43 protein-coding genes and 2 pseudogenes are annotated in these 51,163 nt (G+C 72.3%); 17 read left to right on the top strand and 28 right to left on the bottom strand.

What is annotated here, in order from left to right; all coding sequences use genetic code 11:
- The 4 genes from ACSNOD_RS02595 to ACSNOD_RS02610 all read left to right on the top strand — a co-directional run.
- The coding region (locus tag ACSNOD_RS02595) for a TerD family protein (protein WP_436765051.1) at positions 1–663 on the top strand (663 nt) is incomplete at its 5' end.
- Positions 664–770: 107 nt separating this feature from the next.
- Complete coding sequence (locus ACSNOD_RS02600; RefSeq protein WP_436765052.1) at positions 771–3,233, top strand: ATP-binding protein; 2,463 nt, start codon at positions 771–773, stop codon at positions 3,231–3,233.
- Complete coding sequence (locus ACSNOD_RS02605; RefSeq protein ID WP_436765053.1) at positions 3,230–4,219, top strand: STAS domain-containing protein; 990 nt, start codon at positions 3,230–3,232, stop codon at positions 4,217–4,219. The genes ACSNOD_RS02600 and ACSNOD_RS02605 overlap by 4 nt, the downstream gene beginning before the upstream one ends.
- Entirely contained in the window at positions 4,216–5,154 is a 939-nt protein-coding gene (locus tag ACSNOD_RS02610) for an anti-sigma factor RsbA family regulatory protein (RefSeq protein ID WP_436765054.1), read from the top strand. The genes ACSNOD_RS02605 and ACSNOD_RS02610 overlap by 4 nt, the downstream gene beginning before the upstream one ends.
- Positions 5,155–5,211: 57 nt before the next feature.
- Here the strand turns inward: ACSNOD_RS02610 and ACSNOD_RS02615 are convergent.
- Positions 5,212–6,778 (bottom strand): annotated as a pseudogene (locus ACSNOD_RS02615) (alkaline phosphatase PhoX).
- Positions 6,779–6,918: 140 nt separating this feature from the next.
- A complete protein-coding gene (locus ACSNOD_RS02620) occupies positions 6,919–8,526 on the bottom strand; it encodes a hypothetical protein (protein ID WP_436765055.1) in 1,608 nt (535 codons plus the stop codon).
- A gap of 260 nt (positions 8,527–8,786) precedes the next feature.
- Between ACSNOD_RS02620 and ACSNOD_RS02625 the strand changes: the two genes are divergently transcribed.
- Together ACSNOD_RS02625 and dapA are read left to right on the top strand one after the other, a co-directional pair.
- Entirely contained in the window at positions 8,787–10,649 is a 1,863-nt protein-coding gene (locus ACSNOD_RS02625; RefSeq protein ID WP_436765056.1) for an endonuclease/exonuclease/phosphatase family protein, read from the top strand.
- A gap of 274 nt (positions 10,650–10,923) precedes the next feature.
- Complete coding sequence (dapA, locus tag ACSNOD_RS02630) at positions 10,924–11,832, top strand: 4-hydroxy-tetrahydrodipicolinate synthase (RefSeq protein WP_436765057.1); 909 nt, start codon at positions 10,924–10,926, stop codon at positions 11,830–11,832.
- Between the two features lie 55 nt (positions 11,833–11,887).
- Here dapA and dapD read toward each other — a convergent pair whose 3' ends face one another.
- From dapD to ACSNOD_RS02680, 10 genes are all read right to left on the bottom strand, one after another.
- Positions 11,888–12,877 (bottom strand): 2,3,4,5-tetrahydropyridine-2,6-dicarboxylate N-succinyltransferase, encoded by a 990-nt coding sequence (dapD, locus tag ACSNOD_RS02635; RefSeq protein WP_436765058.1) that lies wholly within the window; start codon positions 12,875–12,877, stop codon positions 11,888–11,890.
- A gap of 131 nt (positions 12,878–13,008) precedes the next feature.
- The gene (locus ACSNOD_RS02640) at positions 13,009–13,374 is read right to left on the bottom strand and encodes a VOC family protein (protein ID WP_436765059.1); all 366 of its coding nucleotides are present in this window, start codon (positions 13,372–13,374) and stop codon (positions 13,009–13,011) included.
- A gap of 124 nt (positions 13,375–13,498) precedes the next feature.
- Entirely contained in the window at positions 13,499–13,873 is a 375-nt protein-coding gene (locus ACSNOD_RS02645) for a metal-sulfur cluster assembly factor (protein WP_436765060.1), read from the bottom strand.
- Positions 13,870–14,334 carry a Fe-S cluster assembly sulfur transfer protein SufU gene (gene sufU, locus ACSNOD_RS02650; RefSeq protein WP_436765061.1) on the bottom strand — a complete coding sequence of 155 codons (465 nt, stop codon included), beginning with the start codon at positions 14,332–14,334 and terminating at the stop codon, positions 13,870–13,872. The genes ACSNOD_RS02645 and sufU overlap by 4 nt, the downstream gene beginning before the upstream one ends.
- Before the next feature lie 16 nt (positions 14,335–14,350).
- Positions 14,351–15,622: a cysteine desulfurase gene (locus tag ACSNOD_RS02655; protein ID WP_436765062.1), complete on the bottom strand. Its 1,272-nt coding sequence runs from the start codon at positions 15,620–15,622 to the stop codon at positions 14,351–14,353.
- A complete protein-coding gene (sufC, locus tag ACSNOD_RS02660; RefSeq protein WP_436765063.1) occupies positions 15,619–16,383 on the bottom strand; it encodes a Fe-S cluster assembly ATPase SufC in 765 nt (254 codons plus the stop codon). Before sufC ends, ACSNOD_RS02655 begins: the two co-directional genes overlap by 4 nt.
- 7 nt (positions 16,384–16,390) lie before the next feature.
- Positions 16,391–16,732, bottom strand: a complete 342-nt coding sequence (locus tag ACSNOD_RS02665; RefSeq protein ID WP_436765064.1) for a non-heme iron oxygenase ferredoxin subunit — start codon at positions 16,730–16,732, stop codon at positions 16,391–16,393.
- Positions 16,729–17,913, bottom strand: a complete 1,185-nt coding sequence (gene sufD / locus ACSNOD_RS02670; protein WP_436765065.1) for a Fe-S cluster assembly protein SufD — start codon at positions 17,911–17,913, stop codon at positions 16,729–16,731. The genes ACSNOD_RS02665 and sufD overlap by 4 nt, the downstream gene beginning before the upstream one ends.
- Positions 17,914–17,982: 69 nt before the next feature.
- Positions 17,983–19,404, bottom strand: a complete 1,422-nt coding sequence (gene sufB / locus ACSNOD_RS02675; RefSeq protein ID WP_436765066.1) for a Fe-S cluster assembly protein SufB — start codon at positions 19,402–19,404, stop codon at positions 17,983–17,985.
- Entirely contained in the window at positions 19,401–20,123 is a 723-nt protein-coding gene (locus ACSNOD_RS02680; RefSeq protein WP_436765087.1) for a helix-turn-helix transcriptional regulator, read from the bottom strand. The genes sufB and ACSNOD_RS02680 overlap by 4 nt, the downstream gene beginning before the upstream one ends.
- A 203-nt stretch (positions 20,124–20,326) precedes the next feature.
- On the opposite strand from ACSNOD_RS02680, the gene ACSNOD_RS02685 reads away from it, so the two are divergent.
- The 3 genes from ACSNOD_RS02685 (at position 20,327) to ACSNOD_RS02695 (ending at position 23,297) form a co-directional block, all read left to right on the top strand.
- Positions 20,327–21,253 carry an ABC transporter ATP-binding protein gene (locus ACSNOD_RS02685; protein ID WP_436765067.1) on the top strand — a complete coding sequence of 309 codons (927 nt, stop codon included), beginning with the start codon at positions 20,327–20,329 and terminating at the stop codon, positions 21,251–21,253.
- Positions 21,254–21,423: 170 nt separating this feature from the next.
- Positions 21,424–22,152, top strand: coding sequence for an ABC transporter permease (locus ACSNOD_RS02690; protein WP_436765088.1), 729 nt, complete (start codon positions 21,424–21,426; stop codon positions 22,150–22,152).
- A 155-nt stretch (positions 22,153–22,307) separates the two neighbouring features.
- Positions 22,308–23,297: a COX15/CtaA family protein gene (locus tag ACSNOD_RS02695; protein ID WP_436765068.1), complete on the top strand. Its 990-nt coding sequence runs from the start codon at positions 22,308–22,310 to the stop codon at positions 23,295–23,297.
- On the opposite strand, the gene ACSNOD_RS02700 is transcribed toward ACSNOD_RS02695, so the two are convergent.
- The 3 genes from ACSNOD_RS02700 to ACSNOD_RS02710 all read right to left on the bottom strand — a co-directional run bounded on the left by ACSNOD_RS02700 (position 23,277) and on the right by ACSNOD_RS02710 (position 26,031).
- Positions 23,277–24,455, bottom strand: coding sequence for an amidohydrolase family protein (locus ACSNOD_RS02700; protein ID WP_436765089.1), 1,179 nt, complete (start codon positions 24,453–24,455; stop codon positions 23,277–23,279). The two genes, ACSNOD_RS02695 and ACSNOD_RS02700, sit on opposite strands and share 21 nt — an antisense overlap.
- A gap of 86 nt (positions 24,456–24,541) precedes the next feature.
- Complete coding sequence (locus ACSNOD_RS02705; protein WP_436765069.1) at positions 24,542–24,907, bottom strand: hypothetical protein; 366 nt, start codon at positions 24,905–24,907, stop codon at positions 24,542–24,544.
- Between the two features lie 137 nt (positions 24,908–25,044).
- Positions 25,045–26,031 carry a heme o synthase gene (locus ACSNOD_RS02710; protein WP_436765070.1) on the bottom strand — a complete coding sequence of 329 codons (987 nt, stop codon included), beginning with the start codon at positions 26,029–26,031 and terminating at the stop codon, positions 25,045–25,047.
- Between the two features lie 331 nt (positions 26,032–26,362).
- Here ACSNOD_RS02710 and tkt point away from each other — a divergent pair, with 331 nt between their 5' ends.
- From tkt to ACSNOD_RS02750, 8 genes are all read left to right on the top strand, one after another.
- Complete coding sequence (tkt, locus tag ACSNOD_RS02715) at positions 26,363–28,459, top strand: transketolase (RefSeq protein WP_436765071.1); 2,097 nt, start codon at positions 26,363–26,365, stop codon at positions 28,457–28,459.
- Between the two features lie 35 nt (positions 28,460–28,494).
- Positions 28,495–29,613, top strand: a complete 1,119-nt coding sequence (gene tal / locus ACSNOD_RS02720; protein WP_436765072.1) for a transaldolase — start codon at positions 28,495–28,497, stop codon at positions 29,611–29,613.
- Positions 29,614–29,617: 4 nt separating this feature from the next.
- A complete protein-coding gene (gene zwf, locus ACSNOD_RS02725) occupies positions 29,618–31,141 on the top strand; it encodes a glucose-6-phosphate dehydrogenase (protein WP_436765073.1) in 1,524 nt (507 codons plus the stop codon).
- The gene (gene opcA, locus ACSNOD_RS02730) at positions 31,138–32,325 is read left to right on the top strand and encodes a glucose-6-phosphate dehydrogenase assembly protein OpcA (protein WP_436765074.1); all 1,188 of its coding nucleotides are present in this window, start codon (positions 31,138–31,140) and stop codon (positions 32,323–32,325) included. Before zwf ends, opcA begins: the two co-directional genes overlap by 4 nt.
- The gene (gene pgl / locus ACSNOD_RS02735) at positions 32,322–33,104 is read left to right on the top strand and encodes a 6-phosphogluconolactonase (protein WP_436765075.1); all 783 of its coding nucleotides are present in this window, start codon (positions 32,322–32,324) and stop codon (positions 33,102–33,104) included. Before opcA ends, pgl begins: the two co-directional genes overlap by 4 nt.
- Positions 33,105–33,284: 180 nt before the next feature.
- A complete protein-coding gene (locus tag ACSNOD_RS02740; protein ID WP_436765076.1) occupies positions 33,285–34,202 on the top strand; it encodes a transporter substrate-binding domain-containing protein in 918 nt (305 codons plus the stop codon).
- Positions 34,203–34,222: 20 nt separating this feature from the next.
- The gene (locus tag ACSNOD_RS02745; RefSeq protein WP_436765090.1) at positions 34,223–35,011 is read left to right on the top strand and encodes an amino acid ABC transporter permease; all 789 of its coding nucleotides are present in this window, start codon (positions 34,223–34,225) and stop codon (positions 35,009–35,011) included.
- Between the two features lie 7 nt (positions 35,012–35,018).
- Complete coding sequence (locus ACSNOD_RS02750) at positions 35,019–35,882, top strand: amino acid ABC transporter ATP-binding protein (protein ID WP_436765077.1); 864 nt, start codon at positions 35,019–35,021, stop codon at positions 35,880–35,882.
- On the opposite strand, the gene pgi is transcribed toward ACSNOD_RS02750, so the two are convergent.
- From pgi to ACSNOD_RS02815, 13 genes and pseudogenes are all read right to left on the bottom strand, one after another.
- Positions 35,858–37,507, bottom strand: a complete 1,650-nt coding sequence (pgi, locus tag ACSNOD_RS02755) for a glucose-6-phosphate isomerase (RefSeq protein ID WP_436765078.1) — start codon at positions 37,505–37,507, stop codon at positions 35,858–35,860. The two genes, ACSNOD_RS02750 and pgi, sit on opposite strands and share 25 nt — an antisense overlap.
- Before the next feature lie 263 nt (positions 37,508–37,770).
- On the bottom strand, positions 37,771–38,106 hold the full coding sequence (locus ACSNOD_RS02760; protein WP_076971064.1) for an RNA polymerase-binding protein RbpA: 336 nt from the start codon (positions 38,104–38,106) through the stop codon (positions 37,771–37,773).
- A 187-nt stretch (positions 38,107–38,293) separates the two neighbouring features.
- Positions 38,294–38,524 (bottom strand): preprotein translocase subunit SecG, encoded by a 231-nt coding sequence (gene secG / locus ACSNOD_RS02765; RefSeq protein ID WP_215093480.1) that lies wholly within the window; start codon positions 38,522–38,524, stop codon positions 38,294–38,296.
- Between the two features lie 153 nt (positions 38,525–38,677).
- Positions 38,678–39,433, bottom strand: coding sequence for a triose-phosphate isomerase (gene tpiA / locus ACSNOD_RS02770; protein WP_436765091.1), 756 nt, complete (start codon positions 39,431–39,433; stop codon positions 38,678–38,680).
- Positions 39,434–39,471: 38 nt separating this feature from the next.
- Positions 39,472–40,683 carry a phosphoglycerate kinase gene (locus ACSNOD_RS02775; protein WP_436765079.1) on the bottom strand — a complete coding sequence of 404 codons (1,212 nt, stop codon included), beginning with the start codon at positions 40,681–40,683 and terminating at the stop codon, positions 39,472–39,474.
- A 100-nt stretch (positions 40,684–40,783) separates the two neighbouring features.
- On the bottom strand, positions 40,784–41,788 hold the full coding sequence (gene gap / locus ACSNOD_RS02780) for a type I glyceraldehyde-3-phosphate dehydrogenase (RefSeq protein ID WP_436765080.1): 1,005 nt from the start codon (positions 41,786–41,788) through the stop codon (positions 40,784–40,786).
- A 250-nt stretch (positions 41,789–42,038) separates the two neighbouring features.
- Positions 42,039–44,243, bottom strand: a pseudogene (locus ACSNOD_RS02785) (M14 family metallopeptidase); the annotation flags it as partial.
- A gap of 260 nt (positions 44,244–44,503) precedes the next feature.
- Positions 44,504–45,493 carry a DNA-binding protein WhiA gene (whiA, locus tag ACSNOD_RS02790; RefSeq protein ID WP_436765081.1) on the bottom strand — a complete coding sequence of 330 codons (990 nt, stop codon included), beginning with the start codon at positions 45,491–45,493 and terminating at the stop codon, positions 44,504–44,506.
- Entirely contained in the window at positions 45,484–46,596 is a 1,113-nt protein-coding gene (locus tag ACSNOD_RS02795; protein WP_436765082.1) for a gluconeogenesis factor YvcK family protein, read from the bottom strand. The genes whiA and ACSNOD_RS02795 overlap by 10 nt, the downstream gene beginning before the upstream one ends.
- The gene (gene rapZ, locus ACSNOD_RS02800) at positions 46,593–47,534 is read right to left on the bottom strand and encodes an RNase adapter RapZ (protein ID WP_436765083.1); all 942 of its coding nucleotides are present in this window, start codon (positions 47,532–47,534) and stop codon (positions 46,593–46,595) included. The genes ACSNOD_RS02795 and rapZ overlap by 4 nt, the downstream gene beginning before the upstream one ends.
- Positions 47,521–49,713 carry an excinuclease ABC subunit UvrC gene (gene uvrC, locus ACSNOD_RS02805; RefSeq protein ID WP_436765084.1) on the bottom strand — a complete coding sequence of 731 codons (2,193 nt, stop codon included), beginning with the start codon at positions 49,711–49,713 and terminating at the stop codon, positions 47,521–47,523. Before uvrC ends, rapZ begins: the two co-directional genes overlap by 14 nt.
- Before the next feature lie 99 nt (positions 49,714–49,812).
- Positions 49,813–50,658, bottom strand: a complete 846-nt coding sequence (locus tag ACSNOD_RS02810; protein WP_436765085.1) for a hypothetical protein — start codon at positions 50,656–50,658, stop codon at positions 49,813–49,815.
- 4 nt (positions 50,659–50,662) lie between these two features.
- A partial coding sequence (locus ACSNOD_RS02815; protein WP_436765086.1) for a papain-like cysteine protease family protein occupies positions 50,663–51,163 on the bottom strand: 501 nt, incomplete at its 5' end.

Genomic DNA, 51,163 nt, shown 5'->3' on the forward strand with positions numbered 1-51,163 from the left:
GCGCGGGGCGGGCCGCCGGCGGCCGCCCGGCCGGCAGCCGCCCCCGCCACCGCGCCGCCCTCCGCACCCCTCGCGCCCTCCAGCGGCAAGGTGAACCTGGACAAGGGCCGGGTGAGCCTGCAGAAGAACCAGACGGTGTCCCTGGTCAAGGGCGGTCGGCCGCTGCTGACGTCCGTCAGGATGGGACTCGGCTGGGAACCCGCCTATCGCGCCAAGGACATCGACCTGGACGCGTCCGTCATCGCCTACGGCCCCGACCGCAAGATGATCGACGCCTGTTACTTCGGCAAACTCATGATCCTCGGTGGCGTCATCCAGCACTCGGGCGACAACCTCACCGGCGAGGGCAGCGGCGACGACGAGAGCATCACGGTGCATCTGGGCAATCTGCCTCCGCAGGTCACCGGCCTGGTCTTCACCGTGAACTCCTTCTCCGGACAGAAGTTCACCGATGTGGCGAAGGCGTACTGCCGACTGCTCGACGCCGCCACCGGCCAGGAGCTGGTCCGCTTCGACCTCACTCAGGCCGAGCCGCGGACGGCCGTATTCATGTGCAAATTGATTCGGCAGTACTCCGGCGAGTGGGAGATGACGGCCATGGGCGAGTACCTGAACGCCCGTACGGTGCGCGAAATGGTCAAGCCCGCGGGCAAGGCCCTGTGATCCCCAGGCCCCTCGCAGGAGTGGAAAGGCGCCGGGATGCATTGCGACAGTACGGTCACGCGGCGTAGCTTCACAGCGCCGGACTGTTGTTGACGCCAAGGTGCACGATGGACAGCGATCGGAACCGTCCCCTCGGGGCCCTCCCGCCGCAGCGGGGACGAATGATCGGCCGGCCGTACGAGCCGGGCGAGATCCGACGCATGCTCCGCGCCGCTCCTCTGGTCACCGTGACCGGCCCTCCGGGCGTGGGCAAGTCCCGTCTCGCCGCGCACACCGCGGCGCGCATGCGGCGGGAGCAGGGTCTCGACGTGCGGTATCTCGATCTCGCCGTACTGCGCGACCCGGACCTCCTCTTCCCCGCCCTGTGGGCCACCCTGGAATCAGAGGGTCCGCGGAAGCCCGAGGTTGGCCCCGAGGCGGGCGGCGGCGCGCTCTGGCCGCCCGCCGGGGCCGACCCCCCGGTCCGTCCGGCCTCGGCCCACCACGGAACCCTCCTGCTGCTCGACAACTGCGAGCACCTGGCGACGCGGTGCGCGCTCCATCTGGTCGCCCTGCTGGACGCGCTGCCCGGGCTGCGGGTGCTGGCCACCAGCCGCCGGCCGTTCGGTGTCGACGAGGAGCGCGTGTTGGCCCTGCGGCCCCTGGCCACGCGACCCGGCCCGCCGAGGAGGCCGCCCGTCCCCGGGGCGGCCGGGGCCCCACCGGCCGGAGCGGCCGAGGAGGACGGCGGGCCGCCGCGGGAGGGCCCCGTAACGGCTCCGAAGAACCCCGTGGCGGGCCAGGGGGACGACGAGGCGGTACAGGAGGGCTCCGGGCCGCACAGCGACGCCGCACGGCTGTTCCTCGACCGGGTGCGGGCCGTCGCGCCCGAACGGATGCCGAGACCCTCGGAGCACGCCCTCGTCGCACGGCTGTGCCGCGGCCTCGACGGGATTCCACTCGCCCTCGACCTGGCCGCCGGGGCTCTGCGCCGGTGGCCGCTCGCCCATCTCGTCGACCGGCTGGACGACCACCTGGATCTGCTGCACCTGCCCGACCGCCCGGGTCCGGCGCACCACCGCGGCCTCCGTACGGCCATCGGCTGGAGCCACGAGCTGTGCACACCGGTCGAACGTCTGCTGTGGGCGCGGCTGTCGGTGTTCTCCGGTTCGTTCGATCTGGAAGCGGCCGAGAGCGTGTGCGCCGGAGGGTCGCTCACCGATGTGGGCTGGCCGCTGCGCACCTTGATCGAGAAGTCCGTCGTCGAGGAGGCTCCCGCGGACCTCGCGCCTCCCGCCGACGACGATGCTTGCGCCGGCCACGAGGGTTCCGCCGACCACGACAGTTCCGCGGACCATGACCGCCCGGACGGCGGCGCGGACCCAGCCACCGGCACCGGGGCCGCTCCGGGCGGTGAACCCGCCGGCACCCCCGGGAGGCTCGGTCCGCCTCCCCCCGGCCCGCGGTACCGTCTCTGCGCCTCCGTACGGGCCTATGGCCGCGAGTGGTTACGCCACCTCGGCGAGGAGCGCGAGCTGCGGCGGCGCCACCGCGATCACCATCTGCGCCTCGTCGCCCTCGGCGAGGCCGGCTGGCGGGGCGCGCAACAGCCGTACTGGTGCGCGCGGCTCCGGTCGTCCCGGCAGGATGTCGTCGCCGCGCTCGCCCACAGCCTGGACACGCCCGGTGAGGCGTTCGTCGGCCTGTCCATGGCCGCCTCGTTCGGCCCCGTCTGGGTGGCGCTGGGCCGCGTCGCCGAAGGCCGCCACTGGCTCGCACGGGCGCTCGACGCGGCCCCCGAGCCGACACCGCTGCGCGCCAAGGCCCTGTGGACGGCGGGCTGGCTCGCGGCCCTGCAGGGCGACGACAGTACTGCCGCCGGGCTGCTCGCCCACTCCACCGAGCTCGCCCAGCGTCTCGGCTACGCCGCGGCTCTCGGCTCCGCGCTCCAGCACTCCGCCGGGGTCGGCGCCGCGGCCCGCGACCCCGGCCGCGCCCTGGGCCTGTACGAGGAGGCGCTCGCCTACCACCGGGCCGTCGGCGACCGTTCCGGCGCGGTGGAGCTGATGGTTCGGCTCGCCCTGCACCACTGTCTGCGCCCCGACGCGTCGACCGGGGACCTGCACCGCGCGGTGGCCCTGTGCGAGGAGTCCGACCGGCGCTGTGTGGAGTCCGGCGAGCTCTGGTACCACGCCAGGGCGCAGGACGTCCACGCGCTCGCCCTGTGGAAGCTGGGCCGCCCCGAGGAGGCCCAACGGCTGGCCCTGCGCGCCCTGGAGACGCGTGCGCGGCTGCGGGACCCGCTGGGCACGGGTCTGGCGCTGGAGCTGCTCGGCTGGATCGCCTCCCGGCAGGGCCGGCACGACCGGGCGGCGTTCCTCCTCGGCGCGGCGGACCGGGTGTGGCGGGAGTCCGGCGGGCGGCTGTACGGCACTCCGCAGTTGCTGTCCGACTCCCGGGCGGCGGAGGCCCGTACGCGTGCCGCGCTGGGCGAGACGGCGTACCGGGCGGCGTTCCGCCGGGGTGGCGGCTTCGCCCCGGCGGACGGCGTCCACCGTGTGCTGGCCCGCTGCCCGGGGGAGGGTTCATGACCAGAGCGTTGACGTCGGGGTTCTCGGTGCGCCGTGGTCAGCACGTGTGTGTGCCCTACGGTCGCCCGGAGGACGCCGTACGGCTGCTCCCGGTGCATCTGACCACGGCCCTGGAACACGGCGAGAAGATCATTTACGTATGCGGGCAGGGCACGGCGGGCGACGGCGCGGCGGGGCAGGCGGGGCAGGTGGCGGACCGGCTCTCAGAACTGCTGGCGGTGTCGCGGCAGGAGGTCGGCGCCCTGGTGACCCGTGGTCAGCTCGCCGTCCGTTCCGATCTCGCCGGCTGGCCCACCGCCTGTGGTGGGCGGTACGACGCCGAGAAGGTGCTCGCCGCGCTGCTGAGCGAGTGCGAGGTGGCCCGGGGCACCGGCTACCTCGGGCTGCGGGTGTGTGTCGCGGTACCGGCCACCGCCTCCCGGACGGCTGCGGAGTCGGAGTCCACGGCATCCACGGCGTCCGGGGCCGACAGGGTCGACGGTGGCACCCGGCCCGAGAGCCTGACCGATGTCGAGCAGTGGATCAGTACGGCCATGTCCGGGGGCGAGTTGGCAGAACTGGCGATGATCTGCCACTACGACCAGCGCGGCACCGAACCCGAGCGGATGACGGCGGTCCGGCGTGCCCACCCGGCCGTCCTCGACGCCCGGCACGCGCACCACCGCGAGCCCCTGCTGCGGGTGATCCGGCTGGCGGACCGCCGGGGCCTGCGCCTGGGGGGTGAGATCGACCGTACGAACATCGAGGAGTTCGCGGCGGCGCTGGTGGCCGCGTTCCATCCGGGTGAGAGCTTCCACCTCGAACTCGACGAGCTGCGGTACGCGGACGTGGCGGCAGTACGGTTGATGGTTCAGACCGCGGAGGCGTTCCCGAACGGTCATCGGGTGGTTCTGCACTCCCCCGCTCCCCTCATCCGCGCCACGCTGCGGATCTACGGCTGGGACCGTCTTCCGACCCTTCTCATCGAGGAGAGGAGCAGCGGGTGACCGGTCAGCGCGCCGCCTTGGTGCACCAGGCGTGCATCTACGGCTCCGACGCCGAGTTCCTCGCGATGGCCGTGCCCTTCATCGACGAGGGGCTCGCGGACGACGTGCCGGTCATCGCGGTGACCACCGCGCACAACATCGCCCTGCTGCGCGCGACGGTCGCCGACTGCGCGTCCGTGGAGTTCATCGAGAACACCGGCTGGTACCGGGCTCCGGGGCGGACCACCATCGACTTCCACCACCGCATCCGGGAGCACCCGGGGCCCGGTCGCATCCGGGTGCTCGGGGAGGTCGTCTGGCAGGGCCGGGAGCCGCGCCGGGTGCGCGAGTGGAAGGACTACGAGGCGCTGGCGAACATCACGTTCGCCGAAGCAGCGGCCTGGATCGTCTGCCCGTACGACAGCCGGGTGCTGCCCGACGACGTGGTAGCCGACGCCCGGCGCACCCATCCGTCGTGCCTGGAGGGGCGCCGGACGCGGGCCTCGGAGGAGTATCTGGGGCCGGCGGCCTTCGCCGTGCCGCGGCCGCCGGTGCTGCCCGCGCGCCGTCCGGACGCGATCCTGCCGCTGACGCGCGATCTGTCGGCCGTTCGGAGGTTCGTGGAGACGTGGACGACGGCCCGGGCCGGGGCGGCGGGCGCGGATCGGGCGACAGAACTGTCGGCCGCGGTGTCGGAGGCGGCCGGGCACCTCGCGGAGTCGGGCGACGGCCGGGTCCGGCTGCGGCTGTGGGTCGACGCGGAGACCCTCAGCTGCGAGGTGCGGGCGCCCGAGGCCCGGCTGCCCGGCGCGCACCCCGGCTGCCTGCCCCCGGCGGTCGATCCGGTGCCGGGGGACGGCCTGTGGCTGGCCCGCTATCTGTGCTCCTCGGTCACGGTGTACGCGGACGCGGAGGGCAGTACGGCGTTCCTGGAGATGGCGCCCGTCGCCGGGTGAGCCCGTACGGGCCGAGCCAGGCCCCCCGTACGGCGCGGCGGCACGACGGGGGGGCGCTCAGTCCCGGTCGGGCGTCGCCGGGCCGGGGCAGCGGCGCCAGGGGCCGGTGATGGCCACCATGAGGCCCGGCTCCTGGATGTTGGCGTACAGGGTCCGCCCGTCGGGGGCGAAGACGACGCCGGTGAACTCGCCGTACTGGGGCTTCTCGGCCGTGCCGATGTTCAGCTCGTTGCGGGCGATCGGGTAGGTCTGTCCGTCGTCGGTCGCGCCGAACAGGTGTTGGAGGCCGTCACCGTCCTCCGCGATCAGCAGTCCTCCGTACGGGGAGACGGTGATGTTGTCGGGTCCGTCGAACGAGCCGTTCTCACCGGGAGCGGTGTTGACGGCCAGCCGGACGGTGAGGGTGAGAGTGCGGCGGCGCGGGTCGTAGAACCACACCTGTCCGTCGTGGGCGGCGCCGGGGCTCTCCGTACGGGCGTAGCTGGAGACGATGTAGGCCCCGCCGTCGCCCCACCACATGCCTTCGAGCTTGCGGGCCCGGGTGACGGCGCCGTCGGCGAACTGTTTGCGGACCGGCACGGTGCGGGCGTGGCGGTCCGGGACGTCGACCCAGTCGACGCCGTAGACGGTGCCGGTTCTGGTGGCACGGGAGAGGTCGTCGACGAACCGGCCGCCGGAGTCGTGGCACCGGGGCGCCTGGAGGACTCCGGCGTCGTCGGCGAGCCGGCGGAGCTTTCCCCGGCCGTGCCGGAAGCCGGGGGGCGGGGTCCAGCGGTAGAGCAGGCCGTTGGGCCCCGAGGCGTCCTCGGTGAGGTACAGGTGGCCTCGTTTGAGGTCGACGACGACGGCCTCGTGGTCGTAGCGGCCGAGCGCGGCGATGGGCCGGGGATCGCGGTTGGCGCGGCGGTCGTACGGGTCCACCTCGAACACATAGCCGTGGTCCCGGGTCATGCCGTTCTCGCCGGCCCGGTCGGAGTTTTCCTCGCAGGTGAGCCAGGTGCCCCACGGGGTGGCGCCGCCCGCGCAGTTGGTGGAGGTGCCGGCGATGCCGACCCACTCGGCGGTCTGGCCGTGCCGGTGCACCTCGACGACCGTGCAGCCGCCGGCGGCGGCCGGGTCGTAGACGAGGCCCTCGGCGGCCGGGACGGGGTGCTGCCACTGGGAGCGGGCGCCCTTGAGCTCGTGGTTGTTGACCAGCAGGGTCACGCCGCGCGCGCCGGGGAAGGCGGCCGTGCCGTCGTGCTTGGCGGGGGTGAACTCGCCCGATTCCAGCCGGGTGACGCCGGCGCGCGTGATGACGCGGTAGGAGAAGCCGCGCGGCAGGGCCAGAATGCCTCGGGGATCGGGCACCAGGGGCCCGTAGCCGGGCGCGGGGCGGTCCGGGCCCCGTACGGCGCCGTCGGCGCTCTCCGCGCCTCCTGGGCCGCCGGAGAGGCCCACGCCGCCGGCCGGGCCGCTCGCCGCCCCCCCCCCCCCCCCCCCCCCCCCCCCCCCCCCCCCCCCCCCCCCCCCCCGCGGCGAGCGCCCCGGGAGCGCTCGCCAGCACACCGACGCTGCCGACCAGGGCGACCCCGGCGCCGGTGCGGGCGGACCGTCTGGCGAACTCTCTGCGGCTGATCGGCATCGTCATCTCCTCGGTGGCCGGTTCGCTGCCATGGCACGCAGCATCCACCGTCCCCCGCCCGGCCCAACAGGGCATGAACGCGACACGTCTTCGGGCGGAGGATTCACCGGGTCGAGCGTCGGAGCCGGACGGTGCCGGGATCAGACCCGGGGGCGCGAGCGGGCCTTGAAGGCCGCCTTGCGGGCGTCCTTGGCGAGCTTGCGGTCGGTGTGCAGCCGGCCCATGGCCTCCAGGACGTCGGCCGTGGCCGGGTGGTCCACCTTCCAGGCCGTGTCGAAGAAGCCGTTGTGCTGCTCGACGAGCCCCTCGACCAGCGCCTCCAGCTCCTCGGAGTCGCCGTCGGCCGCGAGCTGCGCCGCGATGGTGTCGACGGTCAGCCAGAAGACCATCTCCTCGGAAGGTTCCGGGATGTCGCTCGCGCCGTTCTCGGCGAGCCAGACGCGGGCCAGGCCCCCCAGGTGCCGGTCGTCGAGGACCTCGCGGACGGCCGGTTCCGCGGCCGGCCCGACCAGGGAGAGGGCCTGCTGGGCGCCGAGGCGGCGCAGTGGCGCGCCCTCGTCGTCGCCGCGGCCGGCGGCGAGGAGCTCGCGGGCGGCACTGGCCGCGTCGCGCCGGGCGAGCCACTGCTCGACCTCGGCCCTGGCCGCCGTCTCGGGGTGGCCGGGCAGGGCGTCGAGCAGCACGTCGGCGCCCTTCTCCGCCAGGTCGCCGACGGCCGGCGCGTCGATGCCCGCGTCGAGCATCCGGGCCCGCACGCCGTAGGTGCCGAGCGGTGTGAGCCGGACCATGCCGTAGCGGGTGACGTCGGAGTCGTCGACGGCCTGGCCGGTTTCCGCGCGCTGTTCGAGCTCCTCGATCAGTGCCTCGTCCACCGGCTGGTACTCGATCACCCCCATGGGGGCGAGGAGGCGGAACTGGTCGTCGAGGCGCATCATCGCCTCGGACACCTGCTCGAGCACCTCGTCGGTGGGCTGCTCCATGTCGTCGGGGACGATGACCGAGGCGGCGAGCGCGGGCAGCGGCACGGCCCGTTCGGCGGCGCCCTCGTTCAGTACGGTCAACAGGTACAGGTTGCCCAGGACGCTGTCGAGGAAGTCGGCCTCCTCGTCCGGGTCCCAGTCGAGCGCGTCGAGGTCGATCTCGCCGTCAGGACTGTCGTCGGTGAGGCTGTCGACGAGGTCCTCGAGGTTGGGCGTGGCGGCGTCGGCGAAGACGGCCTCCAGGCCGCCGAGCCAGATGTCGAGGACGTCCAGGGGGGCGCCGCCGGTGATGAGCGCGAGGTCTTCGCCGGGGGAGGCCAGGCCGACGGCGGCGTCGAGGTCGGCGCCCAGCGGGCCCGCCGCGCCCGGGTCGCCCGCCGCGGCTCCAGCGCCCTCCGCGCCCCCGGTGCTCGCGGCGCCCTCAGTACTCGCGTCGCCGCCGTCGGCATCCGTGGCACCGCCACCGGCACCCACGGCGACACCGTCGATGTCCTCGTCGATCTCCACCAGTCCTGTGTCGACGGCCAGCCGCCACGCCTCGGCCGTGTACACCTCGCCGTTCTCGTCGCCGTCGAGGCCGAGCCGCCGCACGGCCTCCCGCAGGCCCTCGTGGAGCAGTTCTCCGCCGGCGCCCACGGGTGTCCCGGGGGCGGCCCAGCGCGCGAGCCGTACGGCGCGCGCGAAGAGGGGCGCGGAGAGCGCGTCGGAGGCGAGCTGCGCGTCGGAGGGCAGCCGCACCGGCGGCATGGTGATGCGGTCTCCGGGCATGGGGGAGTTCTCCTTGGGACTGCGAGGCGCTACGGGTGCGGTACGGGCAGTGGCCTCGTTCCGTGCGCGACCGGCTGTTGGGAGGCACCCGGCCGCGTCGAAGCCGGCCCCCAGCCTAGACGGATATGACCCCATCCCATCCGGTTCATGTACCGGTCAACGGCTGTATGCCGGCAATCCCTTGACAAGTCCCTGGCGCGCACACGACATTGACGCGCGTAGATCTCTCTCCACCCCCCTCACCCCGTTCCGGAGTACTGATGCCTGCCCTTTTCCGGCGCCCTCTCCTGCGCAGACCTGCCGCCGTTGCCACCGTTGTCGCGGCCGCCGCGGCGGCCGGCCTGCTCGCCGCCCCGCAGCCGGCGAGCGCCGCTACGGTCCGCATCCACGACATCCAGGGCGCCACGCGGGTGTCCCCGCTGGCGGGCAAGGCCGTGACCGACGTTCCCGGCACCGTGACCGCCGTCCGGGCCTTCGGCTCCTCGCGCGGCTTCTGGCTGCAGGACACCGCCCCGGACCACGACGCGGCGACCAGTGAGGGCATCTTCGTCTTCACCGGCTCCACGACCCCGAAGGTCGCCGTCGGCGACGCGGTGACCGTCTCGGGCACGGTCGCCGAGTACTACCCGGGCGGCGCGTCCGGCGGCGGCCAGTCCGTCACCCAGATCACCAAGGCCACGTGGACCGTGACGTCGTCGGGCAACCCGCTGCCCGCGGTCTTCCCGCTGTCCTTCGTCACCGTGCCCGACCGGTACGCGCCCGAGGGCGAGGAGAGCGCTGCGGCGGCCGGCAGCGGTGGCGGCATCGAGGGGCTGCGGCTGCGTCCGTACCGCTACGCCCTGGACCGCTACGAGTCCCTGGAGGGCATGCGGGTCCAGGTGACCGACGCCCGGGTGGTGGGCGCGACCAGCGAGCACAACGAGCTGTGGGTCACGGCCGATCCGTTCGAGAACCGTACGGTGCGCGGCGGTGCGCTGTACGGGTCCTACGGCGACCAGAACGGAGGCCGGGTGAAGGTGGCCTCTCTCATCCCCTTCGCCGAGCGCCCCTTCCCGAAGGCGAATGTCGGCGACCGGCTCACGGGTGCCACCGCCGGCCCGCTGGACTACGACCAGTTCGGCGGCTACGAGCTCCAGGCGACCACCCTGGGCGCGCACCGGGACAACGGGCTGCGCCGGGAGGTCACCCGCCGGCAGGCGGACGGTGAACTGTCCATCGCCACCTACAACGTGGAGAACCTCTCCCCGAAGGACTCCGCGGCCAAGTTCGACCGGCTCGCACAGGCGATCGTCACCAACCTCGCCTCCCCGGACGTCATCGCCCTGGAGGAGGTCCAGGACGACAACGGCCCGGCCAACGACGCGGTGGTGTCGGCCGAGGCCACGCTGAAGAAGCTCACCGAGGCGATCGGCGCGGCGGGCGGCCCGTCGTACGCGTGGCGGCAGATCGACCCCGTGGACGACCAGGACGGCGGCCAGCCGGGCGGCAACATCCGGGTCGCGTTCCTCTACAACCCGGCGCGGGTGTCCTTCAAGGACGTCGCCGGCGGGAACGCCACGACGGCCGCGGTTCCGGTGGCCTCCGGGGGCCGGGCGACGCTCAGCGCGAGCCCCGGGCGGATCGACCCGGCGAACGAGGCGTGGAAGTCCAGCCGCAAGCCGCTGGTCGGCGAGTTCACCTTCCGCGGCGAGTCCGTCTTCGTCATCGCCAACCACTTCAACAGCAAGGGGGGCGACCAGGGGCTCGACAGCCGCTTCCAGCCCCCGGCGCGGCCCTCCGAGACCCAGCGGGTGGCCCAGGCCACCATCGTCAACACCTGGGTGAAGTCGCTGCTGGAGATCGACCGCAAGGCGAAGGTCGTCGTCGCGGGCGACCTCAACGACTTCGGCTTCTCGCCGGCCGTCAAGGCGCTCACCGCGGGCCGGGTGCTGACGGACCAGGTGGATCTGCTGCCCCGCGGCGAGCAGTACGGCTATGTCTTCAACGGCAACTCCCAGGTGCTGGACCACATGCTGACCAGCCCGGGCATCCGCCGCGCGGACTACGACATCGTGCACATCAACGCGGAGTTCTTCGACCAGGCGAGCGACCACGACCCGCAGGTGCTGCGCTTCCGCCCGTAGGATCTCGCCTCGCAGTACTGCGGATGCCGCGCGGCATCCGCAGTACTGCTCTCGCCTCGGCGCGCCGTGGCGGCGGGCCACAGCGGGCGACAGCAGGCGACAGCGGGCGGCGATTGGCACTGGGGCGCCGTCAGTGTCGCCGGCGCCGGCATCGTGTAGCGGAGCTGAACGGACATCGAAGAACATTTACGTTGTCCTATGGAGTGGGCGGCGCCAGACTCCGTGATCGGAAACCTGTCCTGAGCCGCCCTTCTCTTCCGCAAAGGTGGGGATCATGACCTCCCGCTCCCACTCGCCCTTCGGCCGCGCCCTGTGCGCCATGGTCACCCCGTTCACCGCCGACGGTTCGCTCGATCCCGACGGCGCCCAGCGGCTGGCCGATCACCTGGTGTCGAACGGCGGCTGCGACGGACTGGTGCTCAGCGGCACCACGGGAGAGTCACCGACCCTCGGCCACGACGAGCAGGTGCGGCTGACGCGGGCCGTGCTGGAGGCGGTGGGCGACCGGGCGCGGGTCGTCGTCGGCGTGGGCTCGAACGACACCGCGCGCACGCTGGCCCAGGCCCGTGCCGCCGAGGAGGCGGGGGCTCACGGCCTGCTGGTCGTCACGCCGTACTACAGCCGTCCGCCGCAGGAGGCGATCGAGGCGCACTTCCGTACGGTCGCGGACGCGGTGGGCGTGCCGGTGCTGCTGTACGACATTCCCGGCCGTACGGGCGCCCGTATCGAGCCCGACACCATGCTGCGGCTCGCGGAACACCCGCGCGTCGTGGGGGTGAAGGACTGCGCCTACGACCTGTTGGGCAGCGCGCGGGTCATCCGGGACACGGATCTCGCGTACTACTCCGGCTGCGAGGAGTTCAACCTGCCGCTGTACGCGATCGGCGGCGCCGGCTACATCAGTACGGTCGCCAATGCCGCGGGGGCGCTCCTTCGCTCCGTACTGGACGCGTTCGACCGGGGGGACACCGCGGCGGCCGCCCGGGCGCACCAGGACTCGCTGCGCCTCGCCGAGCCGATGATGGCGGGCGGGCTGCCGGGGGCGGTGACGGCCAAGGCGCTGCTGAACGCGCTGGACCTGCCGGCGGGGCCGGTGCGCCCGCCCCTGCTCGCCGCCGACGCGGCCACGGCCGACGCGCTGCTGGCGACGTACACGCACCTCGCCGACGGCCCGGGCCGCTGAGGCGGCCCGGCCCGGCCGGTCCCCCGTAGGCGCGCCAGAGCGCGCGCCCGGTGGCTCAGTTGTGGCTGTGCAGCGCCTCGTTGAGGCCGCCCCAGGAGCCGGAGCGCTGGAGGGCCTCGACCGTGCCGGTCGTCGAGTTGCGGCGGAAGAGCAGGTTGTGGGCCCCGGAGAGCTCCAGCGCCTTGACGATCTGGCCGTCGGGCAGGGTGACCCGGGTGCCCGCGGTGACGTACAGGCCGGCCTCGACCACGCAGTCGTCGCCGAGGGCGATGCCGATGCCGGCCTGGGCGCCGAGCAGGCAGCGCTCGCCGATGGAGACGACCTGCTTGCCGCCGCCGGACAGGGTGCCCATGATCGAGGCGCCGCCGCCGATGTCCGAGCCGTCGCCGACGACGACGCCCGCGCTGATGCGGCCCTCGACCATGGAGGTGCCCAGGGTGCCGGCGTTGAAGTTGACGAAGCCCTCGTGCATGACCGTGGTGCCCGCGGCGAGGTGCGCGCCGAGGCGGACGCGGTCGGCGTCACCGATGCGCACGCCGCTGGGGGCGACGTAGTCCGTCATCCGCGGGAACTTGTCGATGCTGGTCACCGTGAGGTTCAGGCCCTCGGCGCGAGCGGCGAGGCGCACCTTCTCGACCTCGTCGGGGGCGACCGGCCCGAGGTTCGTCCAGGCCACGTTGGCGAGCAGCCCGAAGATGCCGTCGAGGTTCTGGCCGTGCGGCTTGACCAGACGGTGGCTGAGCAGGTGCAGACGCAGATAGGTGTCGTGCGCGTCCAGCGGCTTGTCGTCGAGCGAGGCGATGACCGTACGGACGGCGACCACCTCGACGCCGCGGCGCGGGTCCGGGCCGAGGGCCCGGGGGGCGTTCTCGCCCAGCAGTTCCGCGGCCCGCTCGGCGCTCAGCCGCTCGGTGCCGGCGGGGCCCGCCTCGGCCACGAGCTCGGGGGCGGGGAACCAGGTGTCGAGGACGGTTCCGTCGGCGGCGATGGTGGCGAGTCCGGCCGCCGCGGCGCCGGTGGTACGAGGAGCAGTCGTTTCGGTCATGGCCAAACGCTAACCGGCCGGGGGGCGCCCAGGCCAACCGGCCTCCGTACGGCCGCGCCACCAGGCGAACCGGCCCCCGTACGGTCGCGGGCCCCGGGCCGATCACCCCGTACGGCCGCGGGGGCGGCGCCTCACTCCACCAGGGACGCCTTGGGGCTGAGCACACAGAACTCGTTGCCCTCCGGGTCCGCCAGGACGACCCACGTCACGTCCTCGCCCTGTCCCACGTCCGCCCGGCGGGCGCCCAGCGCGAGGAGGCGTGCCACCTCCGCGTCGCGGTCGTCGGGGCTGAAGTCGAGATGGAGGCGGTTCTTGACCGTCTTGCCCTCCGGGACGGCCAGGAAGACGATGCCGGGCCAGGTGCCCTGGTCGGGGCCGATGACGACCTCCTCCGGGTCCTCGAACAGCACCTGCCAGTCCAGCGCCCGGCACCAGAAGCGGGCGAGGGCGCGGGGATCGCGGGCGTCGACGGCGATCTGGTAGAGCGAAAGGGCCATGCCGGCAGTCTGCCCGCGCCGCGCCCACCGCAAAGCACGACGGCCTCTCCCGCCCCAGGGGGTGGGAGAGGCCGTCACACGTCGCGGCTCGGGCGGCTGAAACGCCCGAGACGACTCCGACGACTCAGACGTTGAAGCCCAGCGCGCGGAGCTGCTCGCGGCCCTCGTCCGTGATCTTGTCGGGGCCCCACGGCGGCATCCAGACCCAGTTGATCCGCAGCTCGTTGACGATGCCCTCCGTGGCGGACTTCGCCTGGTCCTCGATGACGTCGGTCAGCGGGCAGGCCGCGGACGTCAGCGTCATGTCGAGGGTGGCGATATTGGCGTCGTCGACGTGAATGCCGTAGACGAGGCCCAGGTTGACGACGTCGATGCCCAGCTCGGGGTCGACCACGTCGTACAGCGCCTCGCGGACCTCCTCCTCGCTGGCCGGCTTGGTGGTGGTCACGACGTTCTCCCCCGTGTCGGGGGCCGCCGCGTTCTCGGCGTTCTCGCTCATGCGGTCTTCCTCTCAGCGCCCTCGCCCAGCGCCTGGGCGGTGGCGTCCTTCCAGGCCATCCAGCTCAGCAGGGCGCACTTCACCCGCGCCGGGTACTTGGAGACACCGGCGAACGCCACGGCGTCCTCCAGCACCTCCTCCATCGCGTCGTCGGGCTCGAGCCGGCCCTTGGACTGCATCAGCTCCAGGAAGGTCTCCTGAATCCGGCGCGCCTCGGACAGCTCCTTGCCGACCAGCAGGTCGTTGAGGACGGACGCGCTGGCCTGGCTGATCGAACAGCCCTGGCCCTCGTAGGAGACGTCCTCGATCGTCTCGCCCGCCATGCGGACCCGGAGCGTGATCTCGTCGCCGCAGGTCGGGTTCACATGGTGCACTTCGGCGTCGCCGTCGCGCAGCCCGCGCCCGTGGGGGTGCTTGTAGTGGTCCAGGATCACGTCCTGGTACATCGAATCAAGCTTCACGAGTCCAACCCAACCCTCAGCCGAAGAAGTTCCGTACGTGCTCCAGGCCGTCCACCAAGGCGTCGACCTCGGCGGGCGTGGAGTACAGATAGAACGACGCTCGCGTCGTCGCCGGAATTCCGTACCGCAGGCAGACCGGCCGCGCGCAGTGGTGGCCGACCCGTACGGCGATGCCCTGCTCGTCGAGGACCTGGCCCACGTCGTGCGGGTGGATGTCTCCCAGGGTGAAGGAAATCGCGGCGCCGCGCTCCTCGGCCGTGGTGGGGCCGATGATCCGCAGGTCGGGGACCTCGCGGAGACGGCGTACGGCGTACTCGGTGATCGCGTGCTCGTGCGCGGCGATCCGGTCCATGCCGATCGCCGACAGATAGTCCACCGCCGCGCCGAGGCCCACGGCCTGGGCGATCGGCGGCGTGCCGGCCTCGAACTTGTGCGGCGCGGGCGCGTACGTCGAGGAGCTCATCGAGACGGTCTCGATCATCTCGCCGCCGCCGAGGAACGGCGGCAGGTCCTCGAGCAGCTCGTGCCGGCCCCACAGCACCCCGATGCCGGTGGGCGCGCACATCTTGTGGCCGGTGAAGGCCACGAAGTCGGCGCCGAGCGCCTGGACGTCGAGCACCATGTGCGGGGCGGCCTGCGAGGCGTCGACGACGACCAGCGCGCCGACCTCCTGGGCCCGGCGGACTATCTCCTCGACGGGGTTGACCGTGCCGAGGATGTTGGAGACCAGCACGAACGAGACGACCTTGGTCTTCTCGGTGATGACCTGGTCGATGTTCGACAGGTCGAGGCGGCCGTCGTCGGTGAGGCCGAACCACTTCAGCTTCGCTCCGGTGCGCTGCGCCAGCAGCTGCCACGGCACGATGTTGGAGTGGTGCTCCATCTCGGTGATGACGATCTCGGTCTCGCGGTCCACGCGGTAGGGCTCATCGGCCCAGCCGAGCATGTTGGCGACGAGGTTGAGCGACTCCGAGGCGTTCTTGGTGAAGATGACCTCGTCACGGCTGGGCGCGTTGATGAAGGCGGCGACCTTGTCGCGGGCGCCCTCGTACAGCGCGGTGGCCTCCTCGGCGAGCACGTGCACGCCACGGTGGACATTGGCGTTGTACCGCTCGTAGTACGCGCTCAGCGCGTCGAGCACCTGGCGCGGCTTCTGGGAGGTCGCCGCGTTGTCCAGGTACACGATCCTCTTCCCGTCGTGGACCAGGCGGTCCAGGATCGGGAAGTCCTTGCGGATCGCCTCGGTGTCGAGGAGGCCGGGGAGGAGCCCCTGGTGGGCACCAGTCACTCGGATGCGCCGCCCTTCACATAGGCCTCGTAGCCCTCGTTCTCCAGCTTGTCGGCGAGCTCGGGGCCGCCGGACTCGGCGATGCGGCCGGCCGCGAAGACGTGGACGTGGTCGGGCTTGATGTACCGCAGGATGCGGGTGTAGTGGGTGATCAGCAGGGTGCCGACCTCGCCGGTCTCACGGACCCGGTTGACGCCCTCGGAGACGATGCGCAGGGCGTCGACGTCCAGGCCGGAGTCGGTCTCGTCGAGGATCGCGATCTTCGGCTTGAGCAGCTCCAGCTGGAGGATCTCGTGGCGCTTCTTCTCACCGCCGGAGAAGCCCTCGTTGACGTTGCGCTCGGCGAAGGAGGGGTCCATGTTGAGGCGCTCCATGGCCTCCTTGACCTCCTTGACCCAGGTGCGCAGCTTGGGGGCCTCGCCGCGGACGGCGGTGGCGGAGGTGCGCAGGAAGTTGCTCACCGAGACGCCGGGGACCTCGACCGGGTACTGCATGGCGAGGAAGACGCCGGCGCGGGCGCGCTCGTCGACGGACATCTCCAGGACGTCCTCGCCGTCGAGGGTGACGGTGCCGCCGGTGATCGTGTACTTGGGGTGGCCGGCCAGCGAGTACGCCAGGGTGGACTTGCCGGAGCCGTTGGGGCCCATGATGGCGTGGGTCTCGCCCTGCTTCACGGTCAGGTCGACGCCGCGCAGGATCTCGCGGGGGCCGTTCTCCGCCTCGACGGAGACGTGCAGGTCGTGGATCTCAAGCGTTGCCATGGGTGTCTCAGGACTCCTGGGTGACGGAGACGAGCACAGACGCATCTGGGCCGTCCCCTTCGATCTTGACGGGGTAGACGGGGACGGGGCGCGTCGCGGGCAGCCCGGAGGGGGCGCCGGTACGCAGGTCGAAGCGGGAGCCGTGCAGCCAGCACTCGATGGAGCAGTCCTCCACCTCGCCCTCGGACAGGGAGACGTTCGCGTGCGAGCAGATGTCGTTGATCGCGAACACCTCGCCCTCGGTGTTCACGACGGAGACCGGCACACCGTCGATCTCGACCCGCTTGGGGGTGTCCTCTTCGAGCTCGCCCAGCGTGCACACGCGGACGAACGTGGCCTCGGGGATCATGCGACGGACGCCTCCAGCTCGGCCTCGATCTTGGCGATCAGGCGCTCCTCGACGTCCGGCAGGCCGATCTGCTGGACCAGCTCGGCGAAGAAGCCGCGGACGACCAGGCGGCGGGCGTCCTCGGCGGAGATGCCGCGGGCCATCAGGTAGAAGAGCTGCTCGTCGTCGAAGCGGCCGGTGGCGGAGGCGTGGCCGGCGCCGACGATCTCGCCGGTCTCGATCTCCAGGTTGGGCACCGAGTCGACCCGGGCGCCGTCGGTGAGGACGAGGTTCCGGTTGAGCTCGTAGGTGTCGGTGCCCTCGGCGGCCGCGCGGATGAGCACGTCGCCGATCCACACCGCGTGGGCGTTCTGCCCCTGGAGCGCGCCCTTGTAGACCACGTTGGAGCGGCAGTGCGGGGTGTTGTGGTCGACGAAGAGGCGGTGCTCCTGGTGCTGGCCGTTGTCGGTGAAGTACAGGCCGAAGAACTCCGCCTCGCCGCCGGGGCCGGTGTAGTTGACCCGGGGGTGGAGCCGCACGAGGTCGCCGCCGAAGGTGACGACGACGGACTTGAAGGAGGCGTCCCGGCCCACCAGCGCGTTGTGCTGGCCGACGTGGACGGCGGTGTCGTCCCAGTCCTGCACGGAGACGACGGTCAGCTTGGCGCCGTCGCCCAGCAGGTAGTCGACGTTGGCGGCGAGCACCGCGTCACCGGTGTGGTCGATGACCACGACGGCCTCGGCGAAGGCACCGAGCTCGATGACCTGGTGGCCGAAGGCCGTGCCGCCCTCGCCGTGCACCGAGATCCGGATCGGCTCGGTCAGCACGGTCTCCTTGGCGACGGTGATGACCGAGGCCTTCTCGAAGGAGGTGAAGGCCTGCGCGGCGACCCGGTCCACCGGGGCGCCGGCCTTGCCCACCCGGGCGTCGTCGCGCCCGGCGGTCTCGACCGTGACGCCCTCGGGCGCGTTGATCTCGACCTTGACCCCGGCGCCGTCGGCGACGGCGGTGCCGTCGTGCAGGCCCTTGAGGCGCTCCAGCGGGGTGAACCGCCATTCCTCCTCGCGGCCGTGCGGCACGGGGAAGTCCGCCACGTCGAAGGACGGGGGCGCGCTCATGCGGGTGGCGACGGTGGACTCGGCGGCCACCGCGATCGACCCGGCGGTGGTGGAACCCGCCGGAATGTTCTGAGCCTCAGCCATGGCTGTCGGGTTGCTCTCTCTCTGCGTCGGACGTCAGTGCTGCGGGGTACGGGGGTGCGGCCTGGGCCGTCAGCCCACCGAGCCCTCCATTTGCAGCTCGATCAGCCGGTTGAGCTCCAGCGCGTACTCCATCGGCAGCTCGCGCGCGATCGGCTCCACGAAGCCACGCACGATCATCGCCATGGCCTCGTCCTCGGACAGACCGCGGCTCATCAGGTAGAAGAGCTGGTCGTCGCTGACCTTGGAGACGGTCGCCTCGTGGCCCATGGACACGTCGTCCTCGCGGACGTCCACATAGGGGTAGGTGTCCGAGCGGGAGATCGTGTCGACCAGCAGCGCGTCGCAGAGCACGTTGGACTTGGAGCCCTCGGCGCCCTCGCCGATCTCGATCAGACCGCGGTAGGAGGTCCGGCCGCCACCGCGCGCCACCGACTTGGAGACGATGTTCGACGAGGTGTTGGGGGCCATGTGGACCATCTTGGCGCCGGCGTCCTGGTGCTGGCCGGCGCCCGCGAAGGCGATGGACAGGGTCTCGCCCTTGGCGTGCTCGCCCATCAGGTAGACGGCCGGGTACTTCATGGTGACCTTGGAGCCGATGTTGCCGTCGACCCACTCCATGGTCGCGCCCTCGTAGGCCACGGCGCGCTTGGTGACCAGGTTGTAGACGTTGTTCGACCAGTTCTGGATGGTCGTGTAACGGCAGCGGGCGCCCTTCTTGACGATGATCTCGACGACGGCGGAGTGCAGCGAGTCCGACTTGTAGATCGGCGCGGTGCAGCCCTCGACGTAGTGGACGTACGCGTCCTCGTCGACGATGATCAGCGTCCGCTCGAACTGGCCCATGTTCTCGGTGTTGATCCGGAAGTAGGCCTGGAGCGGGATCTCCACGTGCACGCCCTTCGGCACGTAGATGAAGGAGCCGCCGGACCACACGGCGGTGTTCAGCGCGGCGAACTTGTTGTCACCGGCCGGGATGACCGTGCCGAAGTACTCCTTGAAGAGCTCCGGGTGCTCCTTGAGCGCGGTGTCGGTGTCGAGGAAGATGACGCCCTGCTGCTCCAGGTCCTCGCGGATCTGGTGGTAGACGACCTCCGACTCGTACTGCGCGGCGACACCGGCGACCAGGCGCTGCTTCTCGGCCTCGGGGATGCCCAGCTTGTCGTAGGTGTTCTTGATGTCCTCCGGGAGCTCCTCCCAGGAAGCGGCCTGCTTCTCGGTGGAGCGCACGAAGTACTTGATGTTGTCGAAGTCGATGCCGGAGAGGTCGGAGCCCCAGTTCGGCATGGGCTTCTTGCCGAACAGCTTCAGGCCCTTGAGGCGCAGCTTCAGCATCCACTCCGGCTCGGACTTCTTCTCGGAGATGTCGCGGACGACCTCCTCCGAGAGACCGCGCTTGGCAGCGGCACCGGCGACGTCGGAGTCGGCCCAGCCGTATTCGTACGTGCCCAGGCCCTCGAGCTCAGGGTGGGCGGTCTCCGTGGGGAGAGTCATGCGGGGTTCCTCCCGGCCGTGCGTGCGGATGCTGTGGTGGTCTTGGTGGTGGCGCTGGGGTTTTTGCTTCTGGGGATGAAGGTGGTGCACACCCCGTCACCATGAGCGATGGTGGCCAGTCGCTGCACATGCGTGCCGAGCAGCCGTGAGAAGACCTCGGTCTCCGCCTCGCACAGCTGCGGATACTGCTCGGCGACATGGGCGACCGGACAGTGGTGCTGGCAGAGCTGCTCGCCGACCGGTGCGCTGCGCGCCGTAGCAGCGTACCCGTCCGCGGTCAACGCCTTGGCCAGGGCCTCGGTGCGGCGGTCGGGGTCGGCGCTCTCGACGGCCTCGCGGTACGTCTCGGCCTGGGCGGCCAGCCGGGCCCGGGCGAAGGCGGCGACCGCGGCCTCCCCCATCTCGCCGCCGCCCGCCGTCTGGGCGATCCAGCGCAGGGCGTCGGCGGCCAGCTTGTCGTAGGCCTGGTCGAAGGCGTCCCGCCCGCAGTCGGTGAGGGCGAAGACCTTCGCGGGGCGGCCGCGGCCGCGCGAGCCGTAGATCCGCTGGTCACGGGGCTCGACGACGCCTTCGGTCACCAGCGAGTCCAGATGGCGGCGGACCGCGGCCTGGGTGAGCTCCAGCCGCAGGGCGAGCTCGGCGGCGGTCGACGGGCCGTGATCGAGGATGGAGCGGGCCACCCTGTTGCGCGTGCTGCGCTGCTCGTCGTGGGCGGGCATAGCGGCCCGGGCGGTCGGGTCGACCGCCCTCTCCGGCGCTTCGCTCACGTATTTCACAACGCCATTGTTGCGTAATTCGCCGGGGAGGAACAAGCCACGATCGTCCGGGGCCTGGGTGGGCTCAGTCACTAAGGGTCACCTAATCCGGCGCTCCCCAGGGGCGGCCCGGCACGGGTCACCGGCGGCTTCGTAGACTGCCTGCCATGCGAAGCGAGCCCGTCGTCCAGGTCCGGGGCCTGGTCAAGCGGTACGGCCCGAAGACCGCGGTGGACGGACTCGATCTGTCCGTCCGGGCGGGCACCGTCACCGCCGTCCTCGGCCCGAACGGTGCCGGCAAGACCACCACCGTCGAGATCTGCGAGGGCTACCGCGGCGCGGACGCCGGCACGGTCCGCGTGCTCGGCCTCGACCCGGTGGCCGACGCCGCCCGGCTGCGACCCCGGATCGGGGTGATGCTCCAGTCCGGAGGCGTTTACTCCGGGGCGCGCGCAGAAGAGATGCTGTGCCATGTCGCCTCCCTGCACGCGCACCCCGTGAACGTCGGCCATCTGATCGAGCGGCTGGGTCTGGGCTCCTGCGGCCGCACGCCGTACCGCCGGCTCTCCGGCGGACAGCAGCAGCGGCTCGCGCTCGCCATGGCCGTCGTCGGCCGCCCCGAGCTGGTCTTCCTCGACGAGCCCACCGCCGGCCTGGACCCCCAGGCCCGGCACGCCACCTGGGACCTGGTGCGCGAGCTGCGCGCGGACGGCGTGACCGTCGTGCTCACCACCCACTTCATGGACGAGGCCGAGAAGCTCGCGGACGATGTCGCGATCATCGACGGCGGCCGGGTCGTCGCCCAGGACAGCCCCGAGGAGCTGTGCCGCGGCGGCGCCGAGAACACCCTGCGCTTCACCGGGCGGCCCGGCCTGGACGTCGTCTCCCTGCTCAAGGCGCTGCCGCCGGACTGCGCGGCCGTCGAGCTCACCCCGGGCAGCTACCGCGTCACCGGCACGGTGGACCCGCAGCTCCTGGCCACCGTTACCTCCTGGTGCGCCCAGCACGGGGTGATGCCGGACCGGATCTCGGTCGAGCGCCACACCCTGGAGGACGTCTTTCTCGAGCTCACCGGCAAGGAGCTGCGCGCATGACCACCATCGGCACCGGCACCGGCCGGACGGGCTCCGGCGGCTCCGGCGGCCCCGGCGGCTCCGGCGGCTCCGGCGGCCCCGGCGGCCCCGGCGGCCCCGGCGGCCCCGGCGGCTCCGGCGGCTCCGGCGGGGTTTTCACGCCCCGCCCCGGGGCCGCCCCCGTCCATCGCATGATCATGGCGCAGGCGGCCCTGGAGACCCGGATGCTGCTGCGCAACGGGGAACAGCTCCTGCTCACGGTCGTGATCCCGACCCTGCTGCTGGTGCTGTTCAGTACGGTCGACATCGTCGACACCGGTGAAGGGGCGGCGGTCGACTTCCTCGCGCCCGGCGTCCTGGCCCTCGCCGTGATGTCCACGGCCTTCACCGGCCAGGCCATCGCCACCGGCTTCGAACGGCGCTACGGCGTGCTCAAGCGGCTCGGCGCCTCGCCGCTGCCGCGCTGGGCGCTGATGACCGCGAAGACCCTGTCGGTGCTGGTCACCGAGGTGCTCCAGGTCGCCCTGCTGACGGCGATCGCGCTGGCGCTGGGCTGGTCCCCGGCCGGTGGTACGCCCTCGGGCGTGCTGTCCGTCCTCGCGCTCCTGGCGCTGGGCACCGCGGCCTTCTCCGGCCTGGGCCTGCTGATGGCGGGGACGCTCAAGGCGGAGGCGACCCTGGCCGCCGCCAACCTGGTGTTCCTGCTGCTGCTCGTCGGCGGCGGGGTGATCGTGCCGCTGGAGAAGTTCCCGGACGCGGCCCGTACGGCCCTGGAGCTGCTGCCGATCTCGGCCCTCTCGGACGGGCTGCGATCCGTTCTGGAGCAGGGCGCGGGGGTGCCGTGGGCCGATCTGGGCGTCCTGGCCGCCTGGGCGGTGCTCGGGCTGGGCGCCGCGGCCCGCCTGTTCCGCTGGGAGTAGCCCGCCCGCGTCCGTACGGGGTCGAGGGCCAGGGCGCGTCCGTACGGGGGCCGAGGCGCGGGCCGGCGGCCCCCGGCGCGAAGGCCCCCGGGGGCGCCGACGCACAGGGGCACCCCTCGTGAAACTTTGCACAAGCCTGCCCCTACGATGGGCGGGTGCCGAAGTTGCTCGAAGCCGTGCGAAACCCTCTCGCCTTCATCGCCCAGCGCTGGACCCCGGCCGCCGGAACGGTCCGGCGCGCCACCCTGTCCGCCGTGGTGATGAGCGTGTTCATCGTGGTGACCGGTGGCGCCGTACGGCTGACGGGCTCCGGCCTCGGCTGTGACACCTGGCCCAAGTGCAGCGAGGACAGCCTGATCGCCACGCCGGAGATGGGCCTGCACGGTGCCATCGAGTTCGGCAACCGGATGCTGGCGTACGTGCTGAGCGCGGCCGTCGGCTGGGCGATCATCGCCGCCCGCTCCACCAAGCCCTGGCGCCGGGGGCTGACCCGGCTGGGCTGGGTCCAGTTCTGGGTCGTCATGGGCAACGCGGTGATCGGCGGCATCACGGTGTGGACGGGCCTGAACCCGTACAGCGTGGCCGCTCACTTCCTGCTGGCGACGGCCCTGCTAACGGTCGCCACGGTGACCTGGCAGCGCGCCCGGGAGGGCGACACCCCGCCGCGCCCGCTGGTGGGCCCCCGGGTGCGCCAGCTGGGCTATCTGCTGACCGGCGTGGCCGGCTGTCTGATCACCGCCGGCACGGTCGTCACCGGCACCGGGCCGCACGCCGGTGACAGCAGCGACGTGGCGCGCATGCCGCTGGACATCAAGCTGGTCACCGAGGCGCACGCGCTGCTCGCCTGGGCCGTCGTGGCACTGACCGTGCTGCTGTGGGTGGTGCTGCGGGTGGTGGACGCCCCCGCCGGGCCGCGGGCCCGCGCCCGCGATCTGCTGCTGGTGCTGCTCGCCCAGGGCGCCATCGGCTACGTCCAGTACTTCACCCATCTGCCCGAGGTCCTGGTCGGCCTCCATCTGCTCGGCTCGTGCCTGGTGTGGATCGCCGTCCTGCGGATGCTGCTGTCCCTGCGTGAGCGGCCGCTCCAGGAGCCCGCCGCGGTTCCCGGCCCGGCCCAGCGGGACTCAGTCGCCAGCGCCGTCTGACGGCCCCGCCAGGCCGTACACCCGGCGGGCGTTGCCGGCCGCGATCCGGGCGGCGACCCGCTCCGCGTCGGGCCGCGACCAGGAGCCGTCGGCCACCCACTCCATCAGCAGCCGCCCCAGGGCCTCCTGGAAGAGGCGGGCGGCCACCAGGTGGAGTTCGGGCAGCGCCCGGCCCCCGGTGGAGAACAGCAGCTTGCCGAACGGCGCCAGCTCCAGCGCCTCCGCCAGTACGGCCGTGGCCCGCGCCCCGGTGCGCCCCAGCGCCGGCCCGAGATCGGCGTAGACGTGCGGGAAGGCCTGCGCCAGGCAGGCCGTGTGCCGGTGGTAGGGGTAGCCGTGCAGCAGCACCAGATCGGTGCCGAGGCCGGCCGTGGCGCGGACGAAGTCGGTGAGCGGCCGGGGGTCGCCGCGCTCGGCGGCCAGGGCCGGGTCGCCGCCGCCGGGGTGGAGCTGGAGCGGCCGCCCGGTGTCGACCGCCGTCCACAGCAAATGGCGCACCAGCACGGGGTCGGTGACCGGCTCCCCCGCCCGCCGCCCGGCCAGCCAGCGCTCCGCCGCCCAGCGCACCTCGCCGGGCCCGGGCGGCTCGGGGGCGAGCGCCGGGCCGGGTCCGCGGCCGGCGGCCGCGGCGAACCCGGCGGCGGTGGCGGCGGCGCCGTGCACCGCCTCGGCGAGGTTGGAGATGAGGTCGCGGGCCGTGCCGGAGGTGTCGGCGATCTGTTCGGCGAGCCGCTCCAGGCGCACGATCTCGTGCGCGTCGGCGGCGCCGGCCTCGGCGAGCTCCGCGGGCTCGGTGAGCTCCCCGCCCTCGGCGGGGCCGCCGCCGGCCCAGGCGCCCGGCCCGGTGGGGGCGGCGCCCCCGGTGTCCACGAGATAGGTGCCGATGCCGCTGGCCCGTAACAGCAGCCGTCCGACCTCCGGCGCGCCCAGCTCGCGGCGGCGCGCCAGATAGCGCACGGGCGGGCAGTGCGGCTCCAGCCCGAGCAACGGGGGGCACCAGCGGCGCACGGCGAAGCCGGCCTGGGTGTCGAAGAAGGTGGTGCCCGGGGCGGGGGCGGCACTGGTGCCGGCCAGCCGGGACTCGAACGTGCCCAGGCCCAGCTCCGTACGGAGGATGCCGTGGCAGTGCTGGTCCACCAGCGGTGGCAGCGGGATGATCCCGGCCCATCGAGCTACCACAGCACCACGCCTCCCGCCCGGGCCGTGTTCCTACGGCCCCACGGACCTAACGTACGGCCCGGCGGTCAGGTGTTGCTCGGAGCCTCGTTGGCGGGGCCACCGATCTGGATGCCGGCCATCCGCGACCACTCGTACGGGCCGGTGCGCATCTTCGCCGCGAGCTCGCCGTCGAGCGACTCGTGGAGGGTGAGCGAGGCCCGCTCGGCGGCCTGGAGGGCGATGGCGTGGGAGGGGGCCACCAGGTCGCCCCAGGCGCCGTCGGCGCCGACGATCACGATCCGGGCGCCCCGCTGGCCGAGGTGGGCGACATGGCCGTCGGCGCTGCCGCCGTGCCGGCCGGCGAAGGCGCGGATCTGCTTGGCCAGCCGGGCCGCTCGACGCTGCGCCCGGGGGTTCGGCGTGGCGGTCGGGGCCGCCTGGTTCTCTGCCATACCACTGATGCTACCGGCCGGTAACCATCAGGGGAAGGGTGATCCCCCGCCCGCGCGCCGCACTCCCGGAACGGCGAGCGCCCGGCGCCCCGGCCCGCCGGGGCCCGGACACCGGGCGCACCCGGGAGAAACGCCTGTCAGCGCAGGAAGGGGTCCACCGCCACGGCCACGAAGAGCAGCGAGACATAGGTGATGGACCAGTGGAACAGCCGCATCTCCTTGAGCTTGGCGCCCGTCAGCCCCGCCTTGGCCCGCGCCTGGAGGGCGTGCGCCTCCACCAGCCACCACGCGCCGGCGACGACCGCGACCAGCGGGTAGAACCAGCCCACGTACCCCAGCGGCCACAGCAGCAGCGAGACGCCGACCATGACCCAGCTGTAGAGGACGATCTGCCGGGCGACGACCGTGTTGGAGGCGATGACCGGGAGCATCGGCACGCCGACGCGGGCGTAGTCCTCCTTGACCTTCATCGACAGCGGCCAGTAGTGCGGCGGCGTCCAGAAGAACATGACGAGGAAGAGGATGACCGCGGCCCAGGAGAGCTCGTTCGTCACGGCGGACCAGCCGATGAAGACCGGCAGACAGCCCGCGATGCCGCCCCAGACGATGTTCTGCGCCGTGCGCCGCTTGAGCCACATGGTGTAGACGACGACGTAGAACAGCAGCGCCCCGAGCGCCAGGGCCGCCGACATCCAGTTGACCAGCAGGCCGAACCAGACCGTCGAGACGACGCCGAGGGTGATGCCGAAGACCAGCCCCTCGCGCGGCGTGACCATGCCGGTGACCAGCGGGCGCTGGGACGTACGGTCCATCAGCGCGTCGATGTCCCGGTCGATGTACATATTGAGCGCGTTTGCGCCGCCCGCGGAGAGGTACCCGCCGATGCAGGTGTAGAGCACCAGCAACAGGTCGGGCACACCCTGCTCGGCGAGGAACATCACCGGAACGGTGGTGATCAGCAGCAGCTCGATGATCCGCGGCTTCGTCAGCGCCACGAATGCCTTGACCCTGGCCCCGAACGGCCGATGGGCCGGCCGGTGAACAGGGCCCTTGGCGAGCTCCCCCACAACCCTTCGGGTAGGGGCGGTACCCCCACCCGCAGGACGGGATTCGACGGCTGTCACGCACACCCCTGACAGAGATCCCAGCGAGCTCCGGACAAATGGCCCGGCGAGGACTCGCGCGTACCACGCCACTCTAGACGGAGGACATACGCGGCTCGTCGCGGGGGTGGGTCGTGTTGTCCGCCCCGCGTTCACGGTTCGGGGGGACACTGCGAGGAGGACCGAGGGAATGGCGCCGGTTTGGGAAACGGTTCACCGGAGAGGTCCCCCGGCGGTCGACCGGAAACCGACCGGAAGTCGAAAAGATGCACGTGCCCGCGAGGGTAGGCTCGACAGCGCCGGGGCACCTGTCACCGGCATTCGACCATGTGGAGAGGAGCCCTGACCCAGGGTGAGCACCAAGCCGACCACCACAGATCTCGAGTGGACCGAACTGGACCAGCGGGCCGTCGATACCGCCCGCGTCCTGGCCATGGATTCCGTGCAGAAGGTCGGTAACGGCCACCCGGGCACGGCCATGAGCCTCGCTCCCGCCGCGTATCTGCTCTTCCAGAAGCTGATGCGGCACGACCCGTCGTCCCCGGACTGGGTGGGCCGTGACCGGTTCGTCCTCTCTCCCGGCCACACCAGCCTGACGCTGTACATCCAGCTCTTCCTGGCCGGCTACGGCCTGGAGCTGGACGACCTGAAGGCGTTCCGCACCTGGGGCTCCCGGACGCCGGGCCACCCCGAGCACGGGCACACCACGGGCGTGGAGACCACGACCGGCCCGCTGGGCCAGGGCATCGCCAACGCCGTGGGCATGGCCATGGCCGCGCGCTACGAGCGCGGGCTGTTCGACCCGGACACCCCGGCCGGCGAGTCCCCGTTCGACCACACCATCTGGGCGATCGTCTCCGACGGCGACCTGGAGGAGGGCATCTCGGCGGAGGCCAGCTCGCTGGCCGGCCACCAGAAGCTCGGCAACCTCATCGCGCTCTACGACGACAACCACATCTCGATCGAGGGCGACACCGCCACGGCGCTGTCCGAGGACGTCCTCAAGCGCTACGAGGCGTACGGCTGGCACGTCCAGCGCATCGAGCAGTCGCCCAACGGCGACTTCGACGTGCACGCCCTGTACGCGGCGCTGAAGGCGGCGCAGGCCGAGACCGAGCGCCCCTCGATGATCGCGGCGCGCACCATCATCGCCTGGCCGGCCCCCAACGCCCAGAACACCGAGGCCTCGCACGGCTCGGCGCTGGGCGAGGAGGAGGTGGCCGCCACCAAGCGCGTCCTGGGCTTCGACCCGGAGAAGCACTTCGAGGTCGCCGACGAGGTGCTGGCCCACGCCCGTGACGTGGTCGCCCGCGGCCGCGACGCGCACTCCCGCTGGAAGAAGCAGTTCGAGGACTGGCGCACCGCCAACCCCGAGCGGGCGGCGGAGTTCGACCGGATCGACGCGGGCCGGCTGCCCGAGGGCTGGGAGAAGGCCATTCCGGTCTTCCCCGCCGGCAAGGCCGTGGCCACCCGCAAGGCGTCCGGTGAGGTCCTCAAGGCGCTCGGCGCCGTGGTCCCCGAGCTGTGGGGCGGCTCCGCCGACCTCGCCGGCTCGAACAACACCACGATCGACGCCTCGTCCTCCTTCCTGCCGGCGGACAACCCGCTGCCGGAGGCGAACCCGTACGGCCGGACGATCCACTTCGGCATCCGCGAGCACGCCATGGGCTCGACCATGAACGGCATCGCGCTGCACGGCAACACCCGGGTGTACGGCGGCACCTTCCTGGTCTTCTCGGACTACATGCGCCCGGCCGTCCGGCTGGCCGCGCTGATGCAGCTGCCGGTCACGTACGTCTGGACCCACGACTCGATCGGTCTGGGCGAGGACGGCCCCACCCACCAGCCGGTGGAGCACCTGGCGGCGCTGCGCGCGATCCCGGGCCTGAGCGTGGTCCGCCCGGCCGACGCCAACGAGACCGCCGTCGCCTGGCGCACCATCATGGAGCGCCACGCGGTGCCCGGCACCGGCCCGACCGGCCTGGCCCTCACCCGGCAGAACGTGCCGACCTGGGACCGGGAGGCGTTCGGCTCCGCCGAGGGCACGGCCAAGGGTGGCTACATCCTGGTCGAGGCGTCCTCGGGCCGCCCGGACGTGATCCTCATCGGCACCGGTTCCGAGGTGCAGATGGCGGTCGAGGCGCGGGAGACCCTCGAGGCCGAGGGGATCGCCACCCGCGTGGTGTCGATGCCGTCGATCGAGTGGTTCAACGAGCAGGACCAGGCGTACCGCGAGCAGGTGCTGCCGCCGGACATCAAGGCCCGGGTGTCGGTCGAGGCCGGCATCGCCCAGGGCTGGCGCGAGCTGGTCGGGGACCACGGCCGCATCGTCAGCCTGGAGCACTTCGGCGCCTCCGCCGACTACCAGGTGCTCTTCGAGGAGTTCGGTCTGACCTCCCGCGCCGTGGCCGCCGCCGCCCGCGAGTCGGTCGCCTCCGTGCGCCGCTGACGCCCCATACGACTCAAGCAGGAGATGCAATTCCCATGGCAGACGCACTCAAGCGCCTCTCCGACGAAGGCGTCGCGATCTGGCTGGACGACCTGTCGCGCCAGCGCATCACGTCCGGCAACCTCGCCGAGCTGATCGACCAGCAGCATGTGGTGGGGGTGACCACCAACCCGTCGATCTTCCAGAAGGCGATCTCCGAGGGCCACGGCTACGACCAGCAGCTGACCGACCTCGCCGCCCGCCGGGTCACGGTCGAAGAGGCCATCCGCATGATCACCACGGCGGACGTCCGCGACGCCGCCGATGTGCTGCGGCCGGTCTTCGACGCCACCGGCGGCCGGGACGGCCGGGTGTCCATCGAGGTGGACCCGCGGCTGGCGCACGACACCCGCGCCACGGTCGCCGAGGCCAAGCAGCTCGCCTGGCTGGTGGACCGCCCCAACACCTTCATCAAGATCCCGGCGACCGAGGCGGGCCTGCCGGCCATCGCCGAGGTCATCGGCCTGGGCATCAGCGTCAATGTGACGCTGATCTTCTCACTGGAGCGCTACCGCGCGGTGATGGACGCCTTCCTCACCGGTCTGGAGAAGGCGAAGGCCGCGGGCCTGGACCTGTCCACCATCGAGTCGGTCGCCTCCTTCTTCGTGTCCCGCGTGGACACCGAGATCGACAAGCGGCTGGACGCCCTGGGCACGGACGAGGCGAAGGAGCTGCGCGGCAGGGCCGCGCTGGCCAACGCCCGGCTGGCGTACCAGGCGTACGAAGAGGTGTTCGCGTCCGACCGCTGGGCGGCGCTGGAGAAGGCGGGCGCCAACCGGCAGCGGCCGCTGTGGGCCTCGACCGGTGTCAAGGACCCGGCGTACAAGGACACCCTGTACGTGGACGACCTGGTCGCCCCGGGCACGGTGAACACCATGCCGGAGGCCACCCTCCAGGCCGTCGGCGACCACGGCGACATCACCGGTGACACCGTGCGCGGCACCTACGAGCAGGCGCGGGCCGACCTGGACGCCCTGGCGAAGCTGGGTATCTCGTACGACGACGTGGTACAGCTCCTGGAGGACGAGGGCGTCGAGAAGTTCGAGGCGTCCTGGAACGACCTGCTGAAGTCCACCGAGGCGGAACTCAAGCGACTCGCTCCTTCGGAGGCGTAAACACGTGAGCAGCAGCAATCCGCTGCGTGACCCCCTGGACCGGCGGCTCCCGCGCATCGCGGGGCCGTCCGGTCTGGTCATCTTCGGTGTCACGGGCGACCTGTCGCGCAAGAAGCTGATGCCCGCCGTCTACGACCTGGCGAACCGCGGACTGCTGCCGCCGGGTTTCTCCCTCATCGGGTTCGCCCGCCGGGAGTGGGCGCACGAGGACTTCGCGCAGGAGGTGTACGAGGCGGTCAAGGAGCACGCCCGTACGCCGTTCCGCGAGGAGGTCTGGCAGCAGCTGGTCAACGGCTGCCGCTTCGTGCAGGGCACCTTCGACGACGACGAGGCGTTCGCGACGCTCAAGTCGACCATCGAGGAGCTGGACGCGGCCCAGGGCACGGGGGGCAACTTCGCCTTCTACCTGTCCGTGCCGCCGAAGTTCTTCCCCAAGGTGGTCCAGCAGCTCAAGAAGCACGGACTGGCGGACCAGAAGGAAGGCTCCTGGCGCCGCGCGGTCATCGAGAAGCCGTTCGGCCACGACCTGGCGAGCGCGCAGGAGCTCAACCGCATCGTCCACGAGGTCTTTCCGCCGAACGAGGTCTTCCGGATCGACCACTATCTGGGCAAGGAGACGGTCCAGAACATTCTGGCGCTGCGCTTCGCCAACCAGATGTTCGAACCGATCTGGAACCGGTCGTACGTGGACCACGTCCAGATCACGATGGCCGAGGACATCGGCATCGGCGGCCGGGCCGGCTACTACGACGGCATCGGCGCCGCCCGGGACGTCATCCAGAACCACCTGCTCCAGCTGCTGGCGCTGACCGCCATGGAGGAGCCCGGCTCCTTCGACGCGGACGCGCTGGTGGCGGAGAAGACCAAGGTGCTCGGCGCGGTCCGGCTGCCGCAGGACCTGGGCCGGCACACCGTGCGCGGTCAGTACTGCCACGGCTGGCAGGGCGGCGAGGAAGTGCTCGGCTATCTGGAGGAGGAGGGCATCGACCCCCACTCCACGACCGACACCTACGCCGCCATCAAGCTGGGGATCGACAACCGCCGCTGGGCGGGCGTGCCGTTCTACCTCCGTACGGGCAAGCGGCTCGGCCGCCGGGTGACGGAGATCGCGGTCGTCTTCCAGCGGGCGCCGCACTCCCCCTTCGACCACACGGCCACCGAGGAGCTGGGGCAGAACGCCCTGGTCATCCGGGTGCAGCCGGACGAGGGCGTGACCGTGCGGTTCGGCTCGAAGGTGCCGGGCACCTCCATGGAGGTCCGGGACGTGTCGATGGACTTCGCCTATGGCGAGTCCTTCACCGAGTCGAGCCCGGAGGCGTACGAGCGGCTGATCCTGGATGTGCTGCTCGGTGACGCCAACCTCTTCCCGCGGCTGGAGGAGGTCGAGCTGTCCTGGAAGATCCTCGACCCGATCGAGGAGTACTGGGACCGCAACGGCAAGCCCGCGCCGTACGCGGCCGGGACCTGGGGGCCGGTCGAGGCGGACGAGATGCTCGCACGAGACGGACGGAGCTGGCGCCGGCCATGAAGATCGACCTGACGGAAACCACCTCCAGCAAGATCAACGCCGCTCTGGTGCAGGGCCGCCGCGCGATCGGCACCCCGGCCGTCGGCATGGTCCTCACCCTGGTCATCGTCACCGACGAGGAGAACGCGTACGACGCGCTCAAGGCGGCCAACGACGCCTCCCGCGAGCACCCCTCGCGCACCCTCGTGGTGATCAAGCGGGCCAGCCGCTCGCCGCGCGACCGGGCCAAGGCCCGGCTCGACGCGGAGGTGCGGGTGGGCGCCGACGCCGGCACCGGGGAGACCGTGGTGCTGCGGCTGCACGGCGAGGTGGCGGCCCACGCCCAGTCCGTGGTGCTGCCGCTGCTGCTGCCGGACGCCCCCGTGGTCGTCTGGTGGCCGGTCGGTTCGCCGCTGAACCCGGCCGCCGACCCGCTGGGCGCGCTCGCCCAGCGGCGGGTCACGGACACCTACGCCGCCGAGCACCCGGTGCGGGAGCTCACCGCCCGCGCCCAGTCCTACACCCCGGGCGACACGGATCTGTCCTGGACCCGGATCACCCCGTGGCGTTCGATGCTGGCGGCCGCCCTGGACCAGATGCCGTGCGAGATCGTCTCGGCGGAGGTCACGGGCGAGGAGTACAACCCGAGCTGTGAGCTGCTGGCCATGTGGCTCGCGGACCGGCTCGGCGTGCCGGTGGAGCGCAAGGGCTCCCAGGGGCCCGGCCTCACCTCCGTACGGCTGGAGTCCACGGACGGGAGCATCGTGCTGGACCGCGCCGACGGCGCGCTGGCCACGCTCTCCATCCCGGGCCAGCCGGACCGCGCGGTGGCGCTCAAGCGGCGGGACACCGCCGAGCTGCTCGCGGAGGAGCTGCGCCGGCTCGACCCGGACGACACCTACGCCTCGGCGGTGAGGATCGGCGTGGAGGGGCTGGGCAGCCCGAACAAGGCCGCCCGCGACTCGGCGGCGGCCGAGGGCCGGGAGGCGGCCGCGGAGGCGGCTGCCGCGGAGGCGGAGCGGGAGCCCGATGAGGCTCCCGGCTCGACCGGCTCGACCGGTTCCACCGGGGGCGGCGGCAAGGCGGCGTCGAAGGCGTCGAGCACGTCGAACGCCTCGAACGACGCCTCGAACGCCTCCGGCGGGAAGAAGGCGGCGGGCGGCGAGGGGTCGCAGGGCGGCGGCCGGAAGGCGGCCCGCAAGTGACCGCTCCGCAGGTCGTGGTCCACCGCGACAAGGAGCTGATGGCGAAGGCCGCGGCGGCCCGGCTGATCACGAAGATCGTGGACGCCCAGGCCGCCCGCGGCTCCGCCTCCGTGGTGCTCACCGGCGGGCGCAACGGCAACGGTCTGCTCGCCGCGCTCGCCGAGGCCCCCGCCCGGGACGCGGTGGACTGGTCGCGGCTCGACCTGTGGTGGGGCGACGAGCGGTTCCTGCCCTCCGGCCATCCGGAGCGCAATGACGTCCAGGCCCGCGAGATGCTGCTCGGCTCGGTGCCGCTGGACCCGGCGCGGGTGCATGCGATGCCGGCGCCGGACGGGCCCGAGGGCTTCGACGCGGACGCCGCCGCGGAGGCGTACGCCGCCGCGCTGGCCGCCGCGGCCGGCCCGGAGGACCACGGTCCCGTGCCCTCCTTCGACGTCCTGTTGCTGGGCGTGGGGCCGGACACCCATGTGGCGTCGCTCTTCCCCGAGCACCCGGGCGTGCGGGAGACCGAGCGCACGGTGGTCGGGGTGCACGGCGCGCCGAAGCCGCCGCCCACCCGGGTCTCGCTGACCCTGCCCGCCATCCGGGCCGCCCGCGAGGTGTGGCTGCTCGCGGCGGGCGAGGACAAGGCGCAGGCGGTGGCCGTGGCGCTGTCCGGCGCCGGTGAGGTCCAGGCCCCCGCCGCGGGGGCGTACGGGCGCAGCCGCACGCTGTGGTTGCTCGACGCGGCCGCGGCGGCCGGCCTGCCGCGCTCGATGTATCCCCCCGCGTCACCGTAGTCCCACCGGTTTCACACCGGTCGCGGTGCGCCGTCCGGAGCCCCGAGGTCCATGGCCTCGGGGCTCTGGACATTCCGGAGACGGGTACGCGACGCTGTGCGGTCCCACGGTCGCGACATCCGTGAGGTCGGGGGGTCGGGGGCCGGGGAGCTACGCACCGCCACGCACAGGGGGTTGCCGATGACACCGCCCAGCAGCCGAGCGCGCCGCAGTACTGCCGTCCGGCGCCACCGTACGGTGCTCCCTCGCCGCCGTACTGTGCGCGCGCGCCGCAGTACTGTCGCCCGGCGCCACCGTACGGTGGTCGCCCTGGCCGGGGCCCTGGCGGCGCTCGCCGTCGGCTGCGGTTCCTCGGGCTCCGGGGGCGCCACCGTGGACGGGGTGCGCCTGGTGAAGGAAGGCCGGCTCACCACCTGCACGCATCTGCCCTATCCGCCCTTCCAGTTCGAGCGGGACGGCAAGGTCGTCGGCTTCGACGTGGCCTTGATCGACCTGGTGGCGGCGGAGCTCGGCGTCGAACAGGTGGTGGTGGACAAGGCGTTCGAGACCATCAGGACGGGGGCCGATCTCAACGCGGGCCTGTGCGACGTGGCCGCCGCCGGCATGACGATCACCGATGAGCGCAGAGAGAACCTGGACTTCTCCCAGCCGTACTTCGAGGCCACCCAGGCGCTGCTGGCCCGCAAGGGTGTCCGGGCCGGCTCCCTGGCGGAGGTGAAGGCGGGCGCGGCGCGGCTGGGCTCGCAGTCCGCCACCACCGGGGAGGAGCTGGCGCGCCGGGCCGGCATCGACCCCACGTCGTACGAGTCCTCCGACGCCGAGCTCAACGGGCTCCGCACCGGGCAGGTCGATGTGATCATTCAGGACTACCCGGTGGTGCGGAACTGGCTGAAGGACCCGGCCCTCGCCGAGCGGTTCACCCTCTCCGCCGATCTGCGGACCGGCGAGAGCTACGGCTTCGCGGTGCGCAAGGGCGGCAATCCGAAGCTGCTGGAGAAGATCGACGCGGTGATCCGCACAGCGCGGGCCGACGGCACGTACCGCAAGCTGTACGAGGAGTGGATCGGCCCGATGCCGAAGGGCGCCGACGGCCGGTGAGCGCCCGGGAGTCCGCCCGGATGTCGCCGCGGCGCCGGCGGCGGATGGCGCGCGGCGCGCAGTACGCGGTGCTGGTGGCGGCGGTGACGGTCCTGGCGGCGCTGGCCGACTGGCCGCGCATCCAGCAGCAGTTCCTGGACCCGGGCGTGGCCGAGCAGCTCTTCCCCGATCTGATCACCGTGGCCCTGTTCAACACCGTCGTCTACACCCTCTCCGGGTTCGCGGTGGGGCTCGTGCTGGGGCTGCTGGTCGCGCTGATGCGGCTGTCGTCCGTGGGCCCGTACCGCTGGCTGGCCATGGCCTACATCGAGTTCTTCCGGGGCCTGCCCGCGTTGCTGATCTTCATCTTCGTGGGGGTGGGGGTGCCGCTCGCCTTCCCCGGCGCGGCGCTCCCCGGCGGCACGTACGGCCAGGTGGCGTGCGCGCTGGGCCTGGTGTCGGCGGCGTACATGGCGGAGACCATGCGCGCCGGCATCCAGGCGGTGCCGCGCGGCCAGGTGGAGGCGGCGCGCACGCTGGGCATGTCCCAGGGGCTCGCGATGCGCTCGATCGTCCTCCCCCAGGCGTTCCGGATCATCGTGCCGCCGCTGACGAACGAGCTGGTGCTGCTCTTCAAGGACTCCTCCCTGGTGCTGTTCCTCGGGGTGACGCTGGAGCAGCGCGAACTCACCAAGTTCGGCCGGGACCTGGCCGGGCAGGAGGCCAACACCACGCCCATCTTCGTGGCGGGGCTGTGCTATCTGCTGATCACCATTCCCCTCGGGCTGCTCGTACGGCGGCTGGAGGCCCGGCACGCGAAGGCCCGGTGAGACGGCGATGACAGTCGGGGAAGGCGTGCCGCCGGCGATCGACATCCGGGGGCTGCGCAAGTCCTTCGGGGATCTGGAGGTGCTGCGCGGTGTGGACTTCCGCGTCCGGCCGGGCGAGGTGGTGTGTGTGATCGGCCCCTCCGGGTCGGGCAAGTCCACGCTGCTGCGCTGTGCGAACCTGCTGGAGCGGCCGACCTCGGGCACCGTACGGGTGCGGGGGGTGGATCTGACGGACCCCGATGTGGACCTGGACCGGGTGCGCCGGCGGATCGGCATGGTCTTCCAGTCCTTCAACCTGTTCCCGCATCTGACGGTGCTGGAGAACCTCACCATCGCCCAGCGGCGGGTGCTGCGCCGGGGCAGGGCCGAGGCCACGGCGATCGCCCGGGAGAACCTGGCGAAGGTGGGGCTGCTCGACAAGGAGGACGGCTATCCGGCGCGGCTGTCCGGCGGCCAGCAGCAGCGGGTGGCGATCGCGCGGGCGCTGTCGATGGGCCCGGAACTGATGCTGTTCGACGAGCCGACGAGCGCGCTCGACCCCGAACTGGTGGGCGAGGTGCTGGCGGTGATGCGCCGGCTCGCCGACGAGGGGATGACCATGATGGTGGTCACCCACGAGATGGGCTTCGCCCGCGAGGTCGCCGACCGGGTGGTCTTCCTGGACGACGGGCGGGTGGTGGAGGAGGGCGCTCCGGGCGAGGTGCTCGTCCGCCCGGAGCACCCGAGGACCCGGGCCTTTCTGGCCCGGGTCACCCGGCCGCAGGAGGCCCCACCGCCGGGAACGCCTCAGCAGGCCCCACCGCCGGGGGCGGCGGACGCCGCCGGCGGCGCGGCCCCCGGCGGGGCTCAGCGGCCGCGCAGCGACCGGTAGCGGCTCACCAGGGCGGCCGTGGAGCCGTCCAGGCCCTCCCCGCCCGTCCCCTCGGTCAGTACGGGCTCGATCCGCTTGGCGAGCACCTTGCCGAGCTCGACGCCCCACTGGTCGAAGGAGTCGATGTTCCAGATCGCGCCCTGGACGAACACCTTGTGCTCGTAGAGCGCGATGAGCTGGCCCAGTACGGAGGGGCTGAGCTCCGTCGCCAGGATGGTGGTGGTGGGGCGGTTGCCGTGGAAGGTGCGGTGCGGCACCTGCTCGGCGGGCACGCCCTCGGCCGCGACCTCCTCGGCGCTCTTGCCGAAGGCGAGGGCCTGCCCCTGGGCGAAGAGGTTGGCCATCAGCAGGTCGTGCTGGTCCTTCAGCTCGCCGAGCTCCTCGACCGGCCGGGCGAAGCCGATGAGGTCGGCGGGGATCAGCTTGGTGCCCTGGTGCAGCAGCTGGTAGTAGGCGTGCTGGCCGTTGGTGCCGGGGGTGCCCCAGACGACCGGGCCGGTCTGCCAGTTCACCGGGCGGCCCTGGCGGTCCACGGACTTGCCGTTGGACTCCATGTCCAGCTGCTGGAGGTAGGCGGTGAAGCGCGACAGGTAGTGGCTGTAGGGCAGGACGGCGTGCGACTGGGCGTCGTGGAAGCCGCCGTACCAGACGCCGAGCAGCCCGAGCAGCAGTGGCGCGTTCTCCTCCGCCGGGGCGGTCCTGAAGTGCTCGTCGACCAGGTGGAAGCCGGCCAGCATCTCGCGGAACCGCTCCGGGCCGATGGCGATCATCAGCGAGAGGCCGATGGCGGAGTCGTACGAGTACCGGCCGCCGACCCAGTCCCAGAACTCGAACATGTTGGTGGTGTCGATGCCGAACTCCGCGACCTCGGCCGCGTTGGTCGACACCGCGACGAAGTGCCGTGCCACGGCCGACTCGTCCCCGCCGAGCCCCTCCAGCAGCCAGCGCCGGGCGGCCTTGGCGTTGGTGATGGTCTCGATGGTGGTGAACGTCTTGGAGGAGATGATGAACAGGGTCCGGGCCGGGTCCAGGTCCCGTACCGCCTCGTGCAGATCGGCTCCGTCCACGTTGGAGACGAAGCGGAAGTCCAGCCGCCGATCGGTGAAGGGGCGCAGCGCCTCGTAGGCCATCGCCGGGCCGAGGTCGGAGCCGCCGATGCCGATGTTGACGACGGTGGTGATGCGCTCCCCGGTGTGCCCGGTCCAGCCGCCCGAGCGAACCCGGCCGGCGAAGACGGACATCTTGTTGAGCACCGAGTGGACCGCGGGCACGACGTTGTGGCCGTCCACCTCGATCACGGTGTCGTGCGGGGCGCGCAGGGCGGTGTGCAGCACCGCGCGGCCCTCGGTGTTGTTGATCTTCTCGCCGCGGAACATGGCGTCCCGCAGCCGGGTCACGCCGGCGGCCGCGGCCAGCTCGCGCAGCAGCCGCAGCGTCTCATCGGTCACCAGGTGCTTGGAGTAGTCCAGGTACAGGTCGCCGACCTGCGTGGTGAGGCGCTCGGCGCGCCCCGGGTCGGCCGCGAACAGCTCCCGCAGCCGCACCTCCCCCAGCTGCTCCCGGTGCTTGGCCAACGCGATCCACTCGGGCATCTGATCGAGCCTGGCCCGGCCTGCTGCGTTCATCTCGGACATCCCCGAATCAGCTCACTTCTCCTCGTCACTGCCCCGCTGCGCATCCAACCTAATTGATCAGAAGCCGGTACGAGGTGTCCCCCGGCTCGCGGCATGGTCGAAAAACGCGGGCGGCCCGAAAGCGCGGCCCGGCGGAACACGACGGCACCGGGAACACCCCGGCACCGGAAACGCCGTGGCGCCGAGAACGCGACGGGCCCGGGGCGCGGGTGTTCCGCGTCCCGGGCCGTCACCCGTACGAGAGGGGGTACCGCTCAGATCTCGCCGCGCAGCTTGGCCAGCGCCTCGGCCAGGATCGCCTCGCCGTCGGCGTCGCTGCGGCGCTCCCGCACATAGGCGAGGTGCGTCTTGTACGGTTCGGTGCGCGGCGGGTCCGGCGGGTTGTCCCGGTCCTTGCCGGCCGGGAAACCGCAGCGGGGGCAGTCCCACGTGTCGGGAATCTGCGCGTCGCTGGCGAAGCTCGGCTGCGTCTCGTGCCCGTTCGAGCACCAGAAGGAGATGCGCAGGCGCGGCGCGGACTCGCCCCGCTCGGCCTCACCCATCGGCCCCGCTCCGACCCGACTTCCACGGATCGCGTTGCCACTTGCCACGGTCGTAACTCCCTGCGTGATGGTGCTGCGAAGCATCGATAGGCAGCTCCGCTGCCGGGGCGCCCCAGTCTACGTAAGGCCCAACGCGCGTCCAGTGACTGGAGTTACACCCCCGCGCCCGAGGACGCGAGCCTCCATGATAGGCCGCGCACGCGACGGTGTGTCAGACGGCGAGTCGGACAGGGAGTCAGCTGTCCAGCTTCATCAGCAGTCCGAGGACGACAATGCAGGCGAACCACAGCAGACCGACCACCACGGTGATGCGGTCGAGATTCCGCTCGGCGACGGAGGAGCCGCCGACCGAGGACTGCATGCCGCCACCGAACATGTCGGAGAGGCCGCCGCCCTTTCCCTTGTGCATGAGCACCAGCAGCATCATCAGCAGGCTGAAGACGATCAGGGCGATCGAGAACCCCATAATCACGGCTGGACCAACTCTCTACGGACTCGTGATGGCGACGGGGGCCGGGCGGCGGTCATGCCGCGGTCCGGCCCCCGACAGGGTACGACGGAGGAGGGCCCCCGGCCTACTCACCGGCCGCGGGGCCACCCTCGGTGGTCCCGGAGAACCTCACTGGTCCCGGAACCGGACGATCTTGACGAACTCCTCGGCGTCCAGCGAGGCACCGCCGACGAGGGCGCCGTCGACGTCCGGCTGCGCCATGATCGCGGCGACATTGCCGGACTTCACGGAGCCGCCGTACTGGATGCGGACCTTGTCGGCCAGCTCCCGGTCGTAGAGCTCGGCCAGCCGGCCGCGGATCGCCCCGCAGACCTCCTGCGCGTCCTCGGGGGTGGCGACCTCGCCGGTGCCGATGGCCCACACGGGCTCGTAGGCGACCACGATCGTCTCGGCGTGCTCGGCCGGGATGTCCGCCAGGGCGCCGTCGAGCTGCGCGAGGGTGTGGGCGACGTGGTTGCCCGCCTTGCGGACGTCCAGGCCCTCGCCGATGCACAGGATCGGGGTGAGGCCGTGCCGGTACGCGGCCTTGACCTTGGCGTTGACGAGCGCCTCGTCCTCGCCGTGGTACTGGCGGCGCTCGGAGTGGCCGATCACCACGTAGGTGCAGTTCAGCTTGGCCAGCATGGCGCCGGAGATCTCGCCGGTGTAGGCGCCGGAGTCGTGCGCCGAGAGGTCCTGGGCGCCGTACCTGATCCTGAGCTTGTCGCTGTCGACGAGGGTCTGGCACGACCGCAGGTCGACGAACGGCGGCAGGACGGCGACCTCGACGGCGTCGTAGTCCTTATCGGTGAGGCTGAAGGCGAGCTTCTGGACGTGGGCGATGGTCTCCAGGTGGTTGAGATTCATCTTCCAGTTGCCCGCCATCAGCGGGGTGCGGCCCTTGTGGGGAGCGGTCACGGTGTTCAGTCCTCCAGTGCGGCGAGGCCGGGGAGCGTCTTGCCCTCGAGGTATTCGAGGCTCGCGCCGCCGCCGGTCGAGATGTGGCCGAAAGCGTTCTCGTCGAAGCCCAGGATGCGGACCGCGGCGGCGGAGTCCCCGCCGCCGACGACCGTGAAGGCCGGGCTGTCGGTGAGCGCCTGGGCGATGGCCTTGGTGCCCTCGGCGTAGGTGGGGTGCTCGAAGACGCCCATGGGGCCGTTCCAGAAGACGGTCGCGGCGTCGGCGAGCCGGCCGGCGTACAGCTCCCGGGTCTTCGGGCCGATGTCCAGGCCCTCCTGGTCGGCGGGGATGGCGTCGGTGGCCACCACGCTCGGGTTGGCCGGGGCCTTGGTCTTCAGGTCCGGGAACTCGGCGGAGACCAGGACGTCGACGGGGAGCAGGAACTCCACGCCGCGCTCCTTCGCCCGCGCCAGGTACTCCTGGCAGGCCGGGATCTGGTCCTCCTGGAGCAGCGAGATGCCGACCTCGTGGCCCTGGGCCTTGAGGAAGGTGTACGCCATGCCGCCGCCGACGAGGATGCGGTCGGCCTTCTCCAGCAGGTGGTCGATGACGCCGAGCTTGTCGGAGACCTTGGCGCCGCCGAGCACGACCACGTACGGGCGCTTGACGTCCTCGGTGAGCTTCTTCAGCACGCCGACCTCGGTGGCGATGAGGCCGCCGGCGGCGTGCGGCAGGCGCGCCGGGAGGTCGTACACGGAGGCGTGCTTGCGGTGCACGGCGCCGAAGCCGTCGCCGACGTACACATCGGCGAGCGCGGCCAGCTCGTCGGCGAAGGCGGCGCGCTCGGCGTCGTCCTTGGCGGTCTCGCCGGCGTTGAAGCGCAGGTTCTCCAGCACGGCGACCCGGCCGTCGGCCAGGGCGGCGACGGTGGCGCGGGCGGACTCGCCGACGGTGTCGGTGGCGAAGGCCACCGGGGCGCCGAGCAGTTCGCCGAGGCGGTCGGCGGCGGGGGCGAGGGAGAACGCGGGGTCCGGGGCGCCCTTGGGGCGGCCCAGGTGCGAGGCGACGATCACCTTGGCGCCGGCCTCGGCGAGCCTCTTGATCGTCGGCAGGACGGCGCGGATGCGGCCGTCGTCGGTGATGACGGCGCCGTCGAGCGGCACGTTCAGATCGGCGCGGACGAAGACCCGCTTCCCGGTCAGGCCCTCGCCGATGAGTTCATCGATCGTCTTCACGAAGTGACTCCGTTGCTGTGGTCATGGGACAGGGCTCGTGCGGGGCGTCTTCGCTCCGCACGAGCCCTGTCCTCCATCTCGGTGCCTTACGCGGCAGCGATCAGAGCTGGCCGCCGACGAAGGTGGTGAGGTCCACCAGACGGTTGGAGTAACCCCACTCGTTGTCGTACCAGCCGACGACCTTGACCTGCTTGCCCTGGACCATGGTGAGCTGCGAGTCGAAGGTGCAGGAGGCCGGCCAGTTGACGATGTCCGAGGAGACGATCGGGTCCTCGGTGTACTCGAGAATGCCCTTGAGCTGACCCTCGGCGGCCTTCTGGAAGGCGGCGTTGATCTCTTCCTTGGTGGTCTCGCGGTCGAGCTCGAGGACCAGGTCGGTGACCGAGCCGGTCGGGACCGGGACGCGCATGGCGATGCCGTCCAGCTTGCCCTTGAGCTGCGGGAGGACCAGCGCGGTGGCCTTGGCGGCGCCCGTGGAGGTCGGGATGATGTTCTCCGCGGCGGCGCGGGCGCGGCGCAGGTCCTTGTGCGGGAAGTCCAGGATGCGCTGGTCGTTGGTGTAGGCGTGGACCGTCGTCATCATGCCCTTGACGATGCCGAAGGTCTCGTCGAGGACCTTGGCCATCGGCGCCACGCAGTTGGTGGTGCAGGAGGCGTTGGAGATGACGTGGTGGTTGGCCGCGTCGTACTGCTCGTGGTTGACGCCCATCACGATGGTGATGTCCTCGTCCTTGGCCGGGGCCGAGATGAGGACCTTCTTCGCGCCGGCGGCGAGGTGCTTGGCGGCGTCGTCGCGCTTGGTGAAGATGCCGGTGGACTCGATGACGATGTCGGCGCCGAGCTCACCCCACGGCAGGTTCGCCGGGTCGCGCTCGGCCATCGTCTTGAACGTCTGGCTGCCCACCGTGATGGTGTCGTCGGTGTGGCTGACGTCCTGCTTCAGGCGGCCCAGGATCGAGTCGTACTTCAGCAGGTGGACCAGGGTGGCGTTGTCCGTCAGGTCGTTGACACCGACGATCTCGATGTCCGCGCCCTGCTCCAGGAGCGCGCGGAAGTAGTTGCGACCGATACGGCCAAAGCCGTTGATGCCTACGCGGATCGTCACGAACCGATCTCCTCGTTGGTGTGGCCGGTCTGGGCGCCGGCGAACTGTATGGGATGTCCCCGACCACCACCGACCCTACCTCTCCCGGGCGCTTTGGGTGACATCGAGCAGTCGGGGACACGCACCGTCAGCGGCGCAGCGCGCGCAGTGCCGCACCCAGCAATGACGCCCGCTCGGCGGGGGTGGCGACGTGCTCCAGACCGAAGCCGAGGAGCACCGTGGAGCGGGTCGTGACGGCGGCCGAGCGGCCGGGCTGCGCGGGCGGGGCGTAGGCGCCCGCGCCGGCGCTGGTGAACTGCTCGAACGCCTCCGGGGGCAGGATGTCCGAGGTCACGGTGTAGAGGCCGGCGGCGTCGAGCGGGTTGCCGGGCGCGTCGGCGAGGGCGGCGCCCGCCGGGGCGAGGCGTCCGGCGCCGGTGAAGGCCGTCGGCCGGCTCACCGAGGTCCGGCTGTGGGCGCCGAGGTAGTACTGGGCGACGTCGTTGGTGAGCGCGGAGCCGACGACGGAGCCGCCGCCCGCCTGTTCCCCGGCGGTGATCAGCCGGCCGCCCTCGTTGAGGTGGGCCCGTACGGCCAGCAGGGTGGCGCCGCCGGGGCGGCCCTCCCCGGTGTACCAGACGACGTCCTTGAAGTGGCTCAGGACGCCGAGGGCGTGCGGGGCGCCCCGGGTGGCCACGTCCCAGACGGCGGCGCGGCGCTTGTTGGCGGCGAGGGCGGCGGTGTACGCGTCCGTGTGGCGCGCCGGGGTGTCGCCGCCCTCCTCGGCGATGACGAGGGTGTCGGCGCGGGGGCGTGGCGCGACGGTGTAGCGGAACGGTTCGGCGGCGGTGGGCGCGCCCTCGCGGGTGCGGCCGCTGAACCAGACGGTGACCTCGGCGCCGGGCCGGGCGCCGGTCACCCGGGCCCGGTACTCGTCGAAGCGGATGTTGTCCTCGCCGCCGTAGACCCTGCCGCCCCGCCAGGGCAGCAGCGGTGCGGTGCGGATGGGGCCGCCGTCGATCCGGTAGTGGAGGCGCTTGTCGCGGACGCTCTTGCGGGCGACGACGGAGACCTCCTGGGGGCCGCCGGCGGCGTACGAGGTGGTGAAGGCGTCGGGGGTGAAGTCGGGGGCGGTCATGCCCACCGGGGAGCTGGGGCGGTCGGGGTGGGCCGCGGTCTCGGCGACGGCGAGCGCGAACGGAACGTTTTTCCGGAACTCCTGCTCGATGAGGGTCCGGTCGTCGGGGAAGTTGAACCCGGACTGACAGTCGCCGGGCTCCCAGGCGTCGTTCGGGTCGAGCGCGGAGGCGGTGGCGCACGTCGTCATCTCGGGGGTGAACATCATCATCCCGTTGACGTTGGCGGCGTGGCCGTCGGACTCGCCGTTGGTGGTGTAGAGCTCGGAGGACATCTGGGGGCGGTAGCCGGGCACGGCCGGGTTCTCGGGGGTGCCGGCGAGGGCGCGGTAGAGGACGTCGTCGGGGGTGGGGGTGGCCACCTGCCAGCCGACGCCGTAGAGGATCAGCTCGGCGGCGGAGTGGTAGTTGATGCCGTACTCGAAGCCGACGCGCTTCTGGAGGGCGTCGAGCGCCTTGGTCTCGGGCTCGCTCATGGGGGCGGCGCCGCGGTAGGTCTCGCTGGCGGGGTTCGGGGAGGAGCCCTCGTTGTCATATCCCCAGCGGTAGCGGAAGTTGCGGTTGAGGTCGACGCCGTCGCCGGGCCGGATCTGGCCGTCGCCGTTGTTGTCGCGCAGGTTCTTGCGCCAGAGGCGGTTGCCGGGGGTGAAGCTGAAGTCGTAGCCGTCGGGGTTGGCCGAGAGCACGAACCACAGCTCCGTACGGTCGACGACGGTGGTGATCCGGTCGTCGCGCCCGTAGGAGTCGAGGTAGTGATGCATCAGCCGCCGGGTCATCTCGGGGGTGATCCACTCGCGGGCGTGCTGGTTGGAGACGTGGAGGACGGCGGGCTTGGCGCCGTCGGGGGTGGCCGACGCGCCCTTGCTGATCTTGACGGCGAGGATGTCCTGGCCGTTCAGGCTCTTGCCGATGGGGACGACCTTGGCCAGGCCGGGGTGGGTGCGGCCGACCTCGACGATCTCGTCACGGAGGCCGCCGGGCGCGCTGTACGGGCGGAAGACGCCGTCGCCGGCCGCGGCGACCCGCTGCCGCGCGGCCGGGGAGAGCGTGCGCTCGGTGAGGCCGACGCCCTGGGCGCGGAGCCGGTCGGCCTGGGTGCGGGTGAGGAAGAGCTCGACGTGGGTGGTGCCCTTGTCGGGCGTGCGCACGCCCAGCTCGTGGGCGTCCGCGCCGGCCTCCAGGAGCAGCGGCACCTGCTCCCCGGTGACCTCGGCGGTCCATACGGCGATGGGCTCGCCGCCGCCGTCGCGCGCGGGGTCCGCGTGGGCCGCGGGCATGGCGGCCAGCCCGCCCAGCAGCAGCGAAGCGGCCGCGAGGACGGCTCTCGCCTTGCGTCTCATGTGCCCCCCTTGTCGTGGTGGTCGCCGTCCGGCCCATCGGTGAACAGGGGGAACGGCCAGGGCAGAGTCACGATGGCATCATGATCATGTCAAGACCGCTTTCCGCGCCACGGTGGAGGGGCGGTGGCGCGGCGACGGCGCGGGCCGCGGCGGGGTCGGCCGTGCGGCGCGTGCGGGGCGCGGCGGAGCCGGCCGTGCGGCGCGTGCGGGGCGCACGCGCCCGCGTGCGCGCCCACCGAGCCGGGCCGGAGGCCGGCCCGTCAGCCGACCATGCCCTCGGCCATCTCCTCGGAGAGGTTCGACTCCGTGCCGGGGATGCCCAGGTCCTGGGCCCGCTTGTCGGCCATGGCCAGCAGCCGGCGGATGCGGCCGGCGACGGCGTCCTTGGTCAGCGGCGGGTCGGCGAGCGCGCCGAGCTCCTCCAGGGACGCCTGCTTGTGCTCCATCCGCAGCCGTCCGGCCGCCGCCAGGTGCTCCGGCACCTCGTCGCCGAGGATCTCCAGGGCCCGCTGGACCCGCGCGCCCGCGGCCACCGCCGCGCGCGCCGAGCGGCGCAGATTGGCGTCGTCGAAGTTGGCGAGGCGGTTGGCCGTGGCGCGGACCTCGCGGCGCATCCGCCGCTCCTCCCAGGCCAGCACGGACTCGTGCGCCCCGAGCCGCGTCAACAGCGCGCCGATCGCGTCACCGTCCCGGACGACCACCCGGTCCACGCCGCGGACCTCGCGCGCCTTGGCGGCGATGCCGAGCCTGCGGGCCGCGCCCACGAGCGCCAGGGCCGCCTCGGGGCCCGGGCAGGTCACCTCCAGCGAGGAGGAGCGACCGGGCTCCGTGAGCGAGCCGTGCGCCAGGAACGCGCCGCGCCAGGCCGCCTCCGCGTCGCAGGTGGCCCCGGAGACCACCTGCGGGGGCAGCCCGCGGATCGGGCGGCCGCGGCCGTCGACCAGGCCCGTCTGCCGCGCGAGCTGGTCACCGCCCGCCACCACCCGTACGACGTAGCGGCTGCCGCGCCGCAGCCCGCTGGGCGCCATCACCACGAGGTCGGAGGAGTGTCCGAAGATCTCCAGGATGTCCTTGCGCAGCCGCCTGGCGGCGATGCCCGTGTCCAGCTCCGCCTCGATCACGATCCGGCCGCTGACCAGGTGCAGGCCACCGGCGAATCGCAGGATCGACGAGACCTCCGACTTGCGGCAGCAGGTCCGGGTGACGGGTAGCCGGGAGATCTCGTCCTTCACCGCTGGCGTCATCGCCATGGGCCGATCCTTCCATGCATCCGAAAAATACGGTCGTACGCGGCGGCCAGCAGCTCCGGATCGTGCCTGGGAGAGCCGCCTCCCGAGCCCTCGGGCGGGCGGGAGGCGCTCCCCGCGACAGCCGGGGGAACGCTCCCCGCCTGGGCCACCGGCGCCAGCTCGACCGTGCCCCCGAGCCGCTCCGCGGCCTCGGTGAGGCTCCGCCGATCGGGCACGGCGGCCTCGTCGGCCAGCACCACGTCGAAGGCGAGTTTAGGGGCGTGTCGGGCCAAAACCTCCAAATGACGCTGCGGGGAGAAGCCCGCGGTTTCACCCGGCTGCGGGGCGAGGTTCAGCGAGAGCACCCGGCGGGCCTTGGTCTCGACGAGGGCGTCGAGCAGCTCGGGGACCAGCAGATGCGGGATCACGGAGGAGAACCAGGAGCCGGGGCCGAGCACGACCCAGTCGGCGTCCAGCACGGCCTCCACGGCCTCCGGCACGGCCGGCGGGTCGTGCGGCACCAGGTGCACCGACTGCACCTCGCCGGGGGTGAGCGCGACCGTGGCCTGGCCGCGGACGGTGCTCACCACGTCCGGCCGCTCGGGGTCGTGGCCCCGCACCAGCGCCTGGAGCTCCAGGGGCACGGCGGACATGGGCAGCACCCGGCCGTGCGCGCCGAGCAGCTTGCCCACCAGGTCGAGCGCCTGGACGTGGTCGCCGAGCTGTTCCCAGAGGGCGACGATCAGCAGGTTGCCCACGGCGTGGCCGTGCAGATCACCCTCGCTGGCGAATCGGTGCTGCACCACCCGCGCCCAGGTCTGCCCCCAGTCGTCGTCCCCGCACAGCGCGGCCAGCGCCTTGCGGAGGTCACCGGGCGGGAGCACGCCGAGCTCGTCACGGAGCCGGCCGCTGGAGCCGCCGTCGTCCGCGACCGTGACGACGGCGGTCAGATCACCGGTGATCCGGCGCAGGGCGGCGAGCGAGGCCGAGAGGCCCTGCCCGCCGCCCAGCGCCACGACCTTGGGCTGGGCGCCGCGCCGCCGGCCCGTACGGCCTCCGGTGAGGCCCGTACGGTCCGGGACCAGCCGGCGCACGCGCCGCAGCCTGAGGGATTTGCCGGTCACTCGCGCCCCATGTCCCGGTGGACCACCACGGTCTCGACCCCCTCGGCGGCCAGGCGCCGGGCCAGCTTCTCGGACATCGCGACGCTGCGGTGCTTGCCGCCGGTGCAGCCCACCGCGATGGTCACATAGCGCTTGCCCTCCCGGCGGTAGCCGGAGGCGATCAGCTGGAGCAGCTCGGTGTAGCGGTCGAGGAACTCCTTGGCGCCGGGCTGGTTGAAGACGTAGTTGGACACCTCGTCGTTGAGGCCGGTGAACGGCCGCAGCTCCGGCACCCAGTGCGGGTTGGGCAGGAAGCGGCAGTCCACGACGAGGTCGGCGTCGACGGGCAGGCCGTACTTGTAGCCGAACGACATGACGGTGGCGCGCAGCTCCGGCTCCTCCTCGCCGGCGAACTGGGCGTCCATCTTGGCGCGCAGCTCGTGGACGTTCAGGCTGGAGGTATCGATCACCAGATCGGCGTCGCCGCGCAGCTCGCGCAGCAGGTCCCGCTCGGCGGCGATGCCGTCGACGATCCGGCCGGAGCCCTGGAGGGGGTGCGGCCGGCGCACGGACTCGAACCGGCGGACCAGGGCCTCGTCGGAGGCCTCCAGGAAGATCACCCGCCGCTTGACGTTCTTGGCGGCGAGATCGGCCAGCGACTCGCGCAGATTGTCGAAGAAGCGCCGGCCGCGCACGTCCACCACGACGGCGATCCGGGCGACGTTGCCCTGGGAGCGGGCGCCGAGGTCCACCATGGTGGGGATCAGGGCGGGCGGCAGGTTGTCGACCACGAACCAGCCGAGGTCCTCCAGGCACTTGGCGGCGGTGCTGCGGCCCGCCCCCGACATGCCGGAAATGATCACCAGCTCGGGGATGGACGCCGTCTCGGCGACCTCGCCCGTCGTGCCCGTACTCACCTGTGCTCCGTCTCTCTCGGTACCGATCTCATGATCCGTCATCGTCACTCCCCCGTGTCGACGAGGAGGCCGCGGGCGCGGGCTCCTCTTCCATGATCTCCCCTGTCGCGGTGTTCACCGCCGGGGCGGCCGGGGCCGCCCCCGCCAGGGCCGCGGCGACGGTCTCGGCCGTTTTGCGGCCGACGCCGGGCACCTCGCAGATCTGTTCGACCGTGGCCGCCCGCAGCCGCTTCAGCGAGCCGAAGTGCTTCAGCAGCGCCTGGCGGCGGGTCTCGCCGAGGCCGGGCACGGCGTCCAGCGGCCCGGCCCGCAGGGCCTTGCTCCGCTTGCCGCGCTGATAGGTGATGGCGAAGCGGTGCGCCTCGTCCCGGACGCGCTGGAGGAGATAGAGCCCCTCGCTGGTGCGCGGGAGGACCACCGGGTCGTCCTCGTCCGGCAGCCAGACCTCCTCCAGGCGCTTGGCGAGGCCGCAGACGGCGACGTCGTCGATGCCCAGCTCGTCGAGCGCCCTGCGGGCGGCGGCCACCTGCGGCCGGCCGCCGTCCACGACCACGAGCTGCGGCGGGTAGGCGAAGCGGCGGGCCTTGCCGGTCTCCGGGTCGATGGGGCCGCCGGGGCCGCTCGGGCCGCTCTCCTCGACGCCGACCTCGCCGGTGCGGTGCGGGCCACCGGCAGGCGCGGTGACGGCTCCGGCCTCGGCCCCGGCCTCGGTGGCCCAGCCGGCTCCGGCTCCCGCTGCGGCTCCGGCTCCGGTTCCCGTTTCGGCTCCGGTGCCGTGCTCCCCCGGGTCGCCGGTCTCCTCGTCCCACTCGCCGGTGCGCAGCTTCTCCTGGAGGTAGCGGCGGAAGCGGCGGCTGATCACCTCGTGCATGGACCGGACGTCGTCCTGGCCGGCGAAGGACTTGATCTGGAAGCGGCGGTACTCGCTCTTGCGCGCCAGGCCGTCCTCGAAGACGACCATGGAGGCCACCACGTCGTCCCCCTGGAAGTGCGAGACGTCGAAGCACTCGATGCGCAGCGGCGCGGAGTCCAGGTCCAGGGCCGCGGCGATCTCCTCCAGGGCGCGGGAGCGGGTGGTCAGATCGGAGGCCCGCTTGGTCTTGTGCAGCGCCAGGGCCTGCTGGGCGTTGCGGCCCACGGTGGCCATGAGGTCCTTCTTGTCGCCGCGCTGCGGGATGCGCAGATCGACGCGGGAGCCCCGGCGCTGGGCCAGCCACTGGGCGACCGGCTCCACGGGGTCCGGCAGCGCCGGCACCAGCACCTCGCGGGGCACGCCCTCGCCGCTCTCCTCGCCGTAGAGCTGCTGGAGGGCGTGCTCGACCAGCCCCGCGGTGTCGACCGCCTCGACCTTGTCGGTGACCCAGCCGCGCTGGCCGCGCACCCGGCCGCCGCGCACATGGAAGATCTGGACGGCGGCCTCCAACTCGTCCTCGGCCACGGCGATCAGGTCGGCGTCGGTGGCGTCGGCGAGCACGACGGCGTTCTTCTCCATGGCGCGCCGCAGCGCCTCCATGTCGTCCCGCAGCCGGGCGGCCCGCTCGTACTCCATCTCCTCGGCCGCCTCGTGCATCCGCTTCTCCAGGCGGCGCAGATACGTGCCGGTGCGGCCGGCCATGAAGTCGCAGAACTCCTCGGCCAGTTCCCGGTGTTCCTCGGGTGTCACCCGGCCGACGCAGGGGGCGGAGCACTTGCCGATGTAGCCCAGCAGACAGGGGCGGCCGATCTGGTTCGAGCGCTTGAAGACGCCGGCGGAGCACGTCCGGACGGGGAAGACGCGCAGCATCAGGTCGACGGTCTCGCGAATGGCCCAGGCGTGGGCGTAGGGGCCGAAGTAGCGCACACCCTTGCGCTTGGGGCCGCGCATCACCTGGACGCGGGGGAACTCCTCGTTCAGGGTGACGGCGAGCGAGGGGTAGCTCTTGTCGTCGCGGTACTTCACATTGAACCGCGGGTCGAACTCCTTGATCCAGGAGTATTCGAGCTGGAGCGCCTCGACCTCGGTGGAGACCACGGTCCACTCCACCGAGGCGGCGGTGGTGACCATGGTGCGGGTGCGCGGATGGAGACCGGCGAGGTCCTGGAAGTACGAGGAGAGCCGCTGGCGCAGGCTCTTCGCCTTCCCGACGTAGATCACCCGGTGGTGCTCGTCACGGAATTTGTAGACCCCGGGCGAGTCGGGGATCTGTCCCGGCTTGGGTCGGTAGCTGCTGGGGTCTGCCATGCCATCACCCTACTGGCGACCACCGACAGATCCCCCGTGCCGGGGGGAGCGGGACGTACCGCTTCGGCCGTTTCCGGCACGGGCCGGACTCTCACTGCCTCAGCGGCGCCTCAGCCGCCGCGCGGCCACGGTGCCCAGCCCGAGGGCGAGCGCCGCCGATCCCGCCACGGCGAGGACGGGCGCGTTCAGCGGCCCCTCGTCGGTGCCGCGCACGGCGCCGGAGGCCCGCTGCGCGGCCGGCTCCTCGGCGGCGCCGGCCCCGTAGCCCCCGGCGCCGCCCCGCTTCGCGTAGGCCGAGCCCGGCAGCTTGTCGGCGTACGCCGCGCGCACCCGGTCGCGATAGGCGTCGAGCGTCGTGCCGGCGGCGCCGACGGCCCGGCGCGCGTCCTCGTCGAGCGGCAGGACCCGGTCGCCGCGCTGCACGTACCACGCGTCGATCTGCGGCTCGCGGAACACCGTGCCGCCGGCCAGCGCCCGCGCGCCCTGCGCGGCGTAGCGGGTCTCGTCGTCGCCGGTGGCGATGTTGACCACCTTCCACGAGCCGTCCTCGGCCCGTACGGTCCACACCGACGCCCGCCGGCCGTCCGAGGCGACGGCCGTACTGGCGAGGAACTCCTGCTTCGCCACCGGTGCCCCGGGCTTCCCCGCGACGAACTCCGGGGACAGGGTGTTGACGGGCACGGCCGCGCCCTCGATCCGGGGCTCCACCCGGTTCGCGGCGAGGCTTCCGTCACGGGCGAAGAACCGGGAGAGGGTCTCCAGGGTGCCCGGCGCTCCGGCGGCGCTCCGGGCGGCCGTCAGAGCGGCCTGGTCGGGGGCCGGGGGCTGGGCCGGCGGGGCCCCGGCGGCCTGGGCGAGCTGCGGCCCGAGGGCGAGCAGGGCCGCGGCGATCGCGCCGGTGGCCGCGGCACGGGAGGCCAGGACGCGCTTGCGGTTCGTCGTCATGGCGTCACGCCCCGATCCGGTAGAGCGAGTGCGTCCAGGAGAACTGGTTGTTGCTGACGTACCAGCTGTGCGAGGCCCAGTTGTAGCGGTCGGAGGACTGCCACGGGTCGCCCCAGTACACCCAGCCGCCGTTGGTGTCGTAGCCGTAGATCACATGCATGTGGCCGCCTCCGGACGACCACTGGATGCGGGTCTCGATGGGCCGCTTGGCGTCGATCTCCGTCTGCACGGTCGGGTAGCGCAGCCAACCGCTGACGTAGCTGCCGGGGTTGACGCCGGTCCAGCGCAGGGCGGTCTGCACATGGCCCAGGGTTGCCTGGGAGTTGGGGCACTCGGTCCCCTGCTGACGGTTGAACGCCGCGTTGCAGAACTGGTTCTGGCTGTACTTCTTGCCGAACCAGGTGGCGATCGTGTTGCCGGCCGCCGCCCAGCACCAGTTGGTCTTCTGCTGGGCCTGCATGGTGATGTCGAGCTTGTTGGCGGCCAGGGCGCCCTGGCCGCCAAC

The sequence above is a fragment of the Streptomyces sp. URMC 123 genome (genome assembly GCF_051386515.1).
Classification (GTDB): Bacteria; Actinomycetota; Actinomycetes; order Streptomycetales; family Streptomycetaceae; genus Streptomyces.

Bases quoted from the DNA above. Each gene is read 5' to 3' on its own strand.
- ACSNOD_RS02600 (WP_436765052.1), top strand. From the start codon at position 771: ATGGACAGCGATCGGAACCGTCCCCTCGGGGCCCTCCCGCCGCAGCGG.
- ACSNOD_RS02605 (WP_436765053.1), top strand. From the start codon at position 3,230: ATGACCAGAGCGTTGACGTCGGGGTTCTCGGTGCGCCGTGGTCAGCAC.
- ACSNOD_RS02620 (WP_436765055.1), bottom strand. From the start codon at position 8,526: ATGCCCGGAGACCGCATCACCATGCCGCCGGTGCGGCTGCCCTCCGAC.
- ACSNOD_RS02625 (WP_436765056.1), top strand. From the start codon at position 8,787: ATGCCTGCCCTTTTCCGGCGCCCTCTCCTGCGCAGACCTGCCGCCGTT.
- dapA (WP_436765057.1), top strand. From the start codon at position 10,924: ATGACCTCCCGCTCCCACTCGCCCTTCGGCCGCGCCCTGTGCGCCATG.
- dapD (WP_436765058.1), bottom strand. From the start codon at position 12,877: ATGACCGAAACGACTGCTCCTCGTACCACCGGCGCCGCGGCGGCCGGA.
- ACSNOD_RS02640 (WP_436765059.1), bottom strand. From the start codon at position 13,374: ATGGCCCTTTCGCTCTACCAGATCGCCGTCGACGCCCGCGATCCCCGC.
- ACSNOD_RS02645 (WP_436765060.1), bottom strand. From the start codon at position 13,873: ATGAGCGAGAACGCCGAGAACGCGGCGGCCCCCGACACGGGGGAGAAC.
- sufC (WP_436765063.1), bottom strand. From the start codon at position 16,383: ATGGCAACGCTTGAGATCCACGACCTGCACGTCTCCGTCGAGGCGGAG.
- ACSNOD_RS02665 (WP_436765064.1), bottom strand. From the start codon at position 16,732: ATGATCCCCGAGGCCACGTTCGTCCGCGTGTGCACGCTGGGCGAGCTC.
- sufD (WP_436765065.1), bottom strand. From the start codon at position 17,913: ATGGCTGAGGCTCAGAACATTCCGGCGGGTTCCACCACCGCCGGGTCG.
- sufB (WP_436765066.1), bottom strand. From the start codon at position 19,404: ATGACTCTCCCCACGGAGACCGCCCACCCTGAGCTCGAGGGCCTGGGC.
- ACSNOD_RS02680 (WP_436765087.1), bottom strand. From the start codon at position 20,123: ATGCCCGCCCACGACGAGCAGCGCAGCACGCGCAACAGGGTGGCCCGC.
- ACSNOD_RS02685 (WP_436765067.1), top strand. From the start codon at position 20,327: ATGCGAAGCGAGCCCGTCGTCCAGGTCCGGGGCCTGGTCAAGCGGTAC.
- ACSNOD_RS02690 (WP_436765088.1), top strand. From the start codon at position 21,424: ATGATCATGGCGCAGGCGGCCCTGGAGACCCGGATGCTGCTGCGCAAC.
- ACSNOD_RS02705 (WP_436765069.1), bottom strand. From the start codon at position 24,907: ATGGCAGAGAACCAGGCGGCCCCGACCGCCACGCCGAACCCCCGGGCG.
- tal (WP_436765072.1), top strand. From the start codon at position 28,495: ATGGCAGACGCACTCAAGCGCCTCTCCGACGAAGGCGTCGCGATCTGG.
- opcA (WP_436765074.1), top strand. From the start codon at position 31,138: ATGAAGATCGACCTGACGGAAACCACCTCCAGCAAGATCAACGCCGCT.
- ACSNOD_RS02740 (WP_436765076.1), top strand. From the start codon at position 33,285: ATGACACCGCCCAGCAGCCGAGCGCGCCGCAGTACTGCCGTCCGGCGC.
- ACSNOD_RS02745 (WP_436765090.1), top strand. From the start codon at position 34,223: ATGTCGCCGCGGCGCCGGCGGCGGATGGCGCGCGGCGCGCAGTACGCG.
- ACSNOD_RS02750 (WP_436765077.1), top strand. From the start codon at position 35,019: ATGACAGTCGGGGAAGGCGTGCCGCCGGCGATCGACATCCGGGGGCTG.
- pgi (WP_436765078.1), bottom strand. From the start codon at position 37,507: ATGAACGCAGCAGGCCGGGCCAGGCTCGATCAGATGCCCGAGTGGATC.
- secG (WP_215093480.1), bottom strand. From the start codon at position 38,524: ATGGGGTTCTCGATCGCCCTGATCGTCTTCAGCCTGCTGATGATGCTG.
- tpiA (WP_436765091.1), bottom strand. From the start codon at position 39,433: ATGGCGGGCAACTGGAAGATGAATCTCAACCACCTGGAGACCATCGCC.
- whiA (WP_436765081.1), bottom strand. From the start codon at position 45,493: ATGGCGATGACGCCAGCGGTGAAGGACGAGATCTCCCGGCTACCCGTC.
- rapZ (WP_436765083.1), bottom strand. From the start codon at position 47,534: ATGACGGATCATGAGATCGGTACCGAGAGAGACGGAGCACAGGTGAGT.
- uvrC (WP_436765084.1), bottom strand. From the start codon at position 49,713: ATGGCAGACCCCAGCAGCTACCGACCCAAGCCGGGACAGATCCCCGAC.
- ACSNOD_RS02810 (WP_436765085.1), bottom strand. From the start codon at position 50,658: ATGACGACGAACCGCAAGCGCGTCCTGGCCTCCCGTGCCGCGGCCACC.